Source organism: Chromobacterium rhizoryzae (assembly GCF_020544465.1).
In the GTDB taxonomy this organism is placed as follows: Bacteria; Pseudomonadota; Gammaproteobacteria; order Burkholderiales; family Chromobacteriaceae; genus Chromobacterium.
The window spans coordinates 913,081-968,814 of record NZ_CP066126.1 but is presented as its reverse complement, the minus strand read 5'-3'; the positions used below and the strand labels follow the sequence as shown (position 1 = coordinate 968,814).

Sequence of the window (55,734 nt, the reverse complement as noted above, 5' to 3'; positions counted from 1 at the left end):
CCCGCGCAACACCATGCCGTACCGCAAACTCGACGCCTCGTCCGGCAGCGGCACATCCAGCGCCGGCAAGCGCCCCTTGTCCGGCTCCAGCGTAACCGCGTACTCCACCGTCTCCCCACCGCTGACGCCCTCCGCTCCCGCGCCGCGCGCCTCCCCGTCGCCGCTCCAACGGCTGCCGTCGAAGCGGTCCAGCAACAAGACCCGCCAGTACATCTGCTCCCGCGGCGGCGCCCGCTGCGGGAACACCGCGGAAAACGCCGGTTCCCGGCTCAGAATCAGCTGGCTGACGCTGCCCGGCTCCAGGCTGTCGCCCAGGCCGCTGACCGCCTGCCTGCCCGGTTCGCTGGGCATGCTCCACAAGGGGCCGGACAGCCGCGGCATGATCACGAACAAGACCAGCATCAAGGGCAGCGCCAAGCCCAGGGCCGACGCGGCGGAGCGCAAGCTGCCGCGCCATGGCGCGCCCTCCAGCGCCGCCATCGCGCCGGTCAGCGCCAACAAACTCACGGCCAGCCAGGCCGCGGCCAACGGCGACTGGTCGAACAGCAAGGGCATGGCGGCCAGAAACACCCCCAAGGCGATCAACACCCGCCAATCCCGCAACTGAGCGCACTCCTGCGCCTTGAACCCCAGCAGCAACAGCAAAATGCCGACGCCGCCCTCGCGCCCCACCAGAGTGCCCAGCGTGCGCCAGGACAGCCAGGCGGCCAGCAGCAAGGGGGGCAACAACCACCAGAACGCCGGAGGCGCTCTGCGCCGCCAGACCAAGGCCGCCTTGCCCAGCAATAAGGCGAAAGCCAAGGCGACCAGCCAAAACGGCAGATGCAGCCATAGCGGCGCGGCGCTCAAGGCCACCGCGGCCAGCGCCGGCCACACTCTGGCGCGATCAGGAACGCTCATCGCCGCGCTCCAGATACAGGGCCAGAGCCGTCAGCGCCAATAAACGCTGTTGCGGCTGCGGCCCCACGCTGCGCGCCGGCAGCTTCAACACATAGGGCTGGCGCTGGCGCTCGCACTGCTCCACGCGCCAGGCCAGGCGCGACAGCTTGAGCTCCACATCGCCGCCTCGACCGTAATCCTGCCAGTCCAAGGCCAGCAAGCCGGCCCGCCCTTCCCCGGCGAACTGCTTGCTGACCAGCGCGCCGCGGCGCGCCAGCACTTTCCAGGCGATGCGGCGCGGCGAATCCCCGACTCGATACGCGTCCAGATGGGAGAAGTCCTCCTCCTCGCCCGGCAGCTCGCAGGGCTGATCCCCGCCGCCCTGGCTGCGGCCGCGCTGGCCGTCCTGCAAGGGCGCGGGAAACAACAGCACCTGGGCCCTCAGCCTGACCCAGGCGCTGGCGCGCACCAGGCCGAACGGCGCCTCGCTCCAGACCTGGCAAGCCGGCAGGGCCATATAGCCGCGCCGGCTGCCGCAAACGCTCAGCTCCACCTCGAACTCCGCTCCGCCGGGCAGACGGTCAATCCGGGTTTCCATCCCGTCCTCCAGCGCCAGGCTCAGTTGACGCTCGCCCTCGTCCTCATGCTTCAGCAAGACGCGGAAACGCGCGGCGTCGCCGGCGAAGACCGGCTCCGCGTCCAGCGCGCGCAGCTGCAGGCCGGCCAGCTGCCGGTAAGCCAAGAGCACGGCCACCAGCAATAAACCGGCCACCCAGAACGACAGCGCGTAAGCAAGGCTGACGTCGTAGTTCAAAGCGCCTATCCATACCGCCAGCGCCACCAGGCCCAGCGTCATGCCGAAACGGGTGGGCAGCAGATAGATGCGGTTTTGCTCCAGCCGGCAATGCGGCTGCGGCGTCGCGCGGCGCAACATCCATTGCCGCAGACGGCGACGCGGATCAAGGAATGGGAACATGAGCGAGCAGGCCGCTGGCGGCGTCGCCGCCGTTGCCGCCGAGCAGGCGATGGCCGGCCACGCTGGGAAAGACCGCTTTCACGTCCTCCGGCAACACGTGATCGCGCCCTTCCAGCAAGGCCCAGGCGCGCGCCGCAGCCGCCAGCGCCAGACCGGCGCGCGGGCTCAGCCCCGAGGCGAAGCGGCTGTCGCGGCGCGTGGCTTCGACCAAGGCCAGCACATAGCCGGCCAAGGCCGGACTGACGGTCAGTTCCGCGGCCTGGCGCTGCAGCGCGATCAACTCTCCGGGACGCAGGGCCGGCACCAGCTTGGCCAGCAGCTGACGGCGGTCTTCGCCTTGCAGCAAGGCCAGTTCGGCCTCGCGCGGCGGGTAGCCCAGGGAGATGCGCATCAAGAAGCGGTCCTGCTGCGACTCCGGCAACGGAAAAGTGCCGGCCTGCTCCGCCGGGTTCTGGGTGGCGATGACGAAGAAGGTCTCGGGCAAGGGATAGGTGGCGCCGTCGACCGAAACCTGGCGCTCCTCCATTGCCTCCAGCAAGGCGGACTGGACCTTGGGCGAGGCGCGATTGATCTCGTCGGCCAGCAGCACCTGGGAAAACACCGGGCCTTGATGGAAGTGGAAGGAGGCGGAATCGCGCTGATAGATATTGACGCCGAGAATGTCCGAAGGCAGCAGATCGCTGGTGAACTGCACCCGGCGATATTCCAGGCCCAAGACCCCGGCCAGACCGTGGGCCAACGTGGTCTTGCCCACGCCGGGCACGTCCTCGATCAATAAATGCCCCCGGGCGATCAGACAGGTCAAGGCCAGGCGGATCGCCTGCGGCTTGCCCAGGATCAGCTGATTCAGTTGACGATACGCAATGGAGAGAGATTGCATTTGCACCTGCTAACGCGCACTATTTATCGATATCGGATATCCTGCGTTCATTGTACGCAACAAGGAATCGCACGTGTTGACCTGGCTGAAAAAACGCTTGCAGCGCTCAGGCCTCACCGCCTACATCTCCCATCCCGAATGCCTGCAACACAATATGGGCGTCGGCCACCCGGAATGCCCTGAGCGCCTGATCGCCATCCGCGATCAATTGATGGCCTCGCAGATTCTGGACGGGCTGCAAGAGGTCGAAGCGCCGGAGGTCACCGAACAGCAACTGGCCCGCGTGCACCCCCCCCACTATCTCGAATACCTGGAATCCTGCTCTCCCAGCATAGGCACTTTTCGCGTGGACCCGGACACCGCGATGTCCGCCGGCACGCTGCAAGCCGCCCGGCGCGCCGCCGGCGCCGTGGTCAAGGCGGTGGAACTGGTGGCGGAGGACAAGGCGCCCAACGCCTTCTGCGCGATCCGCCCGCCCGGCCATCACGCCGAAAGCGGCAAGGCGATGGGCTTCTGCTTCTTCAACAATCTGGCGATCGGCGTCACCCACGCGCTGGCCCATTATCAGTTTGAACGGGTGGCGGTGATAGATTTCGACGTCCACCACGGCAACGGCACCGAGGAAATCCTGCGCGACGATCCCAGAGTGCTGATGGTGTCCATCTTCCAGCACCCCTTCTATCCCTATAGCGGCGACGAGCCGCTGGGCCCGAACATGCACAATGTGCCGCTCAAGGCCGGCAGCGGCGGCCGCGAGTTCCGCGAGGCGGTGGAAACGGTGTGGCTGCCGCTATTGCACGACTTCCAGCCGCAGATTCTTTTCATTTCCGCCGGCTTCGACGCTCATCGCGAAGACGATATGGGTTCGCTGGGGCTGGTGGAGGCCGACTACGAGTGGGTGACCCGCCACCTGATGCAGATCGCAGACCTCTACGCCGACGGCCGCGTGGTCTCAGTGCTGGAGGGCGGCTACGATCTGTCCGCGCTCGGCCGCAGCGTGGCCGCCCATCTGCGAGTGCTGTCCGACGGCTGAAACAGGCCGCGCCAAAACAAAAGGCCGTCTAAGAGACGGCCTTTTCATGGGCTAAGCAAGGCTCAGGAAGAACTCTTGTCCGTCCCCTTGTCGCCTATTTTGTCCTCTTGACCGGTCAAGAGCTTGATCAGATTGGACTTGTGGCGATGCACCACCAGGATGGCGATGATGATGCAGCTGCCGAAGTACACGCTCTGCGGCCCGACGATGAAGTAGGCGTACACCGGCGTCAGCACGCAGGCGACGATGGCGGACAGCGAGGAAATCTTCAGCACGAAGGCGACGAACAGCCAGGTGGCCAGCGCCGCCAGCGCCAGCCACGGGCTGAAGCCCAACAGCACGCCCACCGCGGTGGCCACGCCCTTGCCGCCCTTGAAGCCGAAGAACACCGGCCACATGTGGCCGATCAGTACCGCCAGCGCCGCCAGCGCGATCGCCTGCTCGCCCAGGCCGTATCGCGGCCCGAACCAGGCGGTCAGCGCCACCGCCACCCAGCCCTTGATCCCGTCGCCGAGCAGGGTCAGCGCTGCCGCCAGCTTCTTGCCGCTGCGCAGCACATTGGTGGCGCCAGGGTTGCCGGAACCGTAACTGCGCGGGTCGGCCATGCCCATGGCCTTGCTGACAATCACCGCGAACGAGAGCGAGCCGATCAGATAGGCCGCAACAACAAAGGCAAAGGCTGTCGTGGTCATGGTGTATCCATTAGAATAGAAGGCTTCGGATTTTACGGTATCGGGCGGCAAACCCCAACTCCCAGACAGACTGATGGACATCATATTCCTGCGCGAAGTGCGCGCCGACACCATTATTGGTGTCTACGAATGGGAGCGGAAAGCCCCGCAAACCATTGAAATCGACCTGGAAATCGGCATTCCCAGCGAAGCGCCCTGTCACAGCGACAATATCGGCGACACCATACACTACGGCGTGGTGGTGGAGCGGCTGCGCAAGGCGCTGTCCGAACAGCATTTCCTGCTGCTGGAAGCGCTGGCCGAATACATCGCCAAGGTGATCCGCGAAGACTTCGGCGCGCCCTGGGCGCGCGTCTCGGTCACCAAGCTGGGCATCCTGCCCGGCGTCAAGCGCGTCGGCGTCTTGATCGAACGCGGCCACCGCCCGCGCTGAAGCCGAGCCGCCGGGCATTGACGCCCGCGCCCCGGCGCTTGATGATGTTTAGATCACAGCGCCGGAGCGCCTCATGTCTCGCTTATCCGTCCCGGAATTCCAGAACCTGATCGATCAGGAACTGCCCTTGGTCCGCCTGTTCGGCATCCAAACCGAATCCATCGCCGACGGCGGCGCGGTGTTGCGCATGCGCTTCAACCCGGATTTGATCCGGCCGGGCGGCACCATCGCCGGCCCCGCCTTGATGGCGCTGGCGGACGCCACGCTGTACGCGGTGGTGCTGGGGATGATAGGTCGGGTGGAGCTGGCAGTGACCACCAGCCTCAACATCAACTTCCTGCGCAAGCCGCCGCCGGCGGACGTGATCGCGGAAGGCCGCATTCTGAAGCTGGGCAAACGTTTGGCGGTGGGGGAAGTCTTGCTGCTGTCGGCCGAGCTGGAAGAAGCGGTGGCCCATGTCACCGGCACCTACTCGATTCCGCCTCTGTCCGGAACCTGAAACGATGCCGGGACTTGGAGCGCATTCGCGGTCTTGTGGGCGAAAAGGAGGGGTGGAGCAGGCTCTCAGTCGGTATTCACTTTCAAACGCAAGCCGAACTGCTTGGGCGTCAGACGCAAAGACAGTTGGGCTTGCTTGTTCAGGTCCAGCACCGGAGATAGCGACAAAAGGTTGCTGACCGCCTCCCGCTCAAAGCGCAGACCACCGATGAAGATGTCCTTGCCGGCGTCCCGGGGCGCGGATTTGATCTCCCCGTCGGACGGAGAGGCGCAGGCCCAGGCTTGCGGCAGACACGCCGCCGCGGCGCCCGCGCCCGCCCACAGTCCCAGCCACAACAGCAACAGCTTGCACGCCATGCGCTCCATCTCCGCCAGATGAAATGCGAGAACCTTCTCTCATCATGGACAATGGCGCGCCGGCCGCAAGTTTTTTATTGATTGCGCATGAAGTCGGCGGTGTTGTGAAAAGCCTCGATCAGTTTTTGCTTCAACCAATCTTCGGCCACCAGTTCATCCACCGCGCGGCGCATGCAGGACATCCATTGATCGCGCGCCGCCTCGTCCACCGCAAACGGCATATGGCGCATGCGCAGCCGCGGGTGGCCAAAGGCCTCCATGTACAAGGACGGGCCGCCCAGCCAGCCGGACAGGAACATGAACAGCTTCTGGCGCGAACCGGCCAGATCCTGCGGATGCATGTCGCGCAGCGGCTTGACCGACGGGTCGCTGTCCATGATGTCGTAAAAGCGGTCCGTCAGCCAACGCACCACGCCTTCGCCGCCCAATAATTGATAGGGCGTCATTTCCCGCACTTCATCGCTCACGCTTCATTCCCCGTCGTCGGCCGCACCAGCGCGGCCGCTGTCCTGGCCCGCTCGCGGGCCTGTTCCACCGTCTCGGCCGTGGCCAGCGCCACGCCCATGCGGCGCTTCAAATAACTTTCAGGCTTGCCGAACAAGCGCAGGTCCGCGCCCGGCACCCGCAAAGCCTGGTCCACGCCGTCAAAGACGATGCCGGCCTCGTCCAGGCCGCCGTATATCACCGCCGACGCGCCGGCGCTGGAGATCTCCGCGTCCACCGGCAGGCCCAGGATGGCGCGCGCGTGCAGCTCGAACTCGGACCAGCGTTGGGTGGCCAGCGTCACCAAGCCGGTATCGTGCGGCCGCGGGCTCACCTCGGAGAACCACACTTGTTCGCCCTTGATGAACAGCTCGACGCCGAACAGACCGCGGCCGCCCAGCGCGTCGGTCACCGCCTTGGCCACTTCGCGCGCGCGCAGCAAGGCCAGTTCGCTCATGGGCTGGGGCTGCCAGCTCTCCACGTAATCGCCGCTGCGCTGCAAATGGCCGACCGGCGCGCAGAAGTGCGTGGCGATGCCGCCCGCGCCGTCCGCCGCGCGCACGGTCAGCTGGGTGATTTCGTAATCGAAATCGATGAAGCCCTCGACGATCACCCAGCCCTTGTCCACCCGGCCGCTGCTGGCCGCGTATTGCCAAGCCTGAGCCACGTCTTCCGGCCCGCGCAACAGCGACTGGCCCTTGCCGCTGGACGACATCACCGGCTTCACCAGGCAGGGGTAGCCGATGCCGTCGTCGATTGCGGCTTGCAATTCTTCCAAGCTGGAGGCGAAGGCGTACGGCGAGGTGGGCAGGCCCAGCTCCTCCGCCGCCAGCCGCCGTATCCCTTCGCGGTTCATCGTCAGATGGGCGGCGCGCGCAGTGGGTATCACCTCGGCCAGACCGTCCGCCTCGATGCGCAACAGCTCATCGGTGGCGATGGCCTCGATCTCCGGCACGATCAGATGCGGGCGCACTTGCTCCACCAGCCGGCGCAAAGCCGCGGCGTCCGACATGTCGATCACGTGGCTGGCGTGGGCGACCTGCATCGCCGGCGCGCCGGCGTAGCGGTCCACGGCGATGGTTTCCACGCCCAGCCGCTGCAAGGCGATCACCACCTCCTTGCCCAGCTCCCCGCTGCCCAACAACATCACCCTGACGGCACTGCGACTTTGCGGCGTTCCGATACGCATGACGATCTTCCTTGCAAATGAATGGCTTGGCCCGCCGGCGGCGGACGATGGGAATCCGAATCGGCGCGATTTTACCATGCGTCGGGCATCGGCTCGCTTCAGTTCAACCTATCGCTCAGGCGCGGCAGAACGCGAAATCCAGCGCCGGCGTTTCGCCGCTGATGATCTCGGCCAGCGCCCGCCCGGAGCCGGCGCCCTCGGTCCAGCCCAAGGTGCCGTGGCCGGTGTTCAGATACAAGCGCCGCAAGCGGCTGGGGCCGATCAGCGGCACATTGCCCGGGGTGGCCGGCCGCAGACCGCTCCAGAAACGCGCGCGCTCCCAGTCGCAGGCGTCGCCGAACAAGGCGCGGCCGCGCTGCAGCAGCAAGTCGCAACGCCGCGGCTCCAGATGGGTGGAATAACCGGACAATTCGGCGGTGCCGGCGATGCGCAGCTCGTCGCCCAGCCGCGACACCACCACCTTGTGGGCTTCGTCGGTAATACTGGTCAGCGGCGCGGCGGCGGCGTCCAGAATCGGCAGGGTGGCGGAATAACCCTTGGCCGGGTACACCGGCAAGCGCAAGCCGGCCTGCGCCGCCAACAAGGGAGAATAAGAACCCAGCGCCAAGACATAGGCGTCCGCCTCTAGCCGCTCGTAAGCGCCGTCGGCCGCGGTGACGGAGACGCCGCTCACCTCCCCATCCGCGCGCTCCAGCGCGTTGACCCGGGTCAGGAAGCGGAACTCCACGCCCCGCATAGCGCAAGCCTGGGCCAGGGCGACGGTGAAGAGATGGACATTGCCGGATTCGTCGTCCGGGCTCCAGCACGCCCCACTCAGTTCAGGCAGAATGCGCGCCAAGGCCGGCTCCCGCTCCAGCGCCTGCAACGGCGTCAGCAGGCTTTTCTCCACGCCCAGCGCTTGCAGCCGCGCGCAGCCGGCCTGGGCCTGGGCCCGTTCCGCATCGGAGAACAGCAGGGTCAGAATGCCCCGCTGCAATTGCTGGTAATCGATGCCCAGTTCCCGGCGCAAACCGCGCAGCGTGTCGCGGCTGTACAAGCCCAGCGCCACCATCTGGCGCATATTGCGCTGGCTGCGTCCCGGCAGGCATTCGCGCAGGAAATCCAGGCCCCAGCGCCATTGCTGCGCATCCAGCCGCGGCCGGAACAGCAGCGGCGCGTCGTCGCGCAACAGCCAGCGCAACACCCGCCACGGCGCGCGCGGATTGGCCCAAGGCTCGGACTGGCTGACTGAGATCTGGCCGCCGTTGGCGAAACTGGTTTCTCTCGCCGCGCCGCTGGCGCGGTCCACCACCACCACCTGGTGGCCCTTCTCCGCCAAAAACCAGGCGGTGGATACGCCGATGACGCCGGCGCCCAGGACAACTACTCGCATCGACTCTCCACAAAAGCCAATGGGCAAGACCCGCTTGCCCATTGGCCGTGCCAGCCGCGATCTGCCGTTACGGCTTCTTCGCGTGCTCGTAAACCGTCTTGCCGCGCAGATGGAAATAGTCCGACGCGAAATAGAAATTCTCGGAATGACCGACGAAGAGCAGGCCGTCCGGCTTCAATAGCGGCGCAAAGCGCTTGAGCACGCCGAACTGAGTGTCGCGGTCGAAATAAATCATCACATTGCGGCAGAAAATGGCGTCGAACTGGCGCTTGACCGACCAGTTGCTCTCCACCAGGTTCAAACGCTGGAAGGTGATCATATTGCGCAGCTGGGCCTTGGCCTGGAAGCTGCCGTCCGACTGCTTGTCGAAATACTTGGCGGCGTAGCCCGGCGGCAGGCGCGCCACCTTGTCGGCGGCGTAAATGCCCTTGCGCCCGGTTTCCAGCACGCTGGTGTCCAAGTCCGTGGCCAACACGCTGATGCGCGCGCCCGGCACCGCCTCCAGCGCGGTGATCGCCAGCGAGTACGGCTCTTCGCCGGTGGACGAGGCCGCGCACCAGATCGCCAGTTCTCCGCCGGCCGTCGCTTTTTTCTTAAGATGCTCGGCCAGCAGCGGGAAATGGTGTTCTTCGCGGAAGAAGAAAGTCAGATTGGTGGTCAGCGCGTTGACGAACTGTTCGAACTCGCGCTTGCCGCTGATCGACTCCAGGAAATCGACGTAGGCGGCGAAGCCGGGCAGCTTCAGTTCGCGGATGCGACGCACCAGGCGGCCGTAAACCATGTCTTTCTTCGACGGGTTCAACGAAATGCCCGCTTCCTTGTAGATCAGTTTGCGAATGCGCTCGAAGTCGGCGTCGCTAAACGCGAACTCACGGGTGAATTCGATCTTCGGCAAGACGACGGGTGGCGGCTTATTCATTTTGTTGTCCCCATAAAAAAGGCCCGGGCAAAAGCCCGAGCCTGTATTCTACCGCGTCCGGATCACACCGAGAACGACGAACCACAACCGCAGGTGGTGGTGGCGTTCGGATTGCGGATCACGAACTGGGAGCCCTCCAGGCTTTCCTGATAATCGATTTCGGCGCCGACCAGGTACTGGTAGCTCATCGGATCCACCAGGAAGGTCACGCCTTGTCTCTCTATAGCGGTATCGTCTTCATTTGCAATTTCGTCAAATGTGAAACCGTATTGGAAGCCGGAGCAGCCGCCGCCGGTCACGAAGACGCGCAGTTTCAGATCGGGATTGCCTTCCTCGGCGATCAGCTCCTGCACCTTGGAACAAGCGCTTGCGCTGAAGTTGATCGGGGACGGCATTTCAGTTGCAGCAGTAGTCATGTCAAACCTCGCAATTCAGTTCCGGGGCCTTGAGAAACCCGCCAACGGTCCGCTAGCGGCCTGGCTGCGTACGCGCTGCGGTTTCTCAAACCCCTTCTAAAGCCGGCAGAGCGGCATTCACCCACTATTTTAGTCGGATATTGGGGCCGATGGCGAGTCTTCAAGCGAACTAGTTCTTTCCGCGCATGCGCCGACGCCTCAAGGCAGCAAGGGAACGATGTCCAGTCCGGCCCGCTCCGGCTGGCCGAACATCAGGTTCATGTTCTGCACCGCCTGGCCGGCCGCGCCCTTGACCAGATTGTCTATCACCGACAACACCACCACGGTATCCCCGCCCTGCGGCCTGTGCGCGGCGATGCGGCAGACATTGGCGCCGCGCACCGAACGCGTCTCCGGGTGGCTGCCGGCCGGCAGCACGTCGACGAAGTGCTCGCCCTCGTAGCGGCGCTCGAACAACGCCTGCACGTCCACGTCGGCCTTCAGCCGCGCGTAAAGCGTGGCGTGGATGCCGCGTATCATCGGCGTCAGGTGCGGCACGAAGGTCAGGCCCACCGTCTGCGCGGCCGCCCGGCCCAGGCCCTGGCGGATTTCAGGCAAATGCCGATGACCGGACACGCCGTAAGCCTTGAAGGAATCTCCCGCCTCGGCCAGCAAGGCGCCCACCTCCGCCTTGCGCCCTGCGCCGGACACGCCCGACTTGCAATCGGCGATCAGGCTGGAAAGCTCTACCGCGCCGGCTTCGATCAAGGGCAGGAAGCCCAATTGCACCGCGGTCGGATAGCAGCCCGGATTCGCCACCAGCCGCGCGCCGCGGATGGCCTCGCGGTTGATTTCCGGCAGACCGTACACCGCTTCGGCCACCAGGTCCGGCGAGCCGTGGCTCATGCCGTACCATTTTTCCCATTCGGCGACGTCCCGGATCCGGTAATCGGCGGCCAGATCCACCACCCGCACGCCGGCGGCCAGCAATTCTCGCGCCTCGTTCATCGCAATGCCGTTGGGTGTGGCGAAAAACACCACATCGCAATCCCGCAAGCGCGCTTCGTCGGGCGTGGAGAAGGCCAAATCGATGCGGCCTCGCAAGCTGGGGAACAGGTCGGCCACTTTCATGCCGGCCTCCTTGCGCGAGGTGACCACGGTCACGCGCGCCGACGGATGGCCCGCCAGCAAGCGCAGCAGTTCGACACCCGTGTAGCCGGTGCCCCCGACGATTCCCACCTTGATCATGCCCATTCCTTTATGTAAAAGCGCGTCGCAAAAACGACAGTGTAGGCACTGCGATGCTGCCTTGCAATATGGATGGGATGGAAGCGGAGAAACGACAGGCAAGAAAAAACCGCCTGGCAAACGCAGGCGGTTTTCTTGAAAACAGAATTCGGCGAATTAACGCTTGGAGAACTGCTTGGCGCGGCGAGCTTTGCGCAGGCCGACTTTTTTACGCTCAACTTCACGAGCGTCGCGGGTCACGTAACCAGCAGCGGACAGAGCCGGCTTCAACGCGGTGTCGAAGTCGATCAGCGCGCGGGTGATGCCGTGACGGATCGCGCCGGCTTGGCCGGTTTCGCCGCCGCCGACAACGTTCACCTTGATGTCGAAGGACTCGAGGTTTTCGGTCAGCGCCAGCGGCTGGCGGATTACCATGCGGCCGGTTTCACGAGCGAAATATTCATCAACGGGCTTGCCGTTAACGATGATTTGGCCCGAGCCCTTTTGCATGAACACGCGAGCAACGGAGCTCTTGCGACGGCCGGTGCCGTAGTAGTATTTACCGTTCATTTCTACGCCTTAAAATCAGATTTCCAGCACTTTCGGCTGTTGAGCAGTGTGCGGATGCTCGGAACCGGAGTACACCTTGAGCTTCTTGATCATGGCGTAACCCAGCGGGCCCTTCGGCAGCATGCCTTTAACGGCTTTTTCCAGAACGCGCTCAGGGAACTTGTCTTGCAGTTCGGTGAAGCTGCGCTCGTAGATACCACCCGGGTAGCCGGAGTGACGGTAGTACTTCTTGTCTTGTGCCTTGGCACCGGTAACGCGCAGCTTCTCGACGTTGACCACGACGATGAAATCGCCGGTATCTACGTGCGGGGTGTATTCCGGCTTGTGCTTGCCACGCAGGCGACGGGCGATCTCAGCGGCGAGGCGGCCCAAAACCTTGTCGTTGGCATCGACCACAAACCAGTCGCGTTTAACCTCATGCGGCTTGGCAGAAAAGGTCTTCATGGAACTCTTCCATCGTAATTCTTGAAAGTTACGGATTCTATTACAGCCCCGATCCAGCTGTCAAACCCTTGTGAGACAACAGAAATCCGGCTACTTGACGGCGGTGCTCGCGCAGTGGGGAAAATGCAGGCGGAATAAGGGGATTAGCGGCGGCGGGACAAAAAAAAAGCGCAACATCTAGCTTTGTTGCGCCAAGTTCCACCTAAAGAAGGAGGATGGAGGAGACAACACCAAAACGCACACTTTGCATGCCACGTCCTGATGCAGGTTTCATTATCTGCATAGGTTTGCTTCATTGCAAGGCTTTTTGTGCATTGCACTATAAAGCGTGGCTTTTTACGCCACATCTGGCTGGAGTCTCTGTTAAATCAAGGACAAAAGCACTGCGGCACTGCAAGGAAAAAATAAGGCGATCTCATTTTTCGCCCTGATTTCCCCGCCTGGCAACGCTAAGGCGGGAGCCCAGCCCCCGCCACGCTGTCTGACAATCGGCAAAGGCTTACAGCTTGATCGCCGCCGCCAAAGCCACTTCCATCATGTCGCGGAAAGTGGTTTGACGCTCTTCGGCGCTGGTGGCCTCGCCGGTGGGGATGATGTCGGACACGGTCAGAATGCCCACCGCGCGCGCGCCGTATTGCGCGGCCACGCTGTAGATGCCGGCCAGTTCCATCTCGATCACCTTGACCTGCATCTTGTCCAGCACTTCCAGCATATTGGGCTGAACGCCGTAGAACAGATCGGCGGAGAACACATTGCCCACCGTCACCGGCTTGCCCTGCTCCGCCGCGGTGTCCACCACGGCGCGCAGCAGGCCGTAATCGGCGATGGCGGCGTAGTCATGGTCGTTGAAGCGCATGCGGTTGACCTTGCTGTCGGTGGACGCGCCCATGGCGACGAACAGTTCGCGCAGCTTGATGTCCGGCGTCACCGCGCCGCAGGAACCGATGCGGATGATGTTCTTGACGCCGTAGTCCTTGATCAGCTCGGTGGTGTAGATGCTGGCGGACGGAATGCCCATGCCGTGGGCCATCACCGACAGACGCTTGCCCTGGTAAGTGCCGGTGTAGCCGAACACATTGCGCACCGTGGTCACCAGCTTGGCGTCTTCCAGGAAGGTTTCCGCGATCATCTTGGCGCGCAGCGGATCGCCGGGCATCAATACGGTTTCGGCAAAATCGCCCGGCTGGGCGTTGATATGCGGGGTCGCCATCGTCTTTAGTCTCCAGATTCAAAAGAGCCCCGGCGCACAGACGCCGGGGCGTGCGTCATTCAGCCTCGCCTCACAGGAAGGACTGGCCGTAATCCATAGGGCTCAGGCCCAGGTGGGCCGCCACGGTCTGGCCGATGTCGGCGAAGGTGGCGCGCTCGCCCAGCGAGCCCGCCAGCACCTTCTTGCCGTAGCACAGCACCGGAATATGTTCGCGGGTATGGTCCGTGCCTTCCCAGGTGGGGTCGCAACCGTGGTCGGCGGACAGGATCAGGATATCGTCGTCGCCCAGCGCCGCCATCACTTCCGGCAGCCGCGCGTCGAACTCCTCCAGCGCGCGGGCGTAGCCGGCGGTGTCGCGGCGGTGGCCGTAGCTGGAGTCGAAGTCGACGAAGTTGGCCATGATGATGGCCGGGCGTTCGCCATGGTCGCGCATCGCGCCCAAGGTGGCGTCCCACAGCTGGTCGAAGCCGGTGGCCTTGTGCTTGTGGGTGATGCCGACATGGGCGTAGATGTCGGCGATCTTGCCGATGGACACCACGTCGCCGCCGGCCTTGGCCAGCTTTTCCAGCACCGTGGTCGCCGGCGGTTCCACCGCTAGGTCCTTGCGGTTGCCGGTGCGCACGAACTGGCCCTTGCCCTCGCCCACAAAGGGCCGCGCGATGACGCGGCCGATATTGTAGGGCTCCAGCAGTTCGCGGGTGATCTTGCACAGCTGATACAGCCGTTCCAGCCCGAACGTCTCTTCATGACAGGCGATCTGGAACACCGAATCCGCCGAGGTGTAGAAGATAGGCTTGCCGCTCTTCATATGCTCCTCGCCCAGACGGTCCAGAATCTCGGTGCCGGAGGCGTGGCAGTTGCCCAGATAGCCGGGCAGCTCCGCCTTGGCGACGATGGCGTCCAGCAGCTCCTGCGGGAAGCTGTTGTCGTGATCGCTGAAATAGCCCCAGTCGAACAGCACCGGCACGCCGGCGATTTCCCAATGGCCGGACGGCGTGTCCTTGCCGCTGGACAGCTCGCGCGCGTAACCGTAAGCCGCCACCGGCTCGGCCGGGTCCATGCCTTCCGGGAAATAGCCGGAGGACAAGCGGCAGGCGTGGCCCAAGCCCATGCGGGACAGATTGGGCAGGGTCAGCGCGCCGTGGCGGCCGACGTTGGCGCGGCCGGCGGCCGCCTCCATGGCGATGTGGCCCAGCGTATTGCTGCCGGCGTCGCCGAACTGCGGGGCGTCGGCGGCGGCGCCGATGCCCAGCGAGTCCAGAATCAGAATGATGGCTCGTTTCATATTGCCGCTCCGGGATTACTGCTGGCGAATCTTCTGATAGACCAGCGGCAGCGCGGAAGGTGCCGCGTCTGCCAGTTGGATCGCCGCCTTGAGGCGGCGCTCCGCGTCGGCGAAGCTGTTTTCGTCGGCCGCATGAATATAAGCCAAGGGCGCGCCGGCGTCGATGCGCTGGCCCAGCTCGACGAAGCGGGACAGACCAACGCGGAAGTCCAGCTCGTCGCTGGGCAGGCGGCGTCCGCCGCCCAGCGCGCACACCGCCATGCCGATGCCGCGGGTGTCCATGCCGCCGACGAAGCCGGCGCGTTCCGCAAACACCGGGCGCACGATGGGCGCGGCCGCCATATGGGAATCATAGTTCTCCATGAAGTCGGCCGGGCCGCCCAGCGCGGCCACCATGCGGCCGAAGATCTCGGCGGCGCGGCCGGAATCCAATGCGGTCTGCAGCTTGTCGCGCGCCTCGGCCTCGTCCTTGGCCAGCTTGCCCACCACCAGCATCTCGGCGCACAGCGCCATGGTCACTTCATGCAAGCGCGGATTGCGCTCGTCGCCCTTCAGGTAACGCACCGCCTCGCGGGTTTCTATGCTGTTGCCGGCGGTCCAGGCCAGGGGCTGGCTCATTTCGGTGATCAGCGCGCTGGTGGCCACGCCGGCGCCGTTGCCCACCTTGACGATGCGCTCGGCCAGCTCCACGGATTTCTCCATCGTCGGCATGAAGGCGCCGGTGCCGGCCTTCACGTCCATCACCAGGGCGTCCAGGCCGGCGGCCAGCTTCTTGGACAGGATGGACGCGGTGATCATCGCCACCGATTCCACCGTCGCGGTCACATCGCGCACCGCGTAAACGCGGCGGTCGGCCGGCGCCAGGTCAGAAGTCTGGCCGATGATGGCCACGCCCACGTCCTTGACCACGCGGCGAAACTCGTCCGGGCTGGGGAAGGGATTGTAGCCGGGGATCGCCGACAGCTTGTCCAGCGTGCCGCCGGTATGGCCCAGGCCGCGGCCGGAGATCATCGGCACGAAGCCGCCGCAGGCGGCCACCATCGGCCCCAACATCAGCGACACCACGTCGCCGACGCCGCCGGTGGAATGCTTGTCCACCACCGGGCCGGGCAGATTGAGATCGCCCCAGTGCATGCGGCGGCCGGAGTCGCGCATCGCCAGCGCCATGTGCACGTTTTCTTCCAACGCCATGCCGTTGAAGTACACCGCCATGGTCAGCGCGGAGATTTGGCTGTCCGCCACGCTGCCGTCGGTGATGCCGGCGACGAACTGCTGGATGTCCTGTTGCGACAGCGCCTGGCCGTCGCGTTTCTTGCGAATGATTTCCTGAGGCAAAAACATGGCATTCTCCCTGCCTTGCGCCTGCCGCGGCGAAACCCGCCGCGAGCAATAAATAATGGCCGGGACCCACGCCACGGCCAAGAATTAAGAGCCGCTAACAAAACCGCTTAGCGCACCTGAGGCAAGGCGCACCGACGCAGGCAGTACTTGAGTACGACAAGTCGGTGCAACGCAGCATCAGGGGTTTTGTCAGCGGCGATGAAACGGCGAGCGATCAATAGCCGCTGATCGGCTTAACCTCGCCCCCTTCGATTTCCGCCTGCAAATTGCCCAGCAGGCCGGAAGCGCCGAAACGGAAGCGCTCGGCGCTCACCCAGCCCGCGCCCAGCAGATGCTCGGCCAAGTCCAGGTATTCCGCCGCCTCGGCCGCGGTGCGCACGCCGCCTGCGGCCTTGAAGCCGCAAGCGCCGCCGGTTTCGCGGATGGCGGACAGCATCACGCCGGCCGCTTCCAGCGTGGCGTTCACCGGCACCTTGCCGGTGGAGGTCTTGATGAAATCGGCGCCGGCCTGGATCGAGATCAGGCTGGCCTCACGGATCAGCGCCTCGTCCTTCAGCTCGCCGCTTTCGATGATGACTTTCAGCGTCTTGCCTTCGCAGGCGTCCTTGCAGGCCGCCACCAGTTGCGCGCCCACCTCGCGGTTGCCGGCCATCAGCGCGCGGTACGGGAACACCACGTCGACTTCGTCCGCACCGTAGGCGATCGCGGCGCGGGTTTCCGCCACCGCGACGGCGATGTCCTCATCGCCGGCCGGGAAGTTGGTGACGGTGGCCACTTTGACCTCGGGGCAGCCGGCCTCGCGCAGGGTTTTCTTGGCGATGGGCACGAAGCGCGGATACACGCAGACCGCGGCCACGGTGCCGGCGTCGCTCTTGGCCTTGCGGCACAGCGCGGCGACCTTGTCGTTGGTGTCGTCGTCGTTCAGCGTGGTGAGATCCATCAGGGACAGGGCGCGGCGGGCCGCGGCGATCAGTTCGGACATGAGCTAACAAACCTTTCAAAATTGAACGGCCAGGCGCGCTCGCCAAGCGTTCCCAAACCTCAGCGCCGCCGGCGGGCGGCGGCGCAAAAAAACCATTATGAAAATTTCTTTAAGTCAAAGCAATGCACAGCCACAGTGAACTTGTGCCAACGCAAACTCGGCCGCGCCTTAGAACGTGTTTACGATCTCGCGAGCTAAGGCGTTGCGGCTGAGAAAGCGGAATGGTCAAGCGGTACATGAGCATTTCGAAGTTGTTTTCAACACCGTATCGCCGAAGCGCGGCAGACTTTGAACAGGTTCTTACAAACGCCGCGCCTCCTGCACCCCGCTCAACTCCATCATCCGCGACAGCACCCGGCTGATGTCCTGCACCTGGCGCACCTCCACGGTGAAACGCATGCGGGCGCGAGTGTCTCGCGACAGGGTGTTGACGCCGATCAGGTTCAGCTTCTCGCGCGACAGCACGTCGGACAGATCGCGCAGCAGGCCGGGCCGGTCCATGGCGATGATTTCGATATCGATGGGGAAGACGCTGCTGCGCTGGTCGCCCCATTCCGCGGCGATCAGCCGCTCCGGCGCTTCCACCGACAGTTTTTTCAGCGTCAGGCAGCTCGTGCGGTGAATGGAAATGCCGCGCCCCTTGGTGACGAAGCCCATCACCCCGTCCGGCGGCGCCGGCTTGCAGCACTTGGCCAGCACCGTCATCAGATTGTCCACGCCCTCGATCAACACGCCGCCCGCGTCGTGGCCGCCCTTGCTGGCCTTGACCAGGCTTTCCGGCGCCACGTCCACCGGCGGCGGCGGCGCGAAGCTGACGATGGCGTTGGACACCACGCGCGTGGTCAGCTCGCCGTGGCCCAGCGCGCCGTACACTTCCTCCAGCTTGTCGTAGCCCAGCTTCTCCGCCAACGCGCCCAGATTGGGCTGCATATGGCTGTGGCGCGCCAGCTCGCGCTCGAACAACATCTTGCCGGTCTCGCGCACGGTGTCGGCGTTGAGCAGGCGGATGTGCTGGCGGATCTTGGAAATGGCGCGATGGCTCTTCACCCAGCCGTCGTGCAGCCAGTTCACCGACGGCCCGCCCTCCTTGGCGGTGATGATCTCCACCCGCTGGCCGTTTTGCAGCGGCGTGGACAAGGGCACGATCTGCCCTTCCACCTTGGCGCCGCGGCAGCGATGGCCCAGATTGGTGTGCACCGAATAGGCGAAATCGATGGGGGTGGCGCCAAACGGCAAGGCCATCACCCGGCCCTGCGGCGTCAGCACATAGATGGTGTCGGCGAACAGCTCGGTCTTGAACGCCTCGGCCAGGCCCTCGCGGTCCGACATCTCCTCGCGCCAGTCCAGCAACTGGCGCAACCAGGAGATTTTCTCCTCATAGGCCGCGTCGCCCTTGCCGCCCTCCTTGTAGCGCCAATGCGCGGCCACGCCGAACTCGGCGTGCTCGTGCATCTCGAAGGTGCGGATCTGCACCTCCACCGCCTTGTCCTCCGGCCCGATCACCGCGGTGTGCAGGCTGCGGTAATTATTGGCCTTGGGATGGGAGATGTAGTCGTCGAACTCGCCGGGAATCGGCTGCCAGGTGCCGTGAATGATGCCCAGCGCCGTATAGCAGTCCGGCAGCCGCTCCACCAGGATGCGCACCGCGCGGATGTCGTAGAGCTCGGAGAAATCCAGCTTTTTCTTCTTCATCTTCTTCCAGATGGAGAAGATGTGCTTGGGCCGGCCGGCCACTTCCGCCTTGACGCCGGCGTTCTTCAACTCCGTGCGCAGGGTGTCCAGCAGCCGGTCGATATAGTCGATGCGCTCCAGCCGGCGCTCGTCCAACAGCTTGGCGATGCGCTTGTAGCTGTCCGGCTCGGTATGGCGGAAGCCCAGGTCCTCCAGCTCCCACTTGATCTGCCACACCCCCAGGCGGTTGGCCAGCGGCGCGAACAGATCCAGGGTCTCGGTGGCGATGCGGCGGCGCACCGTCTCATCCTCCACCTCGGCCAGGTAGTGCATGGTCTGAGTGCGCCAGGCCAGCTTGATCAGCACCACGCGGATGTCGGCCACCATGGCCAGCAGCATCTTGCGCATGGTTTCCGCCTGGCGCGCGCGCTCTTCCGGCGTGGACAGCTTGTCGATGCGCGCCAGCTCGGTGATGCGGCGCACGCCGTTGACCCCCTCCACCAGCACCGCCACCGTGGGATTGAAGGTTTCGCAGAGCCAGGGCTGCCAGTCCTCGCGGTAATCCGAAGCGGCGAACATCAAGGTGGCGACGATGGCGTCCGGCAACAGGTTCAGATCCGCCACGATGGCGGCGGCGGCCACCGCGTGACTGAACAAGTCCTCGCCGGTCTGGGCCATGGTCTTGCCGCAGTACAAGGCGCGCGCCTCGTCCAAGGCGCGAGTGAGCATCGCCTGCTCTTCTCCGCTCAGCGAAGAAGACAAGCCCTCCAGCCAGCGTTGCGGATTAGCCGCGTCTGCCAGGGTGTCAGCCATCGAACGAACTACGGAAACCATATCAACCCAGTAACTCAATCAAATCGTGTTTCGACAGCGCTCGGCTACTCGGCCAAACGCAACAACAGCCGGCGCACCGGCGCCGGCACCCCGGCGTCCGGGGCGGCGGACAAGGGCAGCCACTGCCCGCTGTCCTCCATCGCCGCCTCCGCGCGCAACGCGTCCAAGCGCAGCGGCACCGGCGTAATGATCAATCGGTAATGCGTAAACACATGCTCCAGTTCCGGCCAGGCCGGCAACACGTCGCCGTGGCCGTTGCGCGCCAGCCAGTCCTCGATCTGCAACGAAGTCTCAAACTCCGGCAAGGACAGCAAACCGCCCCAGATGCCGCTGGGCGGCCGCCGCAGCAGCCACACCTTGTCGCCATGGGTGGCCAGCAACATCACCGTATGGCGCGTGGGCACCGTCTTCTTCGGCCGCGGCGTCGGCAGCTCGCCGGTGCGGCCCTCGCGCGCCGCCGCGCAGCCGTCCACCATCGGACAGACGGTACAGGCCGGTTTGCCGCGGCTGCACACCGTGGCGCCCAGGTCCATCAAACCTTGAGTGTAGGCGCTCATCAGCGCCGCATCCTGCGGCAACAACGCTTCGGCCAATCGCCACAAACGCTGTTCCACCGGCTTCTCGCCGGGGAAGCCGTCGATGCCGAAGCAACGGGTCAGCACGCGCTTGACGTTGCCGTCCAGAATGGTTTCCCGCTGGCCGAAAGCGAAAGAAGCAATCGCCGCGGCGGTGGAACGCCCCACGCCGGGCAGGCGCTCCAGTTGCTGGCGCTCGGCCGGAAAGCGGCCGCCAAACTCGGCCATCACCATCTGCGCAGCCTTGTGCAGATTGCGCGCCCGGCTGTAATAGCCCAGGCCGCTCCACAAGGCCAGCACGTCTTCCTGCGGCGCGGCGGCCAGCGCCGTCACGTCCGGAAAGCGGGCGAGGAAGCGCGGGTAATATTCCAGCACGCTTTTGACCTGGGTCTGTTGCAGCATGATCTCGGACAGCCAGATCCGGTACGGGTCGCTGACCTGCCACGGCAGATCATGGCGTCCATGCGTTTTTTGCCAGGCGGTCAGGCGCGCGGCGAAGGAGCTGTGCAGCATCGTCTATCATCTTGAATCGAACCGGATATGGTAGCGGAAAGCCTCGCTGTCACCAAGCAGCCTCCGGACAAATAAGTTAAAATCAAAGAATTGCTTAAAAGTCTGCTTACTCAAGGAAGTTCCATGTCCAGTTTCCGTTCCCGCCAGCGTGCCAATATGCGCCGCGAATTCAATAGCCGCGACAATGAGGCCAGTTCGCCGGCAGGCGGAGACAGCCCGGCCGGCAAAAGCCCCGTGATCCAGAAGAAAGCGCCTTCGGCCGACGCCGCGCCGCGCGCGCCTTATTCCGGCCCGCGTCCGGGCAACGCCAAGCCTAATTGGCAAGACCGTGGCGCTGGACAAGGACAAGCCCCGCGCGACGGCGGCAAGCGCGGCCCTTATCAAGGACGCGACCAACAGGCCGGGCGCGACAAGCCGTATGGCAACGACCGCCGGCCGCAAGGCCAGCAGCGCTTTGAGCGCAACGAAGGCCAAGACAGCTTCAATAAGGACCGCTTCAATAAAGAACGCGGCAACAATTGGCAGCCGCGCAGCTTCGCCCGCGACGGCGAAGAACGCCCGCAAGGCAGCGGCCCCAAGAAGCCCTTCCATCACCGCGAAGACCGTGAACCGCGTGACTACAGCCGCGACCGCGGCCCATCCGGCCGCAAGCCGCTGAACGCCGCCGCGGACGTGGAGCCGGAACGCAAACCGTATAGCCGCGACCGCGGCCCGTCCGGCCGCAAACCGCTGCATCTGGAGCGGGACGGCGAACAAGGCGCGCCGCAGGGCAAGCCGCGCTGGCAGCAACGCGACGGCGAACGCCATGTCGATCAGCCGCGCAAGCCGTTCAATCCTTCCAGCGATCGCGAACAGCGCTTCCGCCGCGACGACGCCGAACAGGCGCCGCGCAAGCCTTGGCAGGAACGCCAGCACAGCGAGCAGCGCGAAGAGGGGCCGCGCAAACTGTTCGGCAAGCCGGCCAATCGCGACAACAACTTCCGCCGCGACGACGCCGAGCAGGCGCCGCGCAAACCGTGGCAAGAACGCCAGCACGGCGACCGCGACCAGCGCTTCCAGCGTGATGACGCCGAACACGCGCCGCGCAAACCCTGGCAGGAACGCCAGCACGGCGACCGCGACAACCGTTTCCGCCGCGACGACGCCGAGCAAGCGCCGCGCAAGCCCTGGCAGGAGCGCGAACACGGCGACCGCGACAACCGTTTCCGCCGCGACGACGCCGGGCAAGCGCCGCGCAAGCCCTGGCAGGAACGCCAGCACGGCGACCGCGACAACCGCTTCCAGCGCGACGATGCCGAACAAGCGCCGCGCAAACTGTTCGGCAAATCCGCCGAACGCGACAACCGCAGCCGCCGCGACGATGCCGAAGCAGCGCCGCGCCAGGACCGTCCACAAGGCGAACCGGCCGAGCGTAGCGAAGGCGGCACGCGCAAGCTGTTCAGCAAGCCGTCCTATCGCGACAACGACGTCCGCCGCGACGACGCCGAACGCGCGCCGCGCCAAAGCTGGCAACAGGAAGAACGCCCGCGCCACGAGCGTCGCGAAGGCGAAGCCCGTCAGTTGTTCGGCAAGCCGGGCGCCGGCAGCCTGAAACCGCTGGGCGACCAGCACCGCGTGGAAACCCGCGGCGAGCATCGCCACGCCGACGCGCCGCGTCATGCGCCGTCCGAACGCCAGGCCCCGAGCCTGACCCAGGTGCGCGACAGCGTGCTGTCCTTGTTCGCCCCCTGCCCGCGCGGCCTGGAAGCCATCCTGGCCGACGAGTTGCGCGGCCTGGGCGCGCGCGACATCGCCACCGCCGACGGCGGCGTGGCCTTCGCCGGCGACCGCGATCTGCTGATGGCGGCCAACCTGCACAGCCGCACCGCCAGCCGCGTGCTGCTGCAACTGGCCCAGGGCGGCTACCGCAATGAGCAAGACATCTACCGCCTGGCGATGAATGTGGACTGGCCGCGCTGGTTCGACGTGTCCAACAGCATCAAGCTGAAGACCGACGCCATCCGCTGCCACTTCAAGAGCCTGGACTTCATCTCGCTGAAGGTGAAGGACGCGATCTGCGACCGCTTCCGCCAGGCTCAGCTGGGCCGGCCCAATGTCGACACCCGCCACCCGGACGTGCGCGTCCACGTCTTCCTGACCGAAGACAGCGCCACCATCTACCTGGACACCAGCGGCGAACCGCTGTTCAAGCGCGGCTGGCGCCAGGAAACCGGCGACGCGCCGCTGCGTGAAAACCTGGCTGCCGGCATCCTGATGCTGACCGGCTACAACGGCAGCCAGCCGCTGCTGGACCCGATGTGCGGCAGCGGCACCTTCCTGGTGGAAGCCGCCGACATCGCGCTGAACCGCGCGCCGGGCCGCCAACGCAAATTCGCCTTCCAGAAACTGCGCGGCTTCGATTCCGCCAGTTGGGAAAAACTGCTGCTGGACGCCCAGCACGCGGAAAAACCGCTGGCCAAGCTGGCGATCAACGGCTCCGACCGCGACCAGGCCATCATCAACGTCGCCAAGGACAACCTGGAACGCGCCGGCCTCTCCGGCCTGGTGGAACTGAAGGCGATGGACGTGCTGGACGCCCGCCCCAACGGCGAAAACGGCATCCTGGTGGCCAACCCGCCCTACGGCGTGCGCATGGACGAACTGGACCAGCTGGCCGAGTGGTATCCGCTGCTGGGCGACTGGCTGAAAGCCCACTTCGCCGGCTGGCACGCCAACCTGTTCAGCGGCGACCTGCGCCTGGCCAAGCTGATCCATCTGTCGCCCAAGCGCCGCACCCCGCTGTACAACGGCTCGCTGCAATGCCGGCTGTTCGTCATCAATATGGTGGAAGGCAGCGCCCGCAAGGAAAAACCGGGCGAGCAGGCAGAAACCATCGAGCAGGACGATCACACCGCGGAGTAACACCGCGCGCGGACAGCAAAACGGCGAGCCATGGCTCGCCGTTTTTCATGGAGCACTCCCGCGGAGTGCCCCAAGATTGAACCATGCGGTGTTTAAGCCGTTTTGAGGTCCATGGCCTCCGCCCGCTCCTCGATCGCCGCCTCCACCCATTCGTTCAAGCTCTTGGACTCGGCCGACGCCGCTGCCGCCGCCATTTCATGCAAGCGCGGCGCAATGCGCACATTGAATTTTCCCGAATAGGTTTTAAGAGGCTGCAGCCCCTTCTCGCGGCATGCGTCCAGATACACGCGCAGCGATATTTCGGCTTCTCGTTTGAGACTTGCGACATCGCCTGCATAAAAATCCGCTCCGCCGCTCAAGCCCAGAAACTCGCCGCGAAACATGTCAATTTCCGGGTCATAGCTGATCACAGCTCGGTAGCCTTCAATCTGCAGAATATTCTTCATGGAGTCACCCCGTTGGTTTCCAGCCATTTTCTAATTGCGGCCACCGCGCCTTTGTCCGTATCCGGAGAAGGATGGGGCCGATGAAACACCCTCACCACGCCGAATAAGGCAACGCTGATATCCCTCCCTTCACGCTCCTCAATCTCAGACCCTATTCACGAACTGCTGCGCGTCGGCGATACGGCGTTGAAACCGGCTTCGAAATGCTCATGTACCAAATGTACATTCCGCTTTCTCAGCCACTTTCGCCTTGTCTCGCTCTAGCTCGCGAGATCGTGAATAGGCTCTACACCCGGCTCCTGAAACAAAGCCTCAATATCGCTCCACCGGATATTGGCGCTGACTGGACGCGTGAAGATCAACTGCAAGGTGATCAAGTGTTTTCGTTTCACACTCAACTGGTACCATAAATCAGTACCAAAATCAACATCATCGGATAAGACCGACAACACAGCACAGCTGGACGCTGCCGCTTGACCCCACCCGGCCCTTCGGCAACAATCGCCGCGTGCCGTTTCACTTAACGGCGCTGGGTGTGAGAGCCCATATAAAGGGAAAAAGGGGATGCCACTGCGTATGCAGTCGCGTCCAGAACGCTATTGCTTCGCCATCCGGCGGGCCGTGGCGGGGAGGCCTTTACGGCCTACCGGCTTCCTTTTTCCCCGGTCTCTCAACCTCGTCACGCGCCTGTCAGCCCGTTTGAGAGCGAGCCCGCAGGCGAACCACGAAAAAGGAGCGTTCCCCATGTTGGTTCTACCCTTGTTCAGCTATCCCCCGCCTTGCCAGGCCACGGCCGGCGCCCCGCTTCAGGAGGCGCAGCCATGAACGCCATTTCCAGCATTGTTGAACTAGACCGCCAGATCCAGCAGCTGCAAACACAGTGTCTGCAACACACCGCGCTACGCAGCCTCGAACCGCAGCTGAAACGGCTGGCGCATTGCAACCAATCCATCCACGACATCTGTCACGCCGCCTCGCTGGAGCTGGGGCAGGTCAGTTGCGCGCTGGCCGGGCTGTTGATGCTGCTGGACCAGTCCGAGATCAAGCATCTGGAGCGCGAGCAGGTGTATTGCCTGCTTGAGCCCTTCACCCAGCGCTTGCAGCAAGCTTATGAGCAGTTGCAGGAATTGACCTGATCCCGCCAACGCCCGCCGGCCTGGCGGGCTACCCTTGATTCACCGGCCAAACGAATATAACCGTCGCAATCCGGACTAACCCATTCGGCATCGCCATGAGATAATCGCGCGCATCACTCGCGCCGGAGCGGCGCCCTGTCCACCCGCTCCGCCGCGTTATAAACATAATCACACGCTGCAAGCACACACCATGCAAACCTCTTTTCTGTCCGCCACCGTCCTGCTGATCCTGATCACCGATCCGCTGGGCAATATCCCGCTGTTCATCGCCGCGCTCAAGCAGGTCAAGCCGGAACGCCGCCGCCGCGTGGTCTACCGCGAATGCCTGATCGCCTTCCTGGTGCTGTCCGCCTTCATGTTCTTTGGCCGCAACTTCCTGGACTTGATGCATCTGACCGATGATTCGATGCGGGTGGCCGGCGGCGTGATCCTGTTCCTGATCGCCATCAAGATGATCTTCCCCGGCGAAGGCAGCGTGTTCGGCGGCGACAAGATGCATGGCGAACCCTTCATCGTGCCGATCGCCGTGCCGCTGATCGCCGGCCCGTCGGCGATGGCCACCGTGCTGCTGATGTCCACCCGCGAGCCGGAGCGGATGCTGGAATGGCTGGGCGCCCTGACTATCTGCATGCTGGTGACGCTGCTGGTGTTTCTCTTCTCCGGCAAGCTGCAAAAGCTGCTGGGCGAGCAGGCGATCACTGCGCTGGAGCGGCTGATGGGCCTGGTGCTGACCGCGATCTCGATCGAGATGCTGCTGGGCGGCGTGGCCTCCTACATCAAGCAGTTCCACTGAGCTTCACACTCCTAGGCGGCCCTAGCCTAACGGTAATGCTTGCGCAGCGCGTCCACCACGCCGTCGCGCTGCATATTGAGCAGCGTCTTGTTGAGTTTCAGCACGATGCGCTCATCCATTCCCGGGTTGCAGGCCAGATACATCTGCACCGTGTTGAAGCTGAACAGCAGTCGGATGGGCAGCCGGTTGGCGGAGGCGATGTAGGCGCCGCTGAACTCGCCGCTGGCCCAAAAGTCGATATGGCCGGCCACCAGCTTTCTGGCGTTCAAATCGTCCGCTCTCGCCAGCTCCAGCTTGAAGCCCAGATCGGCCAGATACTGCGACATCCCCGAGCCCTTGTAGCTGCCTATGGTGAAGCCGCGCGCGTCGTCCAGCGCGGCCACCCCCGCCGGGCTGTGAGGGCCGGCGAACAGGCTCCAGGAGTTGCTGACCAGCGGCCCCACCCATTTGAACTGACTCTCCCGGCTGGGCGTGCGCGAAGTCGAGTAAACGCAGCTATTGTCTTCCTGCTGGGCGATGGCGTAGGCGCGCAGCCAGGGCAGCAACTCCATGCTGTACGGGATGCCCGCGCGCTGGAACATTTCGCGCAGGATGTCGGTGGACAAGCCGCCGATCTTGCCCTCCTCCAGCGCGATGTTGAACGGCGGGTAATCCTCGGTCAGCAAACGGATGCGGGGCGATGTCGACTCCGCCCGGCCGCAGACGGCGAGCGCACCCAGCAACAGGGCGGCGTGGACAAAGGCGAGCTTCATGGCGGCATACCTCCCGCGGAATTCTGACGACGCGTCTTACCAAGCATAGAAGCTGACGGCTGGCCAACAGCGGCGATTTACTTCGTGTTGGGGTTATCCCGCATAGGGATATCGGCAATTCGTCCCCGCGCTTCCTCTTGCTAGCATCCGCAATCATGGGCCGTTAAGAGCCCGCTTTTGATTGCATAACAACTTCGGCCCGCCCCGAGCCGAAGTCAGACAACGCTACAGGGACCGCGATGCAGACCAAAACCCCCCTCTACCAGCGCCTTTATTTCCAGGTGCTGCTGGCCATTTTCCTCGGCGTGATGCTCGGCGCCTTCGTTCCCGACCTGGGCGCGAAGATGAAACCGCTGGGCGACGCCTTCATCAAACTGATCAAGATGATGATCGCCCCCATCATCTTCGCCACCGTGGTGGTGGGCATCGCCAAGATGGGCGATATGAAGGAAGTGGGCCGCGTGGGCGTGAAAGCGCTGTTCTACTTTGAAGCCGTCACCACGCTGGCGCTGGTGATCGGCCTGGTGGTGGTGAATGTGCTCAAGCCCGGCGCCGGCCTCAATGTGGACCCCAGCACGCTGGACGCGCACTCGGTGGCCAAGTACGCCGCCAACGCCAAGGAGATGAGCAGCATTGATTTCCTGATGCACATCATTCCGGATACGGTGGTGGGCGCGTTCGCCAACGGCGAAATCCTGCAGGTGCTGACCTTCTCGGTGCTGCTGGGCCTGGCGCTGACCAAGATGGGCGACAACGGCAAGACCATCGTCCACATCCTGGACGAGTTCTCCCATGCTTTGTTCGGCGTGATCAATATGCTGATGAAGCTGGCCCCCATTGGCGCCTTCGGCGCGATGGCCTTCACCATCGGCAAATACGGCGTGGGTTCGCTGAAACAGCTGGGTTTCCTGATGCTCTGCGTCTACCTGACCTGTTTCGCCTTCGTCTTCGTGGTGCTGGGCACCATCGCCAAGCTCAACGGCTTCAGCCTGTGGCGCTTCCTGATTTACATCAAGGAGGAGTTGCTGCTGGTATTGGGCACCTCTTCATCCGAGTCCGCGCTGCCGGGCATCATGAAGAAGCTGGAAAACCTGGGCTGCTCCAAACCGGTGGTGGGCATGGTGATTCCCACCGGCTACTCCTTCAATCTGGACGGCACCTCCATCTATCTGACCATGGCCGCCATCTTCATCGCCCAAGCCACCAATGTGGAGCTGACGCTGGCGGAGGAGCTGGGCCTGCTGGGCGTGCTGCTGCTCACGTCCAAGGGCGCGGCGGCGGTGACCGGCGGCGGCTTCATCACCCTGGCCGCCACGCTGGCCACGCTGGGCGGCAAGCTGCCGGTGTCCGGCCTGGCCCTGCTGATCGGCATCGACCGCTTCATGTCCGAGGCCCGCGCCATCACCAATCTGATCGGCAACGGCGTGGCCACCATCGTGGTGGCGCGCTGGGAGAAGGCGCTGGACGAAGAACGCATGCGCCGCGTGCTGGCCGGCGAGCCGGTGCTGCCGGAGGAGCCGGCCGTCGCGCCGCTGCCGGCGCAACTGGCCGCCGCGGAAGCAGCCCGATCCTAAGCTTTTGTTTTCCCAGCCCTTACAGCCTGCGTTCGCGCAGGCTTTTTTTATGCTCTTAGCACAGCGGCGGCTTGATTTTGCCGCTGCGTGGTCCACGATAGAAGCATGGGCATTGGGAGACGAGAATGAGCGACTTCATGTTGCAATACGGCGATGAGTTGTTGCCGGTGGAGGGGGACTTTCCCGAAGTGGGCGCCTATCTGCCCAGCTTCATGCTGGTGGGCGACGGCAAGCAGGACGTGTCGCTGGAAGGCCTGGGCGGCGTGCCCAAGCTGATTTTGACCCTGCTGTCGCTGGACGAATACGAGCATGGCGGCCAATACCTGCTGCAGGAGACGCGGCGTTTCCTGGAGCGCTGGCCGCAAATCAGTCTGGCGGTAATCACCGTGGATTCGCCGTCTTCGCTGGCGCGGGCCCGGCGCGAGCACGGCCTGCCCCACGTCACCCTGCTGTCCACGCTGCGCGGCCGCGATTTCCACAAACATTACGGGGTGCTGATCCGCGAATATCCGCTCAGCGGCTACACCGCGCCCGCCCTGCTGCTGGCCGACGGCAGCAACACCATTCATTACGCCGAGCGGCTGCGCAACACCCAGGATCTGTTCGACTTCGACAAGATCAACCACTTGCTGCGCGAAGCCGAGGAACAGGCGCTGGAGGCGCAGCAGGAACTGGAGCATGAGGAGCAGTTGAAGGACGAAGGGCCGTCACAGTAAGCCCCCAATAACGACACGGGCCCGGCCTGCTTGCGCAGCGCCGGGCCCGTTCGCGTTGCAGGGGGACAACGGTTTACGGCAGCACTTCCACCAGCTTGGCGTCCACCTTGGTCGACGTCAGTTCCTTGTCCACTTCGCCGACGATGCGCAGCTTGCTGTTCTGGTCGATCTTTTGCGCCGGCAGGCGTTTCTGGCTGATCTTCACCGTCATGGTGCCGGTGGCGTCGCGGAACTCGTAACGCTTGTGGTCGATCTGGCGCACGATCTTGCCTTCCAGCGTCACCGGGGTGTCGTCGGCGGCTTTTTGCGCGGCGGCCACGGTGGTGACGGCGGCCGGCACGCCGGGGCCGGTGAATTCCGCCTGGGCGGCGAAGGGCAGGGACAGCGCGGCGGCGGTGAGCAGAACGGTGATGGCTTTCATGTTTGGACTCCTAGTGTGTTGTCGATGTCTGGATTACAACACGGCAGCCTTAACCGAAACTTAAAGCCAGCTTGTCGCCCAATACGCGCCGGGAAGGCTCTAGATCCACCGCGTAGCCCTGCTTGGCCAATTGCAGCCTATCGCCGTAATGCCGGCCTTCAGCCTGAATCCGTTGTTCAATCCCTTGCAAGGATTGCTTGAGCGCCGCGCCCAGGCGATCCAGCTTCCCATCCAGCTCCGCGCCTTGGCGATTATTGAATTGCCGGCTGCCCGCGACAATGGCGCCCCAGCGCTGGCAATCGGCGCGCAAAGCGCCCAGATCCGGATACACGCCTTGTTCCAACGCGCGATTGGAGCAGGCGGTCAGCACTTGGGCCAGCGCGGAGGCCTCCTTGGCCGGCCTGGCGTCCAGGTAACGCGGGATGACGATGTCCAACGAGGCTTTGACGGGAGTGCTACGAAATAACTGCATGACGGGCTTCCTATTGGCGTTCATGAATCGATGCGCTCAAGCATAGCCCCGCGTCCGCGCCCGCCGCTTGCAAGAAGCGCCGGACAAAACAAAACCGCCCGGCAAGCGGGCGGTTTGAAAGCGGTGAAACAGGGATTAGCTGTTCAGTTCACGCGCCAGGTACAGCCAGGTTTCCACCACGGTGTCCGGGTTCAGGGACACGGTTTCGATGCCCTCTTCCACCAGCCACTTGGCGAAGTCCGGATGGTCCGACGGGCCTTGGCCGCAGATGCCGATGTACTTACCCTGCTTGCGGCAGGCCTGGATCGCCATGTGTAGCATGACCTTGACCGCTTCGTTGCGCTCGTCGAAGGTGGAGGCGATCGGGCCGCCGGAGTCGCGGTCCACGCCCAGCGTCAGCTGGGTCATGTCGTTGGAGCCGATGGAGAAGCCGTCGAAATGCTGCAGGAACTTGTCGGCCAACACGGCGTTGGTCGGCAGTTCGCACATCATGATCAGGCGCAGGCCGTTTTCGCCGCGCTTGAGGCCGTTGGCGGCCAGGATCTCCACCACTTGCTCGGCTTCGGACAGGGTGCGCACAAAGGGAATCATCACTTCCACATTGGTCAGACCCATCACGTCGCGCACTTTCTTGATGGCGCGGCATTCCAGTTCAAAGCAATCGCGGAAGGATTCGGCCACATAGCGGGCGGCGCCGCGGAAACCGATCATCGGGTTTTCTTCGTGCGGCTCGTACAGCTGGCCGCCGATCAGGTTGGCGTACTCGTTCGACTTGAAGTCGGACATGCGCACGATGACCTTTTTCGGATAGAAAGCCGCGGCCAGGGTGGACACGCCTTCGGCGATCTTGTCCACGTAGAAGTCCACCGGGCTGGCGTAACCGGCGATGCGGTCGCTGATGGTGGCTTTCAGATCCGCCGGCAGCTTGTCGAACTCCAACAGCGCTTTCGGGTGGATGCCGATCTGACGGTTGATCACGAACTCCATGCGCGCCAGGCCCACGCCTTCGTTCGGCAGCTGCGCGAAGTCGAAAGCCAGTTCCGGATTGCCCACGTTCATCATGATCTTGACCGGGGCCTTGGGCATCTTGTCCAGTTCCAGGTCGATCACTTCCACGTCCAGCAGGCCGTCGTAGATATTGCCGGTGTCGCCTTCGGCGCAGGACACGGTCACCTGCATGCCTTCGGACAGCACCTGGGTGGCGTCGCCGCAGCCCACCACGGCCGGGATGCCCAGCTCGCGCGCGATAATGGCCGCGTGGCAGGTGCGGCCGCCGCGGTTGGTGACGATGGCGGCGGCGCGTTTCATCACCGGTTCCCAATCCGGGTCGGTCATGTCGGTCACCAGCACGTCGCCCGGCTTGACGCGGTCCATCTCGGACGCGTCCTTGATGGTGCGCACCACGCCCTGGCCGATCTTCTGACCAATGGCGCGGCCTTCGCACAGCACTTGCGATTTGCTGTTCAGGCGATAGCGGCGCAGCGTGTCCTTGCGGTCTTCCTGCGACTTCACCGTTTCCGGACGCGCCTGCAGGATGTAGAGCTTGCCGTCGTGGCCGTCGCGGCCCCATTCGATGTCCATCGGACGACCGTAGTGCTTCTCGATGATCAGCGCGTATTCGGCCAGTTCAGCCACTTCGGCGTCGCTGATGGAGAATTGCTGGCGCTCCGCCGGGGACACGTCCACGGTCTTGACCGAGCGGCCGGCTTGCGAGGCGTCGGTGAACTCCATCTTGATCAGCTTGGAGCCCATGGTCTTGCGCAGCACCGCCGGACGGCCGGCTTTCAGCGTCGGCTTGTGCACGTAGAATTCGTCGGGGTTTACCGCGCCCTGCACCACGGTTTCGCCCAGGCCGTAGGACGCGGTGATGAACACCACGTCGTCAAAGCCGGATTCGGTGTCGATGGTGAACATCACGCCGGCCGCGCCGCAGTCGGAACGCACCATGCGCTGCACGCCGGCGGACAAAGCCACTACGTCGTGCTCAAAGCCTTTGTGCACGCGGTAGGAAATGGCGCGGTCGTTATAGAGGGAGGCGAAAACGTGCTTCATCGCATCCTTGACATTGTCAAGGCCGCGGATATTCAGGAAGGTTTCTTGCTGGCCTGCGAACGAGGCGTCGGGGAGGTCTTCTGCGGTGGCGGAGGAACGGACTGCAACGGAGATGTCGGCGCCGCCGGCATCGGCCACCATCTGATCCCAGGCCTCTTTGATATCGGCGTCAAGCTTGGCGGGGAACGGGGTATCGATGATCCATTGCCGGATTTCCTTGCCGATTCGGGCCAGTTCGCTGACATCGTCGATGTCCAGCTTGGCCAGCGCGGCGCTGATCTTTTCGGCCAGGCCGTTGTGCTGCAGAAAATCCCGGTAAGCCTGCGCCGTGGTGGCAAAGCCCCCCGGGACGCGAACCCCGGAGCCAGCCAGTTGGCTGATCATTTCACCAAGGGAGGCGTTCTTGCCGCCTACCTGCTCCACATCGGTCATGCGCAGTTTCTCGAACCAGATGACGTAGTTCTCAGCCATCACTTCACTTCCTGTGTTGGATTGGGACGATAGGGCCGCATTCTAGCCGAATTACGTGCCAGATGCGTAGCGTCTTTTGCAGCGCAACACGGGTTTTCGGCCGAACGAGGACAAGCATTGCAACAGAATCAATAAGTTGACGGACATTCCTGATGAAAATGATTGTCAAAACCGTGTAATTTACGCACTACATGATTGGCCGGCTCTCGCCGCGGGTTTCTTCGCGGCCTTTCAGAGTATAGAATCCCTTGAACCCCGGGCGCCCCAGCAATGCGCGGCAGGCGCGGTTCCGGCCTCGTTCACTCGCAATACAGGTGTTTGCATGCCCCACCATCTCCGCTCCGCCTTCTTCGTTTCCGATCGCACCGGCATCACCGCCGAATCGCTGGGGCACACGCTGCTGACCCAGTTCGACACCGTGGAATTCAAGCGCGAGACCATTCCCTTCGTCGACACCGTGGAAAAAGCGCAGGCGCTGGCCGAGGTCATCCGCCAGGTGTCGGAAACCGATCACCTGAAGCCGCTGGTGTTCACCAGCATCATCAACCCGGACGTGCGCAGCGCGCTGCAGGTTGAGAACGCGGTGATGATAGATTTCTTCGATACCTTCATCGGCCAGTTGGAGCAGGAAATCGGTCAGCGCGCCTCGCTGAGCGTGGGCAAGGCCCACGGCATGGTCAACGAGGAGAAGTACGATCACCGCATCGAAGCGGTCAACTTCTCGCTGAACCACGACGACGGCGTCAAATTGAAGGATCTGCATGAGGCGGATGTGATCCTGGTGGGCGTGTCCCGTTCCGGCAAGACGCCGACCTGCCTGTATCTGGCGCTGCAATACGGCATCCGCGCCGCCAACTACCCGCTGACGCCGGAAGACCTGGGCAGCCCGACCTTGCCCAAGCTGCTGCTGCCGTTCAAGGACAAGATCTTCGGCCTGACCATCGATCCGGCGCGCTTGCATCACATCCGCTCCGAGCGCCGGCCGGACTCCAAATACGCCAGCATGGACAATTGCCGCCGCGAGGTGAATGAGGCCGAATCCATGTTCCGCCACCACGGCGTGCCCTTCATCAGCACCACCCACAAGTCCATCGAGGAAATCGCCTCCACCATCATGCATAAGGCGGCGCTGGGCCGACGCTTCTAAGCACCTGTTCACTGCCTGCCGCGCTTCGTGAGACGGGGCGCGGTGGGCGCCGCTTCGAAATGCTCACGTAGCACCGATACATTCCGCTTCCTCAGCGGTTTTCCCTTGTCTCGCTTCTTGCTCGCGAGACTTTGAACCGACGCAAAGCCCAGCCTTCAAGCCCCGAAAACAGCCGGCATCGTCCGGCTTTTTTCATGCCGTCGCGCTACTTCGCCCACAGCCAATATCCATATAGCACTTTGTTTATTATCACTTTTTTACAATTCAGGCCGGAACATATAGCAAGCAAGCGCTCTCCAACAGGCATCTTGAATCCACTGCCGGACTATTCCGATGCATATCGTCGCCATCGCCGCCCCGCCCAGATCCGCCGTCTCGCCGTTGAAGGAAGTGGGCGCCGTCGCCGCCAAGACCGACAGCCGCGCCGCCGCCAGCGACCCGCGCAAGGAGATGGCGGAGTTTCTCGCCCCTCATCCGCAATCTCCCGCGCTCAACGGGGACGCCCCGCCCCGCGGCGAGTCTTTCGAGCGGCTGCTGCGCCAGGCCCAGAGCGCGGTCGGACGCAAGGACGCTTCCCCTTATTCCGAAGACCTGATGCCGCCGGCCGGCAGCCTGCTGCACGTGGTGGCGTGAACGCGGCACTTGACGCTGCTTTGCCCGCCGTGCTCTGATAAAGCCCATGAACTACGCAACCGCATCCGCAACCTTCTTTTGGTGGTGGCGCCTGAACTAAGGCGGCGCCGGCGTTTGCATACCCAAAACCCGGAAGCTGCCGATACGGCGGCATAGGGTTTCCAGCAGTACTCCTCCCCCCGGATCGGCAGTTTCCAACAAGCTCAAGCTTACTGGAGACCACTGTTATGAATCTGGACAGCATCACAGCCAAAGACATCATCCTGACCGGCGACCGCACCACCGGACAATTGCATCTGGGCCACTACGTCGGCTCGCTGCGCAACCGCGTGATCCTGCAAGACCGTTGCCGCCAGTTCCTGCTGCTCGCCGACGCCCAGGCGCTGACCGACAATATGGGCAACTATCTGAAGGTCCGCGACAATGTGCTGCAAGTGGCGCTGGATTATCTAGCGGTGGGCATAGACCCGGAAAAAAGCACCATCTTCATCCAGAGCCTGGTGCCGGAGCTGACCGAGCTGTCTTCCTACTATCTCAATCTGGTCACCGTGGCGCGTCTGGAGCGCAACCCCACCATCAAGGACGAGATCAAGCAGCGCGGCTACGAGCGCGACATCCCCGCCGGCTTCCTCACCTACCCCGCCGCCCAGGCCGCCGACATCACCGCCTTCAAGGCCAGCATCGTGCCGGTGGGCGAAGACCAGATTCCGATGATTGAGCAGACCAACGAGATCGTGCGCCGCTTCAACGGCAGCGTGGATCGGGCGGTGCTGGTGGAAGCGCGGGCGGTGGTGCCGGAGCAAGGCTCGCGTCTGCCCGGCATCGACGGCAAGGCCAAGATGTCCAAATCGCTGGGCAACACCATCACTTTGTCGGCCACGCCGGACGAGATCCGCCAGGCGGTGAAGATGATGTACACCGACCCCAATCACCTGCGCGTGGCCGATCCGGGCCAGGTGGAAGGCAATGTGGTGTTCACCTATCTGGACGTGTTCCATTCCGACACGGAGCAGGTGGCGGAATGGAAGGAGCATTATCGCCGCGGCGGCCTGGGCGACACCGTGATCAAGAAGCAGTTGGAAGAATGCCTGCAGACCCTGCTGGAGCCGATCCGCGCCCGCCGCGAGCAGTACGCGCGCGATCCGGCGGCGGTGATGGCGATGCTGAAGACCGGCACCCAGCGCGCGCGCGAAGTGGCGGCGGCCACGCTGGCCGAGGTGAAGACGGCGATGGGCTTGAACTACTACTAAGAGCCTTTTTACGATCTGCTGCGCGTCGGCGAGACCGCGTTGAAAACACACTCTTTAAGAGGAGAGCACCGCATGGAACAAGTCTACCAATGCCAAAACCTGGAAGAGGTGCGCGGCCAGATCGACCGCATCGACCGCGCGCTGGTGGCGCTGATCGCCGAGCGCGGCCTTTACGTGCGCCAGGCAGCGGCGTTCAAGCACAGCCGGGAAGAAGTGGAAGGCGGCAAACGCGTCGATCAGGTGATGCGCCGCGTCGAGCGTCTGGCCGGCGAACTGGGCGCCGACGCGGCGCTGACCGCGGCGGTCTACCGCACGATGATAGAGTACTTCATCGCCGATGAAATGGCGGCCTTCCGCGCCAAAGCGGCAGCCGATTGAGGCGGAGGCCGGCTTTCCCTACAATCGCTTCCATCCGCTGACCGCCGGCCGCCCTCCGCGGCCGGCGTTTTTCCCGCGGCCGGAGAACCTGAATGAACAAGATTGCCCTGTTGCTGCTCGCCTGCCTGACCGCGCCCGCGATGGCCGAGGAAGTGGGCGAGGTGTCCACCACCTTCAAGCTGCTCAGCCCCAACGACAAGGTGGTGGTGGAAGCTTTCGACGACCCGGCGGTGCAAGGCGTGGCCTGCTATATCTCGCGCGCCAAGACCGGCGGCTACAAGGGCGCGCTGGGCCTGGCCAAGGACCCGTCCCGCTTCTCGGTGGCCTGCCGCCAGGTGGGCGCGATCAAGTTCTCGCGGCCGCTGCCCAAGCAGGAGCAGGTGTTCAAGGAAGGCGCGTCCTTCATCTTCAAGCATGTGCGGGTGGTGCGCATCGTCGACGCCAAACGCAATACCCTGACCTACCTCAGCTATTCCGACAAGCTGCTGGACGGCAGCCCGGACAATGCGCTGACCGCGGTGGCGGTGCTGGATCAAAAGATCCCGTTGCAACCCTGAAATAAAAGCGATTGATTATTAACGATTTCTTTGCATGACGGGCATCAGCTAAACGGCAGCTCAACGCGCAAGCCGTCATAGCCGACCTCCACGCCGGGCGGACATTCGGCGCTGAGCGCGCCGAATTCCAGCCTGTGGGTCATGTGGATCAGCACCGTGCGTTCGGCGCCGATGCGCTCGGCCCAGGCAAAGGATTGCCGCACGCCGAGGTGGGACGGATAGGGATCGTGGTTCAGGCAGTCCAGGAACAAGAGCTTCAGCCCCTGCAACAAGGGCAGGCTGCTGTCAGGGATGTCCGACACGTCGGTCAGCCAGGCCATGTCGCCGACGCGCCAGCCGAGGCAAGGCCAGGAACCGTGTTGCAAGGGCACGGGCGTCAGCGTGACGCCGCCGCAGTCCACCGGCCCGTCCACCTGCTGCGGCAGCAGCACCGGCTTGTCCCACATCTTGGACGGCGGCAGCAGCGCGTAGTCGAAACGGCTCTTGATATTGTCCAGGGTGAAGGCGTTGCCGTAGAGCGTGATCGGCCCCTTCTTCACGTAGCAGAAGGCGCGCAGGTCGTCGATCCCGTTCAGGTGGTCGGCGTGCGGATGGGTGTACAGCACCGCGTCCACCTGGCTCAGCCCTTCGCGCAGCGCCTGCTGCCGCAGGTCCGGCCCGGTGTCGATCAGCAGCCCCTGGCCGGCCGCCTTGATATAGGCGCTGGCGCGGGTGCGGCGATTGCGCGGATCCGGCGAACGGCAGGTGACGCAGTCGCAGCCTATGGCCGGCGTGCCGGAACTGGAGCCGCAGCCCAGGATGGTGACTTCAAGCGAACCCAATGGCGTTTCCCAAGTAATAAGGCATCAGCGGCAGCGCTCGGGGCGCTCCGCCTTCTCGCGCACCCAGCCGCCGTCGCAGCGGACATTGCCGTCGGCGTCTTGCTGGCAGCCGCCGCGCGGCTGCTTGGCGCAATACGGATTGCCGTCGCGCGACAGCAGGCAGGCGCCGGGGCCGGCGTATGTGACGCCGTTGGCGCGCACCACGCCGCCGCCCGGATAAGGCGAGCACAGCACGTTGCCGAATTCATCGATCGCGCATTCGCCCTTGCCGCACATCGCCTGTCCGCGCTGCACCAGGGCGATGCCGCCGTCTTCGGAACAATAACTGCGTCCGTTCAGATTGACGCAATTGGCCCAGGCCTGGGCCGAGAACAATATGGCCAGCAAGGCCAGCAAGGCCAGCCCGGACAGCAAGATTCGCTTCATGCGCTTTCTCCGCTTCAACGGCTGGCCTTGGAGAACAGCCGGAAAAAGTTATCGCTGGTGACACGCGCCACCTCTTCCACCGCCATGCCGCGCAGCTCGGCGATGTGCGCGGCCACATGGCGGACATAGGCCGGCTCGTTGACCTTGCCGCGATACGGCACCGGCGCCAGATACGGGGAATCGGTTTCGATCAGCATCCGATCCAGCGGCACTTTCTGCGCCACTTCCTTGACCTGGGCCGCGTTCTTGAAGGTCACCACACCGGAGAAGGAAATGTAGAAGCCCAGCTCCAGCGCGGCTTGCGCCACCTCCCAGGTTTCGGTGAAGCAATGCATCACGCCGCCGCACGCCTCGGCGTTTTCTTCCCGCATCAGCCGGATGGTGTCCTCGGCGGACTCGCGGGTGTGGATCACCAGCGGCAGGCCGACGCGCTTGGCGGCGCGGATATGGGTGCGGAAGCGCTGATGCTGCCATTCCAGATCGCCCTTGCACCAGTGGTAGTCGAGTCCGGTTTCGCCTATGCCCACCACCCGCGGGTGCGCGGCCAGCGCCACCAGTTCGTCCTCGCTGTACTCTTCCGCTTCCGGGTCGTCCGGATGCACGCCCACGGTGGCGTATAGATTGCCGTGGCTCTCCGCGAGTTCCAGCACTTGCGGATATTTGGGACGGCTGACGCCGATCACCAGCGCGTGGCTGACCTGGTTGGCCTGCATATTGGCCAGCACTTCCGGCATGCGCGCGGCGAGGTCGGGAAAATTGATATGGCAGTGGGAGTCGATAAACATATTTGCGTCAATCAGGCTGCGGCGCGCGGACGCGCGCCGCTAAAACAATCACATGGTATGAGTGGGCCGGCTGGAGTTGAGCACGCCGCTGAGCAGGGCCTCGATCTTGTCCTTGGCCTGCTTGCCGGCGTCGCCGGCGACGAACTCGACGCCGACGCCCTGCACCCGGCTGTTGTTGGCGCCGGCCGGCGTCAGCCACACCACCTTGGCTTGCACCGCGATGCGCTGCGGGTCGTCCATCAGGGTCAGCAGCAGGAACACCTCCTCGCCCAGCTTCATTTCCTTATTGGTGGGAATGAAGATGCCGCCGTGGCGCACAAAGGGCATGTAGGCGGCGAACAGCGCGCTGCGCTCCTTGATGTGCAGGGACAGCACCCCGGGACGGTTGGGATTCAGGTCCGGGCGAGTGGCGGAATTGTCCATACTTGGCTAACCCTCTGTGTCAGGCGGCCTTGCCGCTGGCGAATATCTTCAGATAGTCCATCAGCACCGCTTCCAATTGCAAGCGCGTGTTCAAGGTATGCTGGCCGAACGGCGCCAGTTGGTTGAGCGTCTGCTGACACGCCATCAATTGCGCGATGTCGGCGCGCGCCGCCAGTTGCTGCAAGGCGCGCTCCTGATCTGGATAATAGCGGACCAAACCGGCCAGTCTCAAACTCGCCAGATCATGCAGCCACTTCATCAGCCAGCCTATGGGCAGCAACAGCGGCAGTTTCTGCTTGTCCACCGCCTCCGCCAGCTGCAGCACATTGGCGAAGCTGGGCTGGCCCAGGCCCTGGACGAACTGGCCGCGCAGCTTGGCCAAAGCCGGATCGTGGTCGAACAGCGGCGCGCCGCCGTTATGGGCCAGTTCCAGTTCCGCGTCCGCCACGCCCTGCTCGCGCAGCCAGGCCAGCGCCTGGGCCTGGTGCGGCCGCGTCAGCGGAAACTGGCGGCAACGGCTGCGTATGGTGGGCAGCAAGCGCTGCGGCGCATGCGCCACCAGCAGGAACAGCACCTCGGCCGGCGGCTCTTCCAGGATTTTGAGCAAGGCGTTGGCGGCGGCCGGATTCAGGCTTTCCGCCGGTTCCACCAGCACAACGCGCCGGCCGGCGCGATGCGCGCTCAGGTGGGCGAAATCGATCACATCGCGCACCGCCTCGATCTTGATCACCGGCAGCTTGCGGCTGACTTTCTTGCCCTCGGCGCCTTCCTTGCCTTCCTCGTCCTCGTCGCCCAGCGGCGACAAGCGGCGGAAGTCCGGGTGGGTGCCGTGCCGATACCAGCGGCAGGCCTCGCATTCGCCGCAAGGCTGGTGGCCGGCCTGCGGGCGTTCGCATAGCAGCGACTGGGCCAGGTGTTCGGCGAACTCCAGCTTGCCGATGCCGGCGGCGCCGGTGAACAGCCAGGCATTGGGCAGGCGTTCGCGCTCGGCGTTCAGCCGGGTCCAATCGCCTTCTTGCCAGGGCAGCAGCATCACGCGGCCTCCAGCAGTTTTTGCAGGCAGGCCGCGATGTCGACCTGGATCTCGGCGATGGAGCGGCTGGCGTCCAGCACCGCGAAACGCGGCTGGCCGGCGGCGCGGCGCAAATAGGCTTCGCGCACGCGCACGTGGAAGTCGGCCTTCTCCTGCTCGAAGCGGTCCAGCTGCCGGGTCTTGGACATGCGCTCGGCCGCCACTTCCAGCGGCAGGTCGAACAGCAGGGTCAGGTCCGGCTGCAAACCGTGCTGCACCCATTGTTCCAGTTCGGCGATGCGCTCGAACGGCACGCCGCGGCCGCCGCCCTGGAAGGCGAAGGTGGAATCGGTGAAGCGGTCGGACACCAGCCACTGGCCGGCGGCGAGCGCGGGCTCGATCACGCTGTGCAGCAATTGCTGGCGCGAAGCGAACACCAGCAGGGTTTCCGCGTCCAGCGAGGCCTCGGTGTCCACCGCCAGCAGCAGCTCGCGGATTTTCTCGCCCAAAGGGGTGCCGCCCGGTTCGCGAGTGAATACGGCGTTGACGCCGTGTTGCGCCAGCCAATCGCGGATGAAGGCCAGATGGGTGCTTTTGCCGGCGCCGTCTATGCCTTCCAGGCTGATGAAGCGGCCGCGTTGCTGCTCTAGCGCCATTACTGTCCTTTCTTCAAAATATATTTGCGCACCGCCTGATTGTGTTCGTCCAGCGTTGCGGAGAAATGCGAAGTGCCGTCGCCGCGAGCGACGAAATACAAGGCCTTGGTTTCGGCCGGATTGGCCGCCGCGTCCAGCGCCGCCTTGCCGGGCAAGGCGATGGGCGTGGGCGTCAGGCCGGCGCGGGTATAAGTGTTGTAAGGCGTGTCGCGGCGCAGATCGGCCTTGCCTATCTTGCCCTGGTACAGACTGCCCATGCCGTAGATCACCGAGGGATCGGTCTGCAAGCGCATGCCCTGCTTCAAGCGGTTGACGAACACCCCCGCCACCATTGGACGGTCGGCGTCTTCGCCGGTTTCCTTCTCAATCAGGCTGGCCATGATCAGCAGCTCGTAAGGCGTGCGGTAAGGCAGCTCCGGTTTGCGCGCCGCCCAGGCCGCTTCCAGCCGCTGCTGCATCGCGCCGAAGGCCTGGCGGTAGAGCTCCGCGTCCTCGGTGTCCGGCGAGAACAGATAGGTGCTGGGGAAGAACAGGCCTTCCGGCTTGGCGTCGCCGAAGCCCAGCCGCCGCATGATCTCCTCGTCGCTCCAGTCCTTGGCCGTATGCTTGATGTCGGGGTTGCGGTCTATCGCCTGGCGGAATTGGCGGAAGGTCCAGCCCTCGATCACCGTCAGGCTGGCCTCGTCCGGATGGCCGTCGGCCAGGCGGTTCAGGATGTCCAGCATCGATGCCTGGCCGTCGAAACGATACAGGCCAGCCTTGATCTTGCGGTCCACGCCTTGCAGGCGGGCCAGGGCCACCATCACCTGGCGGCTGCGAACCACGCCCTCCTGCTCCAGTCCCCGCGCCACTTGGCTCAGGGTGCGGTTGGGCCCCACGGTCAGCTTGTAACCGGCTTCCGGCAGGCCAACCGGAATCAGGACCACCCAAACCAGCCAGGCACAGCCCAGCGCAAGGCACAGCAAGAACAGGCGAAACAGAGTTTTCATCATTTGACGGGAAGCATGAGACAGCGCAGCGGGACGATCGCGCATGATACCAGACAAGCCGGCCTGACCGACATGTCAGGCCCGCCCCCCGCAATCAAGCAAAGTTTGCGCCAAATCAACTGTCCACCTTTCCATTTTGCATAGTTTTGCTCGCGTTCTATACCTGATTAAATGGACTGCTTAAATGATGCGAGTCTTTTCATGAAGCCATTCTTCAATCTGGGATGCGCATTGGTGGCCTGGACGGCGCTGGCCAGATTGGCGGCAGTCCGGCAGACCGACAGGGATTTATGGCGCCTGCCGATGGACGCTTTCCGACAAGGAGGGCATCCGCAGCAATTGACTTACCAGCAATCCCCCGCTGCGCTGAGCGGCTACCACGCGCTGATCGTGGAGCCTTTGCTGCTGTTGAACCGCCAGCAGGACGGCGGCTGGCAGCTGCTGCAAACCGCGGAACAGGAAAACGCCAACCAGATCATGCGCCGCCAGGTGGCCGCGCTGCTGCAGGCCTGGCCTATCGCGCTGACCGACGTGGCCACCGCCGGCGTGCTGCGCTTGCGCATCGCGGTGGCCGCGCGTCAGTCTCGGATTGCCCAGGACAGCCAGCCGCTGAACAGCAGCCACGTGGCGCTGCAACTGCCTTGCATGGCTTCCAATATAGAACCCTATCTGCAACTGGTGTCCTCGGTGTCCCAATTGGAAGACGCGCTGGGACGGGGCGTGGTCGCCGGCGGCGTCACCATGCAGTCGCAAGCCGAAGCCGCCTCCGGCGACGAAGACGACGGCTGGCGGCAGCTGCTGACCCAGGACTGGTCCCCGCTGCTGCGCCAACAACTGGCGCCGGCGACGCGGCGCGGCGCGGCCTCGACGACGCGATAAGCCGCATGAAGACAGTCCGCCCCGTCACAAAGTCGCAACAATATAGAGGGAACGCCGCTTGGCGGCCGCAGTCCATCTCCCACGCAATCTCCACTGAGCCCGCACGATGAAACCATTCTTTAAACTCGCCTGCGCGCTGATGGCTTCCGCCTTGCTGGCCAATATCGGCCACGCCGGGGAGCCGCCGGAGAATCTGGTCCTGCTGCCCAGCGAAGCCTTCCATCCCAACCCTGAGCATGCCGGCCAGGTGCTGTACCTGCAGCCCGGCGTCGATCTGAAACGCTATCACGGCATCCTGATCGAGCCGCTGATTTTCCTGGGCCGCCAAGCGGACGGCCAATGGCTGGCGACGGCGGCGGACGAGCACAACCGCCTAGACGCCTGCTACCGCAACAGCCTGGCCCGGGCGCTCTGCCGCGAGGGACTGCCGGTGGCCGCCGCGCCCGGTCCGGGCATCGCCCGGCTGCGCGTGGCGGTGGGCGACATGCTCAGAGAGCTGGCCGGCCCCAAGGAACGGCGCCCCGTGAAGACCGCCCTCAATCTGGCGCGCTTCGCCGACGACATCGATCCCTATCTGGCCCAGGTGTCCACCGTGGGTCAGCTGGAAGACTCCGAATCCGGGCTGCTGCTGGCCGGCGGCGTCAATCTGCTGGGCAAGGACATGGACCTCGCCAACGCGCAACCGTCCAATGCGGAATGGCTGCAACAGCGCGTCGACCTTTGGAGCAGCCACCACGCGCGGCAGATGGCCCAGCATCTGGCTGCGGCTACGTCGTTTGGGGAGTAGGCTAGCGCCCAGGCTGGCGGCATAATGGTCGCCTCACCTCTTGTCAGAAAGCCGACCATGCCGCGCAAACTACTGAGCTTCTTGCTGTTGTTGTCCCCGCTGTTCGCCGCCGCCGACACCGTCACCGTGGCGGTCGCCAGCAATTTCCAGCAGACGCTGGACAAGATCGCGGTGGAGTTCAAGGCCGCCAGCGGCCACGACATCAAGGCTAGCGGCGGCGCTTCCGGCAAGCTCACCGCGCAGATCCGCCAGGGCGCGCCCTTCGACGTGTTCCTGTCCGCCGACGACGAACGCCCGGCCGAACTGCTGCGCGACAAGATAGGCAAACCCGACAGCCGCTTCACCTACGCCATCGGCAAGCTGGCGCTGTGGAGCAAACAGCGCGACGACGCCGGCGAAGCCGCGCTGCGCGGCGGCAACTTCAACAAGCTGGCCATCGCCAACCCGGCGGCCGCGCCCTATGGCCGCGCGGCGATGGAAACCCTGACCGCGCTCAAGCTCGTCGACGCGCTCAAACCCAAGTTCGTCACCGGCGACAATATCAGCCAGACCATGCAGTTCGCCCAGGTCGGCGGCGCCGACTTCGCCTTCGTCGCTTACGCGCAGCTGCTGGAACAAGGCATCTCCGACCGCTACTGGCTGGTGCCGGCCAAGCTGCATCAGCCGATACGCCAGGACGCGCTACTGGTGCGCGACACGCCGGCGGCCAGGGCCTTCCTCGCCTTCCTCAAGGGCGACAAGGCGCGCGCGCTGATCAAGAAAGCGGGCTACGACTTCGCGCAATGATGGCTTCCGAATGGGCGGCCATCGCGCTGACGCTGCGGCTGGCCGCCATCAGCACCCTGATCCTGCTCCTGCTGTGCGTGCCGCTGGGCTGGTGGCTGTCGCGCACGCGTTCGCGCCTCAAGCCGGTGATAGAGGCCGGCGCGACGCTGCCGCTGGTGCTGCCGCCCACGGTGCTGGGCTTCTATCTGCTGGTCGCCTTCGGCCCGCACGGCCCCATCGGCCAGCTGACCGCCTGGTTGGGCTGGCCCGGCCTCGCCTTCACTTTTCAAGGGCTGATCATCGCCTCGGTGCTGTACTCCTTGCCCTTTGTGCTGCAACCGCTGATCGTCAGCTTCAACGCGGTGCGGCGCGAGGAAATCGAAACCGCGATGGTCTTGGGCGCCAACCGCTGGCAGCGGCTGACCCGCGTCATCCTGCCCAGCTGCCGCTCCGGCGTGCTGGCCGCCGCCAGCATGGGCTTCGCCCACACCGTGGGCGAATTCGGCGTGGTGCTGATGATAGGCGGCAATATCGAAGGGGAAACCCGGGTCATTTCCATCGCGCTGTACAACCACGTGGAACAGGCCGACTACGCCAGCGCCCACCGTCTGGGCCTGCTGCTGGTGCTGTTCGCCTTCTCCACCCTCGCCCTGGTCTACCGCCTCAACGCGCGCCAGCGCCGCTACGACTAAGACGCGCTCGCAAAATTCCTGACCTGCCTTGCGCCCGACGGGCGCTGCCTGCGTCGGCGCGCCTTGGCTCAGCTTCCCCAAGAGGCTCTCTTAGCGGTTCTTAAGAGGCCGCGAATCCGGCCGCGTTTACTGACAATGCTGACATCTATCGATGCAAACCGTTACATGACGTCAACAAAACGCAGTGTTCATGCGCTATAACTTGGAGTATCGTTTTTCTCGCCCGTCATGGGCCCGACAACCTGTGCTACCAAGGATGAATCATGCGCAAATACCTGATGATCGCTGTTCTGGCCCTGACTTCCGCCAACCTGGCGCTGGCTGACGCCGCCTGCGACGCCAAAGCCGCCGAGAAGAAACTGGCCGGCGCCGCCAAAAGCAGCTTCCTGAAGAAATGCGAGAAAGACAGCGCCGCGGCCAACGCCCAGAAAGCCTGCGACGTCAAAGCCGCCGACAAGAAACTCGCCGGCGCGGCCAAGGCCAGCTTCGTGAAGAAATGCGTGAAGGACGCGGCTCCGGCCAAGTAAGCCCCCTCCCCGGCGGCCTGTCCGCCGGGACAGCCCGCTCGCCGGCAAGTCCCTGATTTTTCGCCTACACTGAGATGTGGCAACAGGGATTCTGCGGGTGAGCCATGGCAAACAATATCCTTGGAAATTACAATCCGCTGTTATCGCTTTTCGGCAATAACAACCAACTCTTGAGCGGTTTATTGGGCTCCTCGCCCATTGTGCCGCTGATCCGGAGCAGCAACAGCTCGCCAAGCGCCGGCACCGATCCCAATGTGGTGCTGATTTCCGGGCTGGGCCAATTGCTGTCCAGCCTGAACATCTTCCAAGACAGCCTGCAACAGATCTATTCCCCGTACGCGGTCAACAACTCCATCAGCGGCAGCAGCAGCAATCCGTCGGTGGCCAGCGTCTCCACCGCCGCCGGCGCGCAAAACGGCAATTACAGCATATCCGTCTCGCAACTGGCCCAGGCTCACAGCGCGGTCACCGCCTTCACGCTGCCGGACACCAGCAGCACCGCGGTGGGCAGCGGCAGCCTGACCATCAAGACCGGCAGCTACGCCTACACATCGTCCACCTCGGCCAGCAGCTTCACGCCCAGCGGCAGCTCGGCCACGCTCTCCATCAGCAACGGCACGCTGTCCAGCATCGCCACCGCCATCAACGGCTCCGGCGTCGGCATGGTGGCCAATATCGTGCAGAACGCCTCCGGCAATTATCAATTGCAGATCAGCGCCGCCCAGACCGGCGCCAGCAACAATTTCCAGATCCTGGTCAGCGACAACGACGGCAACAATACGGATCAGAACGGCTTGTCGCGCTTGGCTTTCGACCAGACCCAGGCGGTGGGCAGCGGGCAGAATCTGACCCAGACCCAGGCCGCGCAAAACGCCAACTACCTGATCAACGGCGCCTCCGGCTCCAACGCCGGCAATAGCGGCATCTCGCTGGGTGCCTCGGTATCCATGGACTTGCTGTCCACCGGCAGCACCAATATCTCGGTCAAGCTGGATCTGAACGGCCTCAACGGGCAGGCGCAATCGCTGGCCGACGCCTTCAACACCCTGCAAGGCAGCCTGAACGCGCTGCTGGTCAGCGGCGGCCTGCTCAGCCGCGACCCCATCGCCAAGCAATTGGCCAACAGCATGAACCAGCAGGCCGGCGCCAGTTACAGCAACGGCAGCTCGCTGCTGGTCAAGCTGAACCAGATCGGCCTCAATTTTCAATATCCGCAGCAGTTCGGCCAGATGGGCAGCCTCAGCCTGAGCAACAACAGCCTGCAAAGCGCTTACAGCGGCGACTCCCAGGGCGTGGCCAATCTGCTCTACACCGCCGCCCGAGCGCTGAACTGGCTGGCCAACAGCTACGCCTCCTATGGCAACGGCACCATTCCGCAAACCCTAACCGCCTTGCAGAAAATGCAATTCAGCCTGCAGCTGCGTCAGTCGGCCACCCCGACGTCCAATACCGTCCCCGCCAACCTCGCCTCCTTGACCGGCAACCAGTCCGGCACCATCCAGCTGAGCGCGCAGCAGATCAGCGCGCTATCGCTGTACGCGATGGTTTACTCTCTGGGCGCGCCCTATGCGGTCAATTCCCAGATTCTGAACAACGGCCTGGGCCTGTCCGGCAACGGCAACAGCGGCAATGGCATCTCCACTTATGCATGATTGATATTTGCTATTTGTTTTTCATCTAGCATTGCCTGCGCCGTATTGTCTCGTTAAAATTCATCGGATGATTGGATGAATAAGGAGGCCGCATGCCGGCGCTGCCCTATAAACGCTCGCTGGTCGACATCGCCGTGGAAAACATCGCCAAACGTCTGGCGGACGGCGACTGGCCGATAGGCGCTCGCATTCCCACCGAACCGGAACTGGCGGAGCAGCTGGGCGTCAGCCGCAACACGGTGCGCGAGGCGGTGCGGGTGCTGCTCTACGCCGGCCTGCTGGAGGTGCGCCAGGGCGACGGCAGCTATGTGCGCGCCACGGTCAACCCCGGCGAGGCGATGCGCGCCATCAGCCGCGCCAGCCTGCGCGAGCACTTGGAAGTGCGCTGCATGCTGGAGGAAAGCGCGGCGCGGCTGGCGGCCGGCCGCTGCCCGGAAGCGGATCTCAGCGCGATAGCGGACGCGCTGGCGCGGCGCGGCGAACGCCTGCCGCAGGAGCCGCTGGAGGACTTCATCGAGCGGGATCTGGAATTTCATCTCGCCATCGCCAACGCCAGCGGCAACCAGGCTTTGGCCGAGCTCTACGCCTATTTTTCGCGCGCGGTGCGCCAGCACGTGCAGCAATCCATCCTGGACGAGGCCTTGCCGGACCCGGACCTCGCCGCCCACCAGGCCATTTACGAAGCCATACGCCAGCGCCGGCCGGACGAGGCGGCGCGCGCCGCCGCCGCCATCACCCGCCCCTTGCTGGAGGCGCTGGACCGCTTGCTGAATCGCTCCACCACGGATTAAGCCCGATTTGAGCCGGCCCCCAGGCGCGGGGAGCCGGCTCCGACAACAACAAAAGCGCAGAAGGAAAACCCATGTCCACACCCAAATCCATGCCGGATCATCTGCCGGTTGAAGACACGCTGATCGACGCCGAGATCGACGACGCCGGCGTGCAAAGCCAGCGCCCCGCGCTGCACCGTCCCTGGCTCTTGCTGCTGGGCCTGATCCTGGTCGGCGTCAATCTGCGGCCGGCGCTGTCCAGCCTGTCCCCGGTGCTGCACGACGTCGCCGCCAGCCGCGGGCTCAGCGGCCTGATGGCCGGCCTGCTCACCACGCTGCCAGTCGCTTGCCTAGGCGTGTTCGGCCCGCTGGCGCCGCGGCTGGCCCGCCTCTGGGGCAGTGAAAAGACCATCGCGCTGATTCTGGTGACCCTGGCGCTGGGCATCTTGCTGCGCACCCAGTTCGGCCAATTCGGCCTGTTCGCCGGCTCGGCGCTGGCCGGCGCCAGCATAGGCATCATCGGCGTGCTGCTGCCCGGCATCGTCAAGCGCGACTTCCCCGCCCAAGTCAGCCTGATGACCGGCGTCTACACCATGGCGCTGTGCCTGGGCGCGGCGCTGGCCGCCGGCCTGACCGTGCCGGCGATGCGCTGGATGGGGAACAACTGGCAGGGCGCGCTGGCGATCTGGGCGAGCCCGGCGCTGCTGGCGCTGCTGGTGTGGTGGCCGCAGACGCGGAGCCGGCAGACGTCCCACCACGGCCAATGGCTGGTGCGCGGCCTGCTGCGCGACCCTCTGGCCTGGCAGGTGACTTTGTTCATGGGCCTGCAGTCCTCGATGGCCTACATCGTGTTCGGCTGGCTGCCGTCCATTCTGATTGACCGCGGCGAGACCGCGCTGCACGCCGGCCTGCTGCTGTCCATCTCCATCATGGTGCAGGTACTGTCCTCGCTGCTGGTGCCGGCCCTGGGACAGCGCTGCCGCGACCAGCGGCCGCCGATCGCCGCCACCGTGGCGCTGGTGATCAGCGGCCTGTTGGGCATGTTGTTCGCTCCCACCGACAGCCTGCTGCTCTGGGCGGTCTTGCTGGGCCTGGGCCAGGGCGGCCTGTTCAGCATGGCGCTGAGCCTGCTGGCGCTGCGCTCGCCGGACCCCCATGTCGCCGCCCATTTGTCCGGCATGGCTCAGGGCGTCGGCTACGCGCTGGCCTCGCTCGGCCCGCTCAGCGTGGGCCTGATCCGCGACCAGACCCACGCGCTGTGGCCGCTGGGCCTGTTGTTCTCGCTGATCTCCGCCGCCACCTTCGCCATGGGCATGCTGGCCGGACGCAAGCGTCTGGTGCAGGTGGAGTCGCGTCCGCTCTAAGAACCTGCTTACGATCTGCTACGCGTCGTGGAGCGTTACACGGTGAGTACGGCTTCAAAATGCTCATGTACCGTGTGTACACTCCGCTTTTTCAGCCGTTTTCGCCTTGTCTCGCCCTTGCTCGCGAGATCGTAAACCGGTTCTAAGCCATCCGCGGACCAAACAAAACCCCGGGCTTGCCCGGGGTTTTGTTTGGAGGTGAAACGGCTCAGCCCTTGGGCCGGCCGACAATGCCGTAACGCCGCCACAAGTCCGGCAGGCTCTCCTTGCCCAGCGGAATGGCGCTCTTGCCCAAGGCCAGCCGGTCCGGCAGCGAGTCCATGTCGCCGTCCCAGCCCGGCGCCCCTTCTTCCAGCACCGCGGCCAGGTCGCGGTCGTCCACCGCCGCCAGCTCGCCGCCGATCTCGATCAGCAACATGCCCTCCGGCGTCAGCCAGGCGGAGCGCGCCGGCACGTCGTCGTCGTAGGGCAGCGTGCGCCAGCCCGACGGAGTGCGCCGCGCCACCAGCGGCGCGGCGTCCAGCGTCACATAGACTTTCTGCGGCCCGTTCTGCACATAACAGCGCCCCAGCCCGTCGCGGCTGTAATTGCGGCCGAAAAACTCCACCATCGCCTCGTGCTGCAGGCGTTCGTCCTTGATCCACCACTGGCCGCGCGCATCCAGCCGCAGCCAGCCGAACACGGCGGGCACGTTCGGCCACTTGGCCATTGCCGCCTGTACTATCGCATCCATCATGCGTCTCCTTGCGGGCTTGCTCCCGCTTGATTCTCAGCTTTGACCACTACACTCAGATCGCTCTCAACACCGCCATCGGCGACGTTCTGGTCACCCGCCCCACAAGCGGCCAACCGGCCACCACCACCACCAGCGCGCCGCTGGCGACGCCGGCGGGCAACAGCCACGGATTGAACACCAAGGGCAGATTGAACAATTTGACCGAAGCCAAAGCGCCGATGCCCATGGCGCCCAAGGCCGCCAATAAACCGGAAAACGCGCCCAACCAGGCCAGCTCCGCCAGCACCACGCTGCGCACCTGCCGCCGCGACGCCCCCAGCGCCCGCATCAGGCCGACATCGAACAGCCTCTCGTCGCGAGTGGCCGCCAGCGACGCCCACAACACCAGCACGCCGGCGGCCAGGGCCAGGCCGAACATGGCCTCGATGCCGCGCGACAGCTTGTCCATCATCGCCCTCACCTCGCTCAGGATCGCCCCAACATCGATCACGGTCAGATTGGGAAACTCGCCCACCAGGCGGTTGACGAAGTCCTCGTCCGCCGCCTCCAGCCGGAAGCTGGTGATCCAGCTGGCCGGCTGCTGGCTGAACTGGCCCGGCGTGCCGATCACGAAGAAATTGACGCGGAAGCTGTCCCACGGCACCTCCCGCAAACTGCTCACCTTGGCGCGGTAAGCGGTGCCGGCCAGATCGAAGACCAGCGTGTCCCCCAGCTTGATGCCCAAGATGGCGGCCAGCTCGCGCTCCACCGAGAACTGCGGCGGAATCCGTTTCTGAGGCTGCCACCACTGGCCCGCCGTCAGCTTGTTGCCCGGCGGCAATTCGTCGCGCCAGGACAGGTTGAACTCCCGCTCGGCCAGCCGACGCGCGCGTTCGTCCTCGTAAGCCGACGGCCGCACCGGATGCTCGTTGATCGCGATCAGCCGCGCCCGCACCATGGGCGCCAGCTCCGGCGCCACGCGTCCCTCCACCGCGAAGGCGTTGCGCACGCCGTCGAGCTGGTGGCGCTGGATATTGATGACGAATTTATTCGGCGCATCCGCCGGCACGCTGCGCTGCCAGGCGCCGATCAGGTCGTCGCGCACAATGGTCAGCGTCAGCAAGGCCATCAGGCCCACCGACAAGGACACGATCTGGATCACCGCCAGCCAGTGGCGGCGCGCGATATTGGCGATGCCGAAGCGCCAGCCCACCCGGCGTCCGCGCGGCAGCCGCCGCATCAGATAGACCACGCCCAGCGCCAGCGCGCCCACGGCGGCGAAGAAGCCCAGCATGCCGGCCAGCAGCCAGCCGGCCACCGCCAGATCGCCCACCTGCCAGGCGGCCAGGCCCAGCAAGGCCACCAGGGCCAGCAAGGGCGCCAGCACGCCCTGGCGGGTCGGCGTCAATTCATCGCGCAGCACCGCGGCCGGCGGCACGTCGCGTATGCCCATCAAGGGCGGCAGAGCCAGGCCGGCCAGCAACACCAGCGAGGCCAGCGGCCCCACCAGCCAGGTCAGCCAGCCCGGATCGGGCAGTATTTCGCCGACATAGCCGCTGGCCAAGCGCATCAAGGCCAGCTGCACGCCGAAGCCGCCGGCGGTGCCCAAGGCGCCGGCCAGCAGGCCCAGCAAGAGGAATAGGCTGACGAACAGCCCCCACACCTCGCCCGCCGTCAGGCCCAGGCAGCGCAGCACCGCCACCTGCTGCCAATGGCGCGCCAGATAGCGGCGGACCACCAGCGCCACCGCCGACGCCGCCAGCGCCACGGTCAGCATCGCGGTCAGGCCCAGGAAACGCCGCGCGCGCTCCAGCGCGGTGCGCACTTCCGGCCTCGCCTCCTCGACGTTTTCCAGCCGCGCGTCCTTGGGCTTGGCCTTGTCCAGCCACTGACGGAAGTCGGCGATGCCGCGGTCGTCGCCGGCGAACATCAGCCGCCAGCGCGCGCGGCTGCCCTCCTGGATCAGACCGGTGGCGGCCAGGTCGGCGCGGTTGAACATCAGCCGCGGCACGAAGTTGTACAAGTCCATCGCGCCGTCCGGCTCGCGGACGATTTCGCCGGCCAGCCGCAGTTGCGCGCCGCCCACGCCCAGGGTGTCGCCCAGTTTCAGCTTCAAGCGCCGCATCAGGCGGGCGTCGGCCCAGGCGGTGCCCGCGGTCGGCCGCAAGCTGCCGGTTTCCACGCGGCCGTCGGCCAGGCGCACGCTGACTTCGCCGCGCAAGGGGTAGTTGTCGCTGACCGATTTATACGTGGCCAAAGCCGCCTGACCGCCGGAAAACACCATGGAGGGAAAGCTGATGTTGTCGGCCAGCCGCAGACCGCGCTTTTCCGCCTCGCGGCGGATGGGTTCCGGCGCCGGCTGATTGCCGTTCAGCACCAGGTCGGCGGCCAGCAGCTTCGTGGCCTGGGTGGTCAGCGCGCGTTCCACGCGATCGGAGAAAAAGGCCACGCTGCTCATCGCCATCACCGCCACCACCAGGGCCAGGGCCAGGATGGTCAGTTCGCCGGACACCAGTTCGCGGCGGATGAAGCGCAACACCAGGGTCAAGCGGCCGGCCAGAGTCATGAGCGCGCCCCGTTGAGCTTGCCTTCCACCAGCCGGTAGATGGCGTCGCAGCGGCTGGCCAGCTCGGTGTCGTGGGTGACCAGCACCAGGGCGGTGCCCTGTTCGGCGTTGAGCTGGAACAGCAGATCGATGATCTGTCGGCCGCTGTGCGGGTCCAGATTGCCGGTGGGTTCGTCGGCGAACAAGAGGCCGGGATGAATGACGAAGGCGCGCGCCAAGGCCACCCGCTGCTGTTCGCCGCCGGACAGATGGCGCGGATAATGGCCCAGCCTATGGCTGAGGCCGACGCGGTCCAGCATCTGCCGCGCCGCTTCGCGCGCGTCGGCGCGGCCGGCCAGCTCCAGCGGCAGCATCACGTTTTCCAGCGCGGTCAGTTGCGGCATCAGCTGGAAATTCTGGAACACGAACCCCACCTTGTCTCTGCGCAGCAGCGCGCGCGCGTCTTCGCTCAAGCCGGACAGCGCCTGGCCGAACAAGGACACCTCGCCGCCGGACGGATGATCCAGCCCCGCCAACAGGGACAACAAGGTAGACTTGCCGGAGCCGGAAGCGCCGACGATGGCCACGCTCTCGCCCGGATACAAGGTCAGCGTGGCGCTGCGCAGGATGTTCAGCGGCTCGCCGTGGAAATGCACCTGCTTGGCCAGCTCGCTGGCCGCCAACACCGCCTGGGTTTCAATTGGATTCATTTATGCGCTCGATACTAAGCAAAGTTCTACTTTCCGCCGGCCTGTGCCTGCTGATGCTGCCGGCGTCCGCCGCGACGATACTGGTCTTCGGCGACAGTCTGTCAGCCGGTTACGGCCTCTCTCCCGGCCAGGGCTGGGTCAGCCTGCTCGCCAAGGAGATGGGGGCGAAGCACCGCATCGTCAATGCCAGCATTTCCGGCGAAACCACCGCCGGCGGCCTGGCCCGCCTGCCGGACGCGCTGGCGCGCCATCGCCCGGACATCGTGGTGCTGGAATTGGGCGCCAACGACGGCCTGCGCGGCCTGCCGCTGGAGCAAATGCGCGGCAACCTGTCCAAGATGATCGCCTTGGCCAAACAAAGCAAGGCCAAGGTGGTGCTGGTGGGCATGGCCCTGCCCCCGAACTATGGCCCGCAATACGGCGCCGAGTTCCGCAAAGCCTACGCCGACCTGGCCAGGCGCGAGCGCCTGTCCTTCGTTCCGCTGCTGGTGGCCGGATTCGAGGCCGATCTATCCAAGTTCCAGCCGGATGGCTTGCACCCGGCCGCCGCCGCCCAGCCCGCGATGATGCGCACGGTCAAGGCCAAGCTGCCGCTGAGCTGAAAAGCCGCGGCGTCCCGGACGGACGGATATTCATGGTGTTGACTTTCTTCGTTGCAACGCAGCAAGATAAGTCAAAAGCATAATCATATCCTGGATTCTTATGAGCCGCCCGCCCCCTCCCCCTGGCTGAAACGCCTGCTGTCCCCCTATCGCGGCCTGCCCGCCACGGTCTACATCCAGGTGCTGTGCAGCCTGATCAACAATATCGGCGGCATTTCCAAACTATTCCTGCCGCTCTATCTGCGCGAGAGCTACCAGCTGGGCTATGCGCAGATCGGCCTGACCATGGCGGCCTACGGCGCCGGCGCGCTGCTGGGTTCCCTCAACGGCGGCTCGCTGTCCGACCGCTTCGACGGCCGCAAGCTGGCCACGCTGTTCCTGTCCGTTTCCGGCCTGTGCCTGCTGTTGCTGGCGCTGGCCATCCCGCTATGGCTGTTCGCGCCGGTCTTGCTGGTCTCCGGTTTCGCCGACGGCGCTTTCCGGCCGGTCAATCTGCGCCTGGCGCTGGAGCCCTGTCTGCCGCGGCAGCGCGCGGTGGCCCAGGGCATGTTGCGGGTGGCCTTCAACCTGGGCGTCGCCGGCGCCGGTTTGCTCAGCGGCTCGCTGGCCGCCATCGGCTATGGCTGGGTTTACGCCGCCAACGCCGCCACCACGCTGAGCGCGGCGCTATGGCTGGCCTGGGCCTACCGCCGCGCCGGCGCGGCCCACGCAGAGCCGCCGCGGGCCGGCGAAGACGCCGGCGGCCGCCAAGGCCCCTGGCGCGACGCGCCCTTTCTGCGCATGTTGCTGGGCATGGTGCTGATGACCGCGGTATTCGACCAGATCTATGTGACGCTGGGACTGTTCCTGCGCGAGCATTACCAGCTGGGACCGCAATGGGTGGGTTATCTGTTCACGCTGAACGGCCTGATGGTGGTGGCGCTGCAGATCGCCATCAGCCGCCGCATCCTGGATTGGGGCCTGCTGGCCAGCACCCAGGCCGGGGTGCTGTTGACCGGTTTCGCCTTCCTGTGGCTGACCCTGGGCCAGGGTCCGCTGTGGGCGGTGCTGATGATGGCGACGCTGACGCTGGGCGAACTGCTGGTGTCGCCCTGCTACGCCATGCTGGTGATGCACCGCTCGGAAGGCCGGCTTCGTGGCCGCTATCTGGGGCTGTACAACGCGGTGTGGCAGGGCCGCACCCTGTTCGCCCCGGCGCTGGGTACCTGGCTGTACGGCGCCGTGGGCGGCATTGCGCTCTGGTGGCTGTGCGCCGCCGCCGTCTGTCTGTCGGCGCTGATCCAGCAGCCGGCGCTGCGCGCCATGCTCGCTAATGAGCCCGAGCCGGCGCCCCCAAACCCGTACAAGGCCTCGCAAGCCCACGCGAGACAAGGCGAAAACAGCTGAAGAAACGGCATGCACAGGCGGCGCGCAAGCCGGCCGGAGCGGCGCTCACGAAACGCGGCGGGCCTTGATCAGCTGCTCAGCCGGCCTGGCCCCGCTCCGGCTCCGCGTTCCACAGGCATACCCGGTTGCGGCCGGACGCCTTGGCGCGGTACAAGGCGGCGTCCGCCTGCAACAAGGCCTGCTGGCTGCCGTTCAGCGGTGGCTGGCCGGCCACGCCGATGGACACCGTCTGCGCATAGCCCTCCGGCAAACCGTCCAACTGGGCCTGCGCCAGGCGCAGCCTGACCGCCTCCATTCTTTCCGCCAAGCCCTCCGGCGCCAAGCCCGGCGCCAGCACCACGAACTCCTCGCCGCCATAGCGCGCCAGCGTCATCCAGGCCTCCAGACAGGAGGCGATATGCTTGGCCGCCTGCTGCAGCACCTGATCGCCCACCAAGTGGCCGAAACGGTCGTTCACCTGCTTGAACTCGTCCAGATCCAGCATCGCCAGGCTCCAGGGGCCCGCGTCGGACTGATCCAGCTCCACCATGCGGCAGCGCAAGGCCCGCTGGTTCAAACAGCCGGTCAGCACGTCGGAGTCCGCCAGCAGATGCATCTGCTCCGCCGCCTGCTGCAGCATCTGCCTGCGCTGTTCCAGCAGTTCCCGCTTGGCCGCGCTTTCCGCGTACAGATCTTGCAGCCGGCGCAGCACCACCGCATTGCGCTCGCGCAGCCTCACGGTGTCGCGCAGCAGGGGGTTGAAGCTGGACAGGAACTCCCATTGCACCAGGA

The 55,734-nt window shown here is 64.7% G+C and carries 58 protein-coding genes (2 of these 58 cut by a window edge); 23 read left to right on the top strand and 35 right to left on the bottom strand.

The window, feature by feature from the left end; genetic code table 11:
* The 3 genes in view from JC616_RS04365 to JC616_RS04355 are tightly spaced (each overlapping or abutting the next) and all read right to left on the bottom strand, a layout consistent with a single transcriptional unit that may run on beyond the window.
* Positions 1-900, bottom strand: the start of a protein-coding gene (locus JC616_RS04365) for a transglutaminase family protein (RefSeq protein ID WP_227106915.1). The gene continues 1,038 nt to the left of window position 1, outside the view; the window shows 900 of its 1,938 coding nt (coding positions 1-900); it begins with the start codon at positions 898-900; its stop codon lies beyond the left edge, outside the window.
* Positions 887-1,855: a DUF58 domain-containing protein gene (locus JC616_RS04360; RefSeq protein WP_227106912.1), complete on the bottom strand. Its 969-nt coding sequence runs from the start codon at positions 1,853-1,855 to the stop codon at positions 887-889. Before JC616_RS04360 ends, JC616_RS04365 begins: the two co-directional genes overlap by 14 nt.
* Positions 1,839-2,735: an AAA family ATPase gene (locus JC616_RS04355; protein ID WP_227106910.1), complete on the bottom strand. Its 897-nt coding sequence runs from the start codon at positions 2,733-2,735 to the stop codon at positions 1,839-1,841. Before JC616_RS04355 ends, JC616_RS04360 begins: the two co-directional genes overlap by 17 nt.
* A 73-nt stretch (positions 2,736-2,808) precedes the next feature.
* Here JC616_RS04355 and JC616_RS04350 point away from each other — a divergent pair, with 73 nt between their 5' ends.
* Entirely contained in the window at positions 2,809-3,768 is a 960-nt protein-coding gene (locus JC616_RS04350; protein ID WP_227106908.1) for a histone deacetylase family protein, read from the top strand.
* Between the two features lie 62 nt (positions 3,769-3,830).
* Here JC616_RS04350 and plsY read toward each other — a convergent pair whose 3' ends face one another.
* A complete protein-coding gene (plsY, locus tag JC616_RS04345; RefSeq protein WP_107798141.1) occupies positions 3,831-4,460 on the bottom strand; it encodes a glycerol-3-phosphate 1-O-acyltransferase PlsY in 630 nt (209 codons plus the stop codon).
* Between the two features lie 73 nt (positions 4,461-4,533).
* Between plsY and JC616_RS04340 the strand changes: the two genes are divergently transcribed.
* Complete coding sequence (locus JC616_RS04340) at positions 4,534-4,893, top strand: dihydroneopterin aldolase (protein ID WP_048415680.1); 360 nt, start codon at positions 4,534-4,536, stop codon at positions 4,891-4,893.
* A gap of 73 nt (positions 4,894-4,966) precedes the next feature.
* Positions 4,967-5,392: a PaaI family thioesterase gene (locus tag JC616_RS04335; protein WP_107798140.1), complete on the top strand. Its 426-nt coding sequence runs from the start codon at positions 4,967-4,969 to the stop codon at positions 5,390-5,392.
* A 65-nt stretch (positions 5,393-5,457) separates the two neighbouring features.
* On the opposite strand, the gene JC616_RS04330 is transcribed toward JC616_RS04335, so the two are convergent.
* The 15 genes from JC616_RS04330 to mutY all read right to left on the bottom strand — a co-directional run bounded on the left by JC616_RS04330 (position 5,458) and on the right by mutY (position 20,755).
* Positions 5,458-5,748: a hypothetical protein gene (locus tag JC616_RS04330; RefSeq protein WP_227106906.1), complete on the bottom strand. Its 291-nt coding sequence runs from the start codon at positions 5,746-5,748 to the stop codon at positions 5,458-5,460.
* 74 nt (positions 5,749-5,822) lie between these two features.
* Positions 5,823-6,215 carry a group II truncated hemoglobin gene (locus JC616_RS04325; RefSeq protein WP_227106904.1) on the bottom strand — a complete coding sequence of 131 codons (393 nt, stop codon included), beginning with the start codon at positions 6,213-6,215 and terminating at the stop codon, positions 5,823-5,825.
* Complete coding sequence (gene purT, locus JC616_RS04320) at positions 6,212-7,420, bottom strand: formate-dependent phosphoribosylglycinamide formyltransferase (RefSeq protein ID WP_227106901.1); 1,209 nt, start codon at positions 7,418-7,420, stop codon at positions 6,212-6,214. Before purT ends, JC616_RS04325 begins: the two co-directional genes overlap by 4 nt.
* A gap of 115 nt (positions 7,421-7,535) precedes the next feature.
* Positions 7,536-8,792, bottom strand: a complete 1,257-nt coding sequence (locus JC616_RS04315) for a D-amino acid dehydrogenase (RefSeq protein ID WP_227106900.1) — start codon at positions 8,790-8,792, stop codon at positions 7,536-7,538.
* 67 nt (positions 8,793-8,859) lie between these two features.
* The gene (locus JC616_RS04310; RefSeq protein WP_227106898.1) at positions 8,860-9,711 is read right to left on the bottom strand and encodes a CheR family methyltransferase; all 852 of its coding nucleotides are present in this window, start codon (positions 9,709-9,711) and stop codon (positions 8,860-8,862) included.
* Between the two features lie 62 nt (positions 9,712-9,773).
* Positions 9,774-10,106, bottom strand: coding sequence for an iron-sulfur cluster insertion protein ErpA (erpA, locus tag JC616_RS04305; protein WP_197083112.1), 333 nt, complete (start codon positions 10,104-10,106; stop codon positions 9,774-9,776).
* Between the two features lie 219 nt (positions 10,107-10,325).
* On the bottom strand, positions 10,326-11,354 hold the full coding sequence (gene argC, locus JC616_RS04300) for an N-acetyl-gamma-glutamyl-phosphate reductase (RefSeq protein WP_227106896.1): 1,029 nt from the start codon (positions 11,352-11,354) through the stop codon (positions 10,326-10,328).
* Positions 11,355-11,510: 156 nt separating this feature from the next.
* Positions 11,511-11,903 (bottom strand): 30S ribosomal protein S9, encoded by a 393-nt coding sequence (gene rpsI / locus JC616_RS04295; RefSeq protein ID WP_019102900.1) that lies wholly within the window; start codon positions 11,901-11,903, stop codon positions 11,511-11,513.
* A gap of 15 nt (positions 11,904-11,918) precedes the next feature.
* Positions 11,919-12,347: a 50S ribosomal protein L13 gene (gene rplM / locus JC616_RS04290; RefSeq protein ID WP_019102901.1), complete on the bottom strand. Its 429-nt coding sequence runs from the start codon at positions 12,345-12,347 to the stop codon at positions 11,919-11,921.
* A 499-nt stretch (positions 12,348-12,846) separates the two neighbouring features.
* Entirely contained in the window at positions 12,847-13,557 is a 711-nt protein-coding gene (deoD, locus tag JC616_RS04285) for a purine-nucleoside phosphorylase (protein ID WP_043632219.1), read from the bottom strand.
* 70 nt (positions 13,558-13,627) lie between these two features.
* On the bottom strand, positions 13,628-14,842 hold the full coding sequence (locus tag JC616_RS04280) for a phosphopentomutase (protein WP_227106894.1): 1,215 nt from the start codon (positions 14,840-14,842) through the stop codon (positions 13,628-13,630).
* A 15-nt stretch (positions 14,843-14,857) separates the two neighbouring features.
* Positions 14,858-16,183, bottom strand: coding sequence for a thymidine phosphorylase (deoA, locus tag JC616_RS04275; RefSeq protein WP_107798133.1), 1,326 nt, complete (start codon positions 16,181-16,183; stop codon positions 14,858-14,860).
* A gap of 214 nt (positions 16,184-16,397) precedes the next feature.
* Positions 16,398-17,165 (bottom strand): deoxyribose-phosphate aldolase, encoded by a 768-nt coding sequence (deoC, locus tag JC616_RS04270; RefSeq protein ID WP_107798132.1) that lies wholly within the window; start codon positions 17,163-17,165, stop codon positions 16,398-16,400.
* Positions 17,166-17,465: 300 nt separating this feature from the next.
* Positions 17,466-19,670, bottom strand: a complete 2,205-nt coding sequence (locus tag JC616_RS04265; protein ID WP_227106892.1) for a RelA/SpoT family protein — start codon at positions 19,668-19,670, stop codon at positions 17,466-17,468.
* 44 nt (positions 19,671-19,714) lie between these two features.
* Complete coding sequence (gene mutY / locus JC616_RS04260; protein WP_227108541.1) at positions 19,715-20,755, bottom strand: A/G-specific adenine glycosylase; 1,041 nt, start codon at positions 20,753-20,755, stop codon at positions 19,715-19,717.
* A gap of 126 nt (positions 20,756-20,881) precedes the next feature.
* Here mutY and JC616_RS24555 point away from each other — a divergent pair, with 126 nt between their 5' ends.
* Positions 20,882-23,659: a THUMP domain-containing protein gene (locus JC616_RS24555; protein ID WP_319792920.1), complete on the top strand. Its 2,778-nt coding sequence runs from the start codon at positions 20,882-20,884 to the stop codon at positions 23,657-23,659.
* Between the two features lie 92 nt (positions 23,660-23,751).
* Here JC616_RS24555 and JC616_RS04250 read toward each other — a convergent pair whose 3' ends face one another.
* Entirely contained in the window at positions 23,752-24,105 is a 354-nt protein-coding gene (locus JC616_RS04250; protein ID WP_081544270.1) for a type II toxin-antitoxin system HicB family antitoxin, read from the bottom strand.
* A gap of 821 nt (positions 24,106-24,926) precedes the next feature.
* On the opposite strand from JC616_RS04250, the gene JC616_RS04245 reads away from it, so the two are divergent.
* The gene (locus tag JC616_RS04245; protein WP_227106890.1) at positions 24,927-25,241 is read left to right on the top strand and encodes a DUF1484 family protein; all 315 of its coding nucleotides are present in this window, start codon (positions 24,927-24,929) and stop codon (positions 25,239-25,241) included.
* Between the two features lie 190 nt (positions 25,242-25,431).
* Positions 25,432-26,034, top strand: a complete 603-nt coding sequence (locus JC616_RS04240; RefSeq protein ID WP_019100349.1) for a MarC family protein — start codon at positions 25,432-25,434, stop codon at positions 26,032-26,034.
* A 26-nt stretch (positions 26,035-26,060) separates the two neighbouring features.
* Here the strand turns inward: JC616_RS04240 and JC616_RS04235 are convergent, their stop codons facing one another.
* Positions 26,061-26,786 carry a substrate-binding periplasmic protein gene (locus JC616_RS04235; protein ID WP_107798129.1) on the bottom strand — a complete coding sequence of 242 codons (726 nt, stop codon included), beginning with the start codon at positions 26,784-26,786 and terminating at the stop codon, positions 26,061-26,063.
* A gap of 239 nt (positions 26,787-27,025) precedes the next feature.
* On the opposite strand from JC616_RS04235, the gene JC616_RS04230 reads away from it, so the two are divergent.
* Both JC616_RS04230 and JC616_RS04225 read left to right on the top strand, forming a co-directional pair.
* Positions 27,026-28,360, top strand: coding sequence for a dicarboxylate/amino acid:cation symporter (locus JC616_RS04230; protein WP_227106888.1), 1,335 nt, complete (start codon positions 27,026-27,028; stop codon positions 28,358-28,360).
* A gap of 125 nt (positions 28,361-28,485) precedes the next feature.
* Positions 28,486-29,076 carry a thiol peroxidase gene (locus JC616_RS04225; protein ID WP_199225794.1) on the top strand — a complete coding sequence of 197 codons (591 nt, stop codon included), beginning with the start codon at positions 28,486-28,488 and terminating at the stop codon, positions 29,074-29,076.
* Positions 29,077-29,149: 73 nt separating this feature from the next.
* Here JC616_RS04225 and JC616_RS04220 read toward each other — a convergent pair whose 3' ends face one another.
* The 3 genes from JC616_RS04220 to ppsA all read right to left on the bottom strand — a co-directional run bounded on the left by JC616_RS04220 (position 29,150) and on the right by ppsA (position 32,492).
* Positions 29,150-29,497 carry a NirD/YgiW/YdeI family stress tolerance protein gene (locus tag JC616_RS04220; RefSeq protein WP_107798127.1) on the bottom strand — a complete coding sequence of 116 codons (348 nt, stop codon included), beginning with the start codon at positions 29,495-29,497 and terminating at the stop codon, positions 29,150-29,152.
* 49 nt (positions 29,498-29,546) lie between these two features.
* Positions 29,547-29,969 carry a hypothetical protein gene (locus tag JC616_RS04215; RefSeq protein ID WP_146176563.1) on the bottom strand — a complete coding sequence of 141 codons (423 nt, stop codon included), beginning with the start codon at positions 29,967-29,969 and terminating at the stop codon, positions 29,547-29,549.
* A gap of 135 nt (positions 29,970-30,104) precedes the next feature.
* Positions 30,105-32,492, bottom strand: coding sequence for a phosphoenolpyruvate synthase (gene ppsA, locus JC616_RS04210; protein ID WP_107798125.1), 2,388 nt, complete (start codon positions 32,490-32,492; stop codon positions 30,105-30,107).
* Positions 32,493-32,814: 322 nt separating this feature from the next.
* On the opposite strand from ppsA, the gene ppsR reads away from it, so the two are divergent.
* From ppsR to JC616_RS04185, 5 genes are all read left to right on the top strand, one after another.
* The gene (gene ppsR / locus JC616_RS04205; protein ID WP_048415701.1) at positions 32,815-33,639 is read left to right on the top strand and encodes a posphoenolpyruvate synthetase regulatory kinase/phosphorylase PpsR; all 825 of its coding nucleotides are present in this window, start codon (positions 32,815-32,817) and stop codon (positions 33,637-33,639) included.
* 333 nt (positions 33,640-33,972) lie between these two features.
* A complete protein-coding gene (locus JC616_RS04200) occupies positions 33,973-34,272 on the top strand; it encodes a hypothetical protein (protein ID WP_227106886.1) in 300 nt (99 codons plus the stop codon).
* Positions 34,273-34,499: 227 nt separating this feature from the next.
* Entirely contained in the window at positions 34,500-35,522 is a 1,023-nt protein-coding gene (gene trpS / locus JC616_RS04195) for a tryptophan--tRNA ligase (RefSeq protein WP_227106884.1), read from the top strand.
* 72 nt (positions 35,523-35,594) lie between these two features.
* A complete protein-coding gene (locus JC616_RS04190) occupies positions 35,595-35,900 on the top strand; it encodes a chorismate mutase (RefSeq protein WP_107798122.1) in 306 nt (101 codons plus the stop codon).
* A gap of 92 nt (positions 35,901-35,992) precedes the next feature.
* Complete coding sequence (locus JC616_RS04185; protein WP_107798121.1) at positions 35,993-36,457, top strand: CreA family protein; 465 nt, start codon at positions 35,993-35,995, stop codon at positions 36,455-36,457.
* 44 nt (positions 36,458-36,501) lie between these two features.
* On the opposite strand, the gene JC616_RS04180 is transcribed toward JC616_RS04185, so the two are convergent.
* From JC616_RS04180 to mltG, 7 genes are read right to left on the bottom strand one after another with little or no spacing between them, the layout of a single operon-like run.
* Positions 36,502-37,278: an MBL fold metallo-hydrolase gene (locus JC616_RS04180; RefSeq protein ID WP_227106882.1), complete on the bottom strand. Its 777-nt coding sequence runs from the start codon at positions 37,276-37,278 to the stop codon at positions 36,502-36,504.
* A 24-nt stretch (positions 37,279-37,302) separates the two neighbouring features.
* A complete protein-coding gene (locus tag JC616_RS04175; protein WP_227106880.1) occupies positions 37,303-37,704 on the bottom strand; it encodes a hypothetical protein in 402 nt (133 codons plus the stop codon).
* A 14-nt stretch (positions 37,705-37,718) separates the two neighbouring features.
* A complete protein-coding gene (locus JC616_RS04170) occupies positions 37,719-38,489 on the bottom strand; it encodes a TatD family hydrolase (RefSeq protein WP_227106878.1) in 771 nt (256 codons plus the stop codon).
* A gap of 48 nt (positions 38,490-38,537) precedes the next feature.
* A complete protein-coding gene (locus JC616_RS04165) occupies positions 38,538-38,912 on the bottom strand; it encodes a PilZ domain-containing protein (RefSeq protein ID WP_048416050.1) in 375 nt (124 codons plus the stop codon).
* A 19-nt stretch (positions 38,913-38,931) separates the two neighbouring features.
* Positions 38,932-39,945, bottom strand: coding sequence for a DNA polymerase III subunit delta' (locus JC616_RS04160; protein ID WP_107798117.1), 1,014 nt, complete (start codon positions 39,943-39,945; stop codon positions 38,932-38,934).
* Positions 39,945-40,580, bottom strand: a complete 636-nt coding sequence (tmk, locus tag JC616_RS04155) for a dTMP kinase (protein ID WP_227106876.1) — start codon at positions 40,578-40,580, stop codon at positions 39,945-39,947. Before tmk ends, JC616_RS04160 begins: the two co-directional genes overlap by 1 nt.
* Positions 40,580-41,572, bottom strand: a complete 993-nt coding sequence (gene mltG, locus JC616_RS04150) for an endolytic transglycosylase MltG (protein ID WP_107798116.1) — start codon at positions 41,570-41,572, stop codon at positions 40,580-40,582. The genes tmk and mltG overlap by 1 nt, the downstream gene beginning before the upstream one ends.
* A gap of 198 nt (positions 41,573-41,770) precedes the next feature.
* Between mltG and JC616_RS04145 the strand changes: the two genes are divergently transcribed.
* The 8 genes from JC616_RS04145 (at position 41,771) to JC616_RS04110 (ending at position 49,005) form a co-directional block, all read left to right on the top strand.
* The gene (locus JC616_RS04145; RefSeq protein WP_227106874.1) at positions 41,771-42,448 is read left to right on the top strand and encodes a DUF3313 family protein; all 678 of its coding nucleotides are present in this window, start codon (positions 41,771-41,773) and stop codon (positions 42,446-42,448) included.
* 106 nt (positions 42,449-42,554) lie between these two features.
* Positions 42,555-43,235: a DUF3313 family protein gene (locus tag JC616_RS04140; protein ID WP_107798114.1), complete on the top strand. Its 681-nt coding sequence runs from the start codon at positions 42,555-42,557 to the stop codon at positions 43,233-43,235.
* A gap of 57 nt (positions 43,236-43,292) precedes the next feature.
* Entirely contained in the window at positions 43,293-44,021 is a 729-nt protein-coding gene (gene modA / locus JC616_RS04135; protein ID WP_107798113.1) for a molybdate ABC transporter substrate-binding protein, read from the top strand.
* Complete coding sequence (modB, locus tag JC616_RS04130) at positions 44,018-44,692, top strand: molybdate ABC transporter permease subunit (RefSeq protein ID WP_107798112.1); 675 nt, start codon at positions 44,018-44,020, stop codon at positions 44,690-44,692. Before modA ends, modB begins: the two co-directional genes overlap by 4 nt.
* A gap of 263 nt (positions 44,693-44,955) precedes the next feature.
* Positions 44,956-45,219: a hypothetical protein gene (locus JC616_RS04125; RefSeq protein WP_107798111.1), complete on the top strand. Its 264-nt coding sequence runs from the start codon at positions 44,956-44,958 to the stop codon at positions 45,217-45,219.
* A 170-nt stretch (positions 45,220-45,389) separates the two neighbouring features.
* On the top strand, positions 45,390-46,871 hold the full coding sequence (gene fliD / locus JC616_RS04120) for a flagellar filament capping protein FliD (RefSeq protein WP_227106872.1): 1,482 nt from the start codon (positions 45,390-45,392) through the stop codon (positions 46,869-46,871).
* A gap of 92 nt (positions 46,872-46,963) precedes the next feature.
* Complete coding sequence (locus JC616_RS04115) at positions 46,964-47,662, top strand: FadR/GntR family transcriptional regulator (RefSeq protein WP_227106869.1); 699 nt, start codon at positions 46,964-46,966, stop codon at positions 47,660-47,662.
* Positions 47,663-47,733: 71 nt separating this feature from the next.
* Positions 47,734-49,005, top strand: coding sequence for a CynX/NimT family MFS transporter (locus tag JC616_RS04110; protein ID WP_227106867.1), 1,272 nt, complete (start codon positions 47,734-47,736; stop codon positions 49,003-49,005).
* A 208-nt stretch (positions 49,006-49,213) separates the two neighbouring features.
* Here the strand turns inward: JC616_RS04110 and JC616_RS04105 are convergent, their stop codons facing one another.
* Genes JC616_RS04105 through JC616_RS04095 form a run of 3 tightly spaced genes read right to left on the bottom strand, consistent with a single transcriptional unit; the run spans position 49,214 to position 52,975 of the window.
* Positions 49,214-49,738 carry a DUF2946 family protein gene (locus tag JC616_RS04105; RefSeq protein ID WP_227106865.1) on the bottom strand — a complete coding sequence of 175 codons (525 nt, stop codon included), beginning with the start codon at positions 49,736-49,738 and terminating at the stop codon, positions 49,214-49,216.
* Between the two features lie 55 nt (positions 49,739-49,793).
* A complete protein-coding gene (locus tag JC616_RS04100; RefSeq protein WP_227106863.1) occupies positions 49,794-52,286 on the bottom strand; it encodes an ABC transporter permease in 2,493 nt (830 codons plus the stop codon).
* Complete coding sequence (locus tag JC616_RS04095) at positions 52,283-52,975, bottom strand: ABC transporter ATP-binding protein (protein WP_048414370.1); 693 nt, start codon at positions 52,973-52,975, stop codon at positions 52,283-52,285. Before JC616_RS04095 ends, JC616_RS04100 begins: the two co-directional genes overlap by 4 nt.
* Before the next feature lie 2 nt (positions 52,976-52,977).
* Between JC616_RS04095 and JC616_RS04090 the strand changes: the two genes are divergently transcribed.
* Positions 52,978-53,577, top strand: a complete 600-nt coding sequence (locus JC616_RS04090; RefSeq protein WP_227106861.1) for an arylesterase — start codon at positions 52,978-52,980, stop codon at positions 53,575-53,577.
* 51 nt (positions 53,578-53,628) lie between these two features.
* Positions 53,629-54,963 (top strand): MFS transporter, encoded by a 1,335-nt coding sequence (locus JC616_RS04085; RefSeq protein WP_227106859.1) that lies wholly within the window; start codon positions 53,629-53,631, stop codon positions 54,961-54,963.
* 76 nt (positions 54,964-55,039) lie between these two features.
* Here the strand turns inward: JC616_RS04085 and JC616_RS04080 are convergent, their stop codons facing one another.
* Positions 55,040-55,734 carry the 3' portion of a GGDEF domain-containing protein gene (locus tag JC616_RS04080; RefSeq protein WP_227106857.1) on the bottom strand. 547 nt of this gene lie beyond the right edge of the window, so 695 of the gene's 1,242 nt are visible here — the last part of the coding sequence; its start codon lies off the right edge, out of view — the gene reads right to left on this strand; its stop codon occupies positions 55,040-55,042.

Coding starts and splice junctions, on each gene's coding strand:
- JC616_RS04360 (WP_227106912.1), bottom strand. CDS start 1,855: ATGTTCCCATTCCTTGATCCGCGTCGCCGTCTGCGGCAATGGATGTTG.
- JC616_RS04355 (WP_227106910.1), bottom strand. CDS start 2,735: ATGCAATCTCTCTCCATTGCGTATCGTCAACTGAATCAGCTGATCCTG.
- plsY (WP_107798141.1), bottom strand. CDS start 4,460: ATGACCACGACAGCCTTTGCCTTTGTTGTTGCGGCCTATCTGATCGGC.
- JC616_RS04340 (WP_048415680.1), top strand. CDS start 4,534: ATGGACATCATATTCCTGCGCGAAGTGCGCGCCGACACCATTATTGGT.
- JC616_RS04335 (WP_107798140.1), top strand. CDS start 4,967: ATGTCTCGCTTATCCGTCCCGGAATTCCAGAACCTGATCGATCAGGAA.
- JC616_RS04330 (WP_227106906.1), bottom strand. CDS start 5,748: ATGGCGTGCAAGCTGTTGCTGTTGTGGCTGGGACTGTGGGCGGGCGCG.
- purT (WP_227106901.1), bottom strand. CDS start 7,420: ATGCGTATCGGAACGCCGCAAAGTCGCAGTGCCGTCAGGGTGATGTTG.
- JC616_RS04315 (WP_227106900.1), bottom strand. CDS start 8,792: ATGCGAGTAGTTGTCCTGGGCGCCGGCGTCATCGGCGTATCCACCGCC.
- JC616_RS04310 (WP_227106898.1), bottom strand. CDS start 9,711: ATGAATAAGCCGCCACCCGTCGTCTTGCCGAAGATCGAATTCACCCGT.
- erpA (WP_197083112.1), bottom strand. CDS start 10,106: ATGCCGTCCCCGATCAACTTCAGCGCAAGCGCTTGTTCCAAGGTGCAG.
- argC (WP_227106896.1), bottom strand. CDS start 11,354: ATGATCAAGGTGGGAATCGTCGGGGGCACCGGCTACACGGGTGTCGAA.
- rpsI (WP_019102900.1), bottom strand. CDS start 11,903: ATGAACGGTAAATACTACTACGGCACCGGCCGTCGCAAGAGCTCCGTT.
- rplM (WP_019102901.1), bottom strand. CDS start 12,347: ATGAAGACCTTTTCTGCCAAGCCGCATGAGGTTAAACGCGACTGGTTT.
- deoD (WP_043632219.1), bottom strand. CDS start 13,557: ATGGCGACCCCGCATATCAACGCCCAGCCGGGCGATTTTGCCGAAACC.
- JC616_RS04280 (WP_227106894.1), bottom strand. CDS start 14,842: ATGAAACGAGCCATCATTCTGATTCTGGACTCGCTGGGCATCGGCGCC.
- deoA (WP_107798133.1), bottom strand. CDS start 16,183: ATGTTTTTGCCTCAGGAAATCATTCGCAAGAAACGCGACGGCCAGGCG.
- deoC (WP_107798132.1), bottom strand. CDS start 17,165: ATGTCCGAACTGATCGCCGCGGCCCGCCGCGCCCTGTCCCTGATGGAT.
- JC616_RS04265 (WP_227106892.1), bottom strand. CDS start 19,670: ATGGTTTCCGTAGTTCGTTCGATGGCTGACACCCTGGCAGACGCGGCT.
- JC616_RS24555 (WP_319792920.1), top strand. CDS start 20,882: ATGTCCAGTTTCCGTTCCCGCCAGCGTGCCAATATGCGCCGCGAATTC.
- JC616_RS04250 (WP_081544270.1), bottom strand. CDS start 24,105: ATGAAGAATATTCTGCAGATTGAAGGCTACCGAGCTGTGATCAGCTAT.
- JC616_RS04245 (WP_227106890.1), top strand. CDS start 24,927: ATGAACGCCATTTCCAGCATTGTTGAACTAGACCGCCAGATCCAGCAG.
- JC616_RS04240 (WP_019100349.1), top strand. CDS start 25,432: ATGCAAACCTCTTTTCTGTCCGCCACCGTCCTGCTGATCCTGATCACC.
- JC616_RS04235 (WP_107798129.1), bottom strand. CDS start 26,786: ATGAAGCTCGCCTTTGTCCACGCCGCCCTGTTGCTGGGTGCGCTCGCC.
- JC616_RS04230 (WP_227106888.1), top strand. CDS start 27,026: ATGCAGACCAAAACCCCCCTCTACCAGCGCCTTTATTTCCAGGTGCTG.
- JC616_RS04225 (WP_199225794.1), top strand. CDS start 28,486: ATGAGCGACTTCATGTTGCAATACGGCGATGAGTTGTTGCCGGTGGAG.
- JC616_RS04220 (WP_107798127.1), bottom strand. CDS start 29,497: ATGAAAGCCATCACCGTTCTGCTCACCGCCGCCGCGCTGTCCCTGCCC.
- JC616_RS04215 (WP_146176563.1), bottom strand. CDS start 29,969: ATGCAGTTATTTCGTAGCACTCCCGTCAAAGCCTCGTTGGACATCGTC.
- ppsA (WP_107798125.1), bottom strand. CDS start 32,492: ATGGCTGAGAACTACGTCATCTGGTTCGAGAAACTGCGCATGACCGAT.
- ppsR (WP_048415701.1), top strand. CDS start 32,815: ATGCCCCACCATCTCCGCTCCGCCTTCTTCGTTTCCGATCGCACCGGC.
- JC616_RS04200 (WP_227106886.1), top strand. CDS start 33,973: ATGCATATCGTCGCCATCGCCGCCCCGCCCAGATCCGCCGTCTCGCCG.
- trpS (WP_227106884.1), top strand. CDS start 34,500: ATGAATCTGGACAGCATCACAGCCAAAGACATCATCCTGACCGGCGAC.
- JC616_RS04190 (WP_107798122.1), top strand. CDS start 35,595: ATGGAACAAGTCTACCAATGCCAAAACCTGGAAGAGGTGCGCGGCCAG.
- JC616_RS04185 (WP_107798121.1), top strand. CDS start 35,993: ATGAACAAGATTGCCCTGTTGCTGCTCGCCTGCCTGACCGCGCCCGCG.
- JC616_RS04175 (WP_227106880.1), bottom strand. CDS start 37,704: ATGAAGCGAATCTTGCTGTCCGGGCTGGCCTTGCTGGCCTTGCTGGCC.
- JC616_RS04170 (WP_227106878.1), bottom strand. CDS start 38,489: ATGTTTATCGACTCCCACTGCCATATCAATTTTCCCGACCTCGCCGCG.
- JC616_RS04165 (WP_048416050.1), bottom strand. CDS start 38,912: ATGGACAATTCCGCCACTCGCCCGGACCTGAATCCCAACCGTCCCGGG.
- JC616_RS04160 (WP_107798117.1), bottom strand. CDS start 39,945: ATGCTGCTGCCCTGGCAAGAAGGCGATTGGACCCGGCTGAACGCCGAG.
- tmk (WP_227106876.1), bottom strand. CDS start 40,580: ATGGCGCTAGAGCAGCAACGCGGCCGCTTCATCAGCCTGGAAGGCATA.
- mltG (WP_107798116.1), bottom strand. CDS start 41,572: ATGATGAAAACTCTGTTTCGCCTGTTCTTGCTGTGCCTTGCGCTGGGC.
- JC616_RS04145 (WP_227106874.1), top strand. CDS start 41,771: ATGAAGCCATTCTTCAATCTGGGATGCGCATTGGTGGCCTGGACGGCG.
- JC616_RS04140 (WP_107798114.1), top strand. CDS start 42,555: ATGAAACCATTCTTTAAACTCGCCTGCGCGCTGATGGCTTCCGCCTTG.
- modA (WP_107798113.1), top strand. CDS start 43,293: ATGCCGCGCAAACTACTGAGCTTCTTGCTGTTGTTGTCCCCGCTGTTC.
- modB (WP_107798112.1), top strand. CDS start 44,018: ATGATGGCTTCCGAATGGGCGGCCATCGCGCTGACGCTGCGGCTGGCC.
- JC616_RS04125 (WP_107798111.1), top strand. CDS start 44,956: ATGCGCAAATACCTGATGATCGCTGTTCTGGCCCTGACTTCCGCCAAC.
- JC616_RS04115 (WP_227106869.1), top strand. CDS start 46,964: ATGCCGGCGCTGCCCTATAAACGCTCGCTGGTCGACATCGCCGTGGAA.
- JC616_RS04110 (WP_227106867.1), top strand. CDS start 47,734: ATGTCCACACCCAAATCCATGCCGGATCATCTGCCGGTTGAAGACACG.
- JC616_RS04105 (WP_227106865.1), bottom strand. CDS start 49,738: ATGGATGCGATAGTACAGGCGGCAATGGCCAAGTGGCCGAACGTGCCC.
- JC616_RS04100 (WP_227106863.1), bottom strand. CDS start 52,286: ATGACTCTGGCCGGCCGCTTGACCCTGGTGTTGCGCTTCATCCGCCGC.
- JC616_RS04095 (WP_048414370.1), bottom strand. CDS start 52,975: ATGAATCCAATTGAAACCCAGGCGGTGTTGGCGGCCAGCGAGCTGGCC.
- JC616_RS04090 (WP_227106861.1), top strand. CDS start 52,978: ATGCGCTCGATACTAAGCAAAGTTCTACTTTCCGCCGGCCTGTGCCTG.